Below are 52,891 nucleotides of genomic sequence, written 5' to 3' on the forward strand. Positions count from 1 at the left end.
CCAGCACCTTGCGAGGACCGGGACCTTCGGCGGCGAGCTGGTCATCCGGATTGTAGAGCTTGCAGTGCTTGAGGCTCAGGCAGCCGCAGCCGATGCACCCGTCAAGCTTGTCGCGCGTCCGCTCCAGTTGCGCGATCCTGGCGTCGAGTTGCCCCCTGATCGACTTGCTGATGGCCTGCCAGTCGCCTGCCGTAGGCGTGCGGCCATGCGGGAGCTTGGCCAGTTCGGTCTCGATCTCCGATAGCGCCAGCCCAAGTTGCTGCGCGATCAGGATGAAGCTGAGCCGCCGTATGTCACTCCGCAAGAAACGGCGCTGGTTGCCGCTCGTGCGGATCGGTTCGACCAGGCCCTTCTCCTCGTAGAAACGGATTGCCGAAACCGACAGGCCCGTGCGCCGCGCCAAATCGCCGATCGGCAGAAGGTCGGTGGTGCGCAAATGACGCGGCATGCGGCTCTCCAAACAGTGTGAATTTATTCCTTGACCTCAAGTTAGCTTGAGATTGCACGATGGGCAAGCAAGGTGATTCGGCCACCCTCTCCATTGGCCGGATCGCCATCGATCAAAAGGAGATTTGAAATGCCCAAAGGCCAACTCGAACACGCCAATCTGACTGTGACCGATCCCGACCGCAGCGCGGAGCTGCTCAAGAAATTGTGCGGCTGGCATGAACGCTGGCGCGGGCCTTCGCAGCTCGGCGGCTGGACCATCCATGTCGGCGACGAGACGACCTATCTGGCGGTCTACACCAATGAGAAGGCGAAGGGCGGATACACAAAGGGCACCCCGCTCAACCACGTGGGCCTGCTGGTCGACGATCTCGACGCGGCCGAGCAGGTGGTGGTCGAAGCCGGGCTCGAACCCTTCAACCATGCGGATTACGAACCCGGAAAGCGGTTCTACTTCTTCGACTGGGACGGAATCGAATTCGAGATCGTAAGCTATGCGGGAGACGGTCAATGAACGAGCCGCTTATCCGCGAACCGATGTTTGCGCGTCACAGCAGGCGCGATTGCGATGCTCCGCCTGCCCAGGGCTCATCGGTGCGGTCGAGCGAGATCTCGCCTGCCCACGGCCGACAGAGCGCACGCGCGGCTTCGATCCCGCCCCCGGTCCAGGTCGCATAGTCTTCGCGCGCGACGATCACCGGCATGCGCGTGTGGGTTTCGCGCGCCGCGCCAGCCGCATCGGTCATCACCATTGAGTAGCAATCGCCCCATTCGTCGCTGCGCCGCCAGATGCCCGCGCAGGCAAACAAATCGCTGTCGGGCAAGGAGAGCCAGGTGCGCGTCATCCGGCCCTTCGGCCCTTCGGCCTCCGCCCATGCGGTGATCGGGATGAGGCACCGGCGTTCCTCGAAACTGTGGTGCCAGAAGAAGCTGTCGAGCTTGTCGGTGCGGGTATTGTTGACCGGCTTGGGCTTGAGCGGCTGGCCGCTCTTGCCCTTCATCTGCAAGGGGAAGCCCCAGTTCATCCGCCTGAGTTCGCCATTCGCAACGACCAACCCGGGATAGCCGGGATAGACCTCAGCCCCGAAATTCGCGCCGCCCAGCGCATCCACCGCATCGAACCAGTGAGCCACTTCGCTTGGCACCTTGGTCATACGGTAGAGATTGCACATCAGGCCCAGTCCTCAAGCATTGCCCACCACGAAACAGGCCGCCGCCATCAGCGCGCCCGCCAGCCGGTTCGAACGAAAACGGTCGAGCGCATTGCCGCCATCGCCTGCCTCAAGGGTAGCAACTTGCCACAATAAGTGCAGGCCGACCGGCAGCAAGGTAAGCAAAGCAATCCAGTCGGGCCGATAAAGCCAGAAGCCGAGGCCCCACAGCGCCAATGCGCCGATGTAGAACATCGCCACGCCGGGCTTCACCGCCTTGCCCAGCCGCAGCGCGGACGAGCGGATGCCGACGAGCGCATCGTCCTCGCGATCCTGCAGCGCATAGATCGTGTCATAGCCGATCACCCACAGCACCGTGCCGGCATAGACGGCGGCAAGCGCATCCCAATTGTCACCGCGAAGCGCAATCCATCCCACCGGAAGCCCCCAGCTGAACACGAGGCCAAGCCAGGCCTGCGGCCACCAGGTGATCCGCTTCATGAAGGGATAGGCAGCGACGAGCGCAAGGCTGGCGAGCGCGAAAATCTGCGCCTCGAGCCGCAATTGCAGCAGCACCACCAGCCCGACCATGCACAGCAGCAGCAGCCAGCTCCACGCGGCCTTGCGGCTCACCCTGCCGCTTGCCACCGGCCGCAGCGCAGTGCGGGCCACTTGCCGGTCGAGATCGGCATCGACGATATCGTTATAGACGCAGCCCGCGCCACGCATCGCCACGCTGCCGAGCAGCAGCCATGCCGCCAGCGCCCACTGCGCTCCCGCACCCGCCAGCCACACGCCCCACAGGCACGGCCAGAACAGCAGCCACCAGCCTATCGGCCGGTCGAACCGTGCGAGTTGCGCAAGGTCGCGTGGGCCCTGCGGCAGGCGCGCCACCAGTCCACGATGCTCGCTATCCGTGACGATCTGTTCGTTCATGCTTGCTCACTAGCCGTGCCCGCGCCTAGTGCAAAGCCATGGCAGCAACTCCCGCATGGCCCCCGCGCAGCGCCCCGCGCCTGTTCGTTACGCAAGAACTCGCACAGGGCATTTCCGTCCCAATCGAGGGTAACCAGGCGAACTACCTTGACCGGGTGATGCGGGTTGCCCCGGGCGACGCCGTGATCCTGTGCGACAATGTGACCGGCGAATGGGCCGCTCGCGTGACCGAGACGTCCAAACGCAGCGTCGTGCTGGAGGCGGTCGAGCGGCTGAGACCGCGGGAGGAAGTGCCCGATTTCTGGCTCTGCGCCGCATTGCTCAAGAAGGACCGCTTCGACATGGTGCTGGAGAAAGCGACCGAACTGGGCGTGGCGCGCATCCAGCCGGTGATCACGCGCCGCTGCGTCGCCGACAAGCTCAACCTCGACCGCGCCCGAAGCATCGTGACCGAAGCCGCCGAGCAATGCGCGCGAACCGCCCTGCCCGAGGTCGCCGAGCCTGTGAAACTCGATGCGCTGCTGAGAGAATGGCCTGAGGATCGGGTGCTGTTCTTCGCCGATGAGATGGGCGGGGAACCTGCCGTCGCGCGCTTTGCCGCCCATCTGCCGCCCGCCGCACTGCTGGTTGGGCCCGAGGGCGGCTTTGATGATGCCGAACGCGACGCGATTCGCGCAAAGATCGAAGCCAAACCGATCACGCTCGGGCCGCGAATCCTGCGCGGCGAAACCGCAGCGATTGCGGGTACCGCGCTGTGGATGGGCGCCATGGGGGACTGGGGCGCAGCCTAACAATTCGCTGGCGCGACCTGATTGGGTTGCGTAGAGCAACTGGCATGAGCACGCGTGAAGCTTCAGGGGCGGAAGACCCCATAATCGAGTCGCGCGACCAACTGGTCGCGCCGATGCAAAAGGGTGAGAAACCAGAGGCAGCTTGGCGCATCGGCACCGAGCACGAGAAGCTCGTCTACAAGCGTAGCGACTTCCATGCCCCCTCTTACGACGAACCCTGCGGTATCCGCGACATGCTGCTGAATTTGCAGCGTTTCGGCTGGGAACCGATCGAGGAAAATGGCAAGGTCATCGCGATGAGAGGCGATGACGGAACGGTCAGCCTCGAGCCTGCCGGCCAGCTCGAACTGTCCGGCGCGCCGCTCGAAAACCTGCACCAGACCTGCGCCGAAACCGGTCGTCATTTGACGCAAGTGAAGGAAATCGGCGAGGCCTGCGGGGTCGGCTTCCTGGGCCTCGGCATGTGGCCTGACAAGACCCGCGCCGAACTGCCGATCATGCCCAAAGGGCGCTACGAAATAATGCTGCGGCACATGCCGCGGGTCGGCAGCCTTGGCCTCGACATGATGCTGCGCACCTGCACCATCCAGGTCAATCTCGACTATTCGAGCGAAGCCGACATGGTGAAGAAGTTCCGCACCTCGCTGGCGCTGCAACCGCTTGCGACTGCGCTCTTCGCCAATTCGTCATTTACCGAAGGCAAGCCCAACGGATTCCTGTCCTATCGCAGCCACATCTGGTCGGACACCGACCCGCATCGCACCGGCATGCTGCCCTTCGTGTTCGAAGAGGGTTTCGGATACGAGCGCTATGTCGACTACATGCTCGATGTGCCGATGTACTTCGTTTACCGCGACGGGAAATATATCGACGCGGCGGGCCTCAGCTTCCGCGACTTCCTGAAAGGCGAACTCTCCGTGCTTCCGGGCGAAAAGCCCACGCAGAGCGACTGGTGGGACCATCTTTCGACGGCATTCCCCGAAGTGCGGCTCAAGAGCTTCCTCGAAATGCGCGGCGCCGATGGCGGGCCATGGAACCGCATCTGTGCCCTGCCCGCCTTCTGGGTCGGCCTGCTTTATGATCAGTCGGCGCTGGACGCAGCTTGGGACCTGGTCAAGGACTGGACGATGGACCAGCGCGAAACGTTGCGGAGCAGCGTGCCCCGGCTCGCGCTCGATGCGGATATCCCCGGCGGCGGCAAGCTGCTCGATCTCGCCCGCGATGTGCTGGCAATCTCGCGCCAGGGGCTCGCGTCACGCGCGCGCCTCAATTCCTCAGGGGACAATGAGACAGGCTTCCTCGAACCGCTCGACGAGATCGTCGAAAGCGGCAAGGTGCCTGCCCAGCTCCTGCTGGACCTCTACAACGGCGAATGGGGCGGCGACATCACCCGCGTGTACGAGCAAAGCTTCTGAATGGGAGAAAGCGCATGATCCAGATCAACGGCACCATCCGGCTGGCCCCCGGCACGATCGCCAATGCCGGGGATACGCTTGAAACGATCAAGACCATGGTGGCGGCCAGTCGGGCAGAAGACGGTTGCCTTGACTACACCTTCGCGCAGGACCTCTCCGATCCCGACGTGCTGATTGTCTACGAACGTTGGCGCGACCGCGACGCGCTGGCTGCACACGGCAGTTCGCCCCACATGGCTGCATTCCGCAAGGTGCTGGCAGCGAACCCGCCGGTGAGCAGCAATTTGCGCATCTACGAAACCGATGAAGGCCAGCCGATCGGCTGACCTTCCACGCCGAACTCAGCGGTAGGCGGTGATCCGCCCGCTGTCGTCGAGAACGTAAAGCATGTTGTCGGCCACGACCGGCGCCAGGCTGATCGGCTGGTCGAGATCGGCGAACAATTGCGCCGAACCTTCACCAGTGCTCACCTTGTAGAGCAGCCCGGTCGAGCTCGCGACCCACAGCTGGTTGCTCGCCAGCACCGGACCGGTCCAGAAGATCGCGCCTTCGCGATCCTTCTCGTCGCGCCAGCGCGGCATCTGGGTCAGCCAGCGCACACGGCCAGTCGAACGGGCGATCGCCAGCAACCGGGCGTCGTCGGTGAGCGTGAAGATCCACTCGCCTGCGATAGCCGGAGTGGAAATACCCGCGAGGTTGAGTTCCCAGATACGCTGGCCGGTAAGCAGCTCATAGGCCGCCATGCGGCCGCCCTGGCCAAGCGCATAGACGCGACCGGCATCGATGATCGGATCGGCATCGATATCGCTCAGCGCGCCCACTTCGGTCGAGATTGAGGTGCGCGCCAGCGCATCGGCCCACAGCGTACGCCCGTTCTCATAGCGATAGGCGCTCAGTTCACCCGAGGAATAGCCTGCGATCACAGTGCCCTGCCCGGCTGCAGGCGCAGCCACGCCGAACACGCCCGCTTGCGTCGCCGAGCCGCCTTCCTGCCAGACCAGGCTGCCATCGGTCGCATCGAGCGAGAAGATCTGGTTGTCCTGCGTCATCACGTAAATCTGGCCAAAGGCGATGGTCGGCGAGCCGCGCAGCGGGCCGGCCGGGTGGACCTTCCAGATTTCCGCGCCGGTTTCCGCATTGAGCGCGACGACCTGGCCCACGCCATTGGTGGCATAGACCCGCCCGCTGTCGATGCTGGCGCCGCCACCGAAAGCCGCACCGGCAAGGTTGCTCGCCATTTCCATGCGATAGCGCCACAGGGGCGCGCCGATCTTGGCGTCAAACGCATTGATGACCCCGTCGGTATCCACGGCAACCAGCTTGCCGCCGCCGATCACGGGGGCTGCGGCGAGCCGCCGCCGGTCGCTCGCTCCGGCGATGTTCGCCGTCCAGACGCGGGTGGGATTCTCGGCCAGTGCAAGATGGCCGTATGACTTGCTGGCCGAACCACCAGCCTGCGCCCAGGCTGCATTGGCCTGTGCAGGCGGCAGCACGATGCTGACGCCGGCCAGCGAAGGATCGACCTTGGCGCCGCTTTCGATGCGCGACAGCACCGGAATCCGTTCGCCCAATGTCGGAGTGGTCTTCTTGTCCCCACCGGCACAGCCCGTCACCACCGTGCCGAGAAGCGACACTGCGATAAGCGAGCGAGAGAGTTTACGTGTCATCATTTTATCCGATCCCGGTCGATTTTGTGGCGCCTATTGCGCAGCCTGTGCCTCATCGCCAGCGGGGGTCCGCTGGTCCTGAATGAAAGCGTCGGCATCTTCGATTGCGTCAACGCCAAGAAGCCCCGCCATCTGCCGAGCGCGCGAGCGCAGCGTATCGGGCACGTCTTCGGAACGAGCGATTTCGCCGAAAAGGGTTCCGGCGCGCTTGGTGTCGCCCTTTTCGCTATAGGCCATCGCTACCAGCTCTCCGGCGCTGCCGAACCACGGATTGCCGGGCACCGCGAGCGGTTCGAGCCGGGCGATCACCTCGGCCGGGTCGCGCGTGTCGAAACTTGCCGACATTTCGCGGATCGAGGCGAGATCGCGCAAGGCGGGCGGCGTATCTTCGTCAGCGGCGACCTGGGCGTAGATCTTCACTGCGTCAGCGGTGCGCCCCTGGTCCATCGCAATGCCCGCTTGCATCAGCAGCGCGGCAGCCTTCACCCCGCCTTCGGTTTCCCCGGCGAGTGCCTCGATGGTGGAATTGGCGCTGGCGAGATTGCCAGCCTCGGCCTGATCAAGCGCGGCGACCAGCCGCTCTGAATCGGCTTCCATCGCGCCTTCCTGGCGCGAGTCCCAGAAAAGGTAGCCGCCGAAGGCCAGCAATCCGCCGATCACCAAGCCCAGCAGCGGCTTGCCGAATTTCTGCGCGAATTCGCGATACTGGTCTTCGCGTACGGCATCGTCGATTTCGCGCAGCAGGACATCGTCCTGAGCCGCTTTCTTCTCTTCGGAATTCTTTCCGCTACCCGGTATTAGCGCCACTGGTTGGCTCTTTCCTCATCTGAATGCGCGTGTCGGCGCGCTTTTAGGGGCGTGATGCGCCAACCGCAATGGCGCAGCGACAGTGTACCCGAAAGGTTGAACCGCAGGTGAAGCGAAGCGCCCGGGCATCGATCAGAACTCGCGGCCAAGAGCAGCTGCGACCAGCCCGCGATAGCGCTCGACCATCTGCGACCGGTCGAATTGCGCGCGGGCCCGTTCCCGATTGGCTTCACCCAGCTTGCGGCGAAGCTGGGTGTCCTCCGCAAGCAGCTTCAAACCGTTTGCGAGGCCGCCCTTGCCGTTCGCGCCCGCGAGCAGTTCGCGATTGGCGTCGCATGGCAGATCGGCCAGCGCGGCAGGTAGATGCCCGGCCAAGGGCAGGCCAGCCGCCATGGCTTCGAGCACGCCGAGCGTCTGGGTCGAGCCTCCAGGTGGCAGGAGGTACATGTCGAACAGAGCCAGGGCTTCGGCCCGGTCGCGCACTGTGCCGGGAAGATGCACCCTGTGGCTTATCTCGAGCTCCGCTGCTGCGGAAAGGATCGCATCGCGTGCTCTGCCTTCGCCAACGATGACCAAATGCCACTGTTCGGGCAGCGCATTGAACGCTTCGATGACCCCGCTCCAATCGACGCTTCGATCGAGCGGGGCGATAAGCCCGGCCCAGTGCTCGCCTTCGCGCTTGCGGACGCGCAGGGCGTCCAGCCTGGCGGGGCGGTCGAAAGATACCGTGTCAATCGCGGTCGGAATATTGTGGATGCGTCGCTTAGGCTGCTGCCATTCTTCGCTGGCGAAGGATGCCAGCGCCGATGTCGCAACGACAATGCCGTCGATCTTGCCGAACGCCAGGCGGCGATACCACTTCCGCCGCACACCGGCTTCGCGCCGCGCATCCCAGCCTTCGCCATCCTCATGATGGAACAGCTGCGGCAGCGACATGCTGTCGCAAAACAATGTGTGTGCCATGGCAAGGTCGATCGCAGGCCAGCCATAGGAGAAGACCAGTCCATAAGGCTGCATCGCCTTCGCAAGCCGGGCGAAACGGCGCGGCCCGAAGCCGCCTCGCACTTCTGGGAAGCCATTTGCCGGACGGACCCCGAGGGCAGCAAGCGCGTCGAGCAGCTCCGCCGGATCGGCTCCATCCGCCACGACGAATTCGTGGCGCAACCCAGCCCCCAGTCCTGCAACCACCTCGCGTATCCGGTGCAGGGTTACATCCCCGGCTCCGGCTGGAAGGCAATGCAGGATACGCGGCGTGTGCTGTCCCGCCTCGCTCATTCGATCCCGGCCAGCAGGGCATCAATCGCAGCGAGCGATTCGGGCTCGTCGAGCATTGGCGCATGACCCACCCGTGGTACCGTGACCGAACTCATGCCCGGATGGCGCGCCGCCATCGCTTTAACGCTCGCATCGGAAAGTATGTCCGACAGTTCCCCCCGCAGCACCAGCAGCGGAACATTTGCCAGCGCGTCGAAGGCCGGCCACAGGTCCGCAGGTGCAGCTCCGCCGGGCTGGTTGAACGGTTCGGCGATCGCCATGTCGTAATCGAACACGATCCGCCCGTTCTGGCCGAGCACCATGGTGCGCTTCGCCATTTCCAGCCAGGTCTCGATTGCGAAATCGGGGAACCATTTGCCATGCTCTTCCTGCAAGGCGCGCGCGGCGTGCATCCAGGTGGGGAAGCTGCGCCCCTGCCCGACGTAATCGCCGATCCGCTCGATCCCGGCCGGATCGACCTCAGCGCCGATATCGTTGAGAACGACCGCAGCGAGCCGGGCCGGATTGATCATTGCGAGCAGCATCGTCATCAGCCCGCCCATCGACGTGCCGATCGATACGAAGCGGGTTATGCCAAGTTCCGCCAGCAGCGCTTCGACATCGGCGACATAGGTGACGGGCGAATAGCTGTTCGAATCCTTGGCATATTCGCTCATGCCGCGGCCGCGCATTTCAGGCACGATCACGCGCCAATCGCCTGCAAGGTGCTCGGCCAGCCCCGCAAAGTCGCGTGCATTGCGGGTCAGCCCGTGCAGGCACAGCACCGGAGGCCGTTCGTCCGACCCCGCATAATCGCGGTAATGCAGTTTGAGCCCGTCGGGGCTCATCCAGTACTGGTCTGTGTAAGTGGCGCTCATGATGCTGCAGGCCTTGGGCAAATCGCACCGGAAATCAAGTCGCGATGCGGTACAGTGCCCTTGCGGTCGCCACAGCAAGCCTCCACTAAGGCTGAATGCCGAGCGATCCACTTGCCGCGCCCTATCGCCCCGATCCAGCCATCGGGGCAGTCTCAGGCTGGCTCGGCTCGCCTGTCGATGCCGCCGATTTTCCGCGCTGCCTGACCCGCTTCCGCAACGATCGCTGGGCTGCTGCAGTCGGCCTCAATGGCTTGGAAGATTCAGAATGGATCGAGCATTTCGGTCGGTTCCAGCCTCTGCCCGGAAACCTCCCCCAGCCGCTCGCGCTCAAATACCATGGCCACCAGTTCCGCGTGTACAATCCCGAGATCGGCGACGGGCGCGGCTTCCTGTTCGCGCAATTGCGCGACGAGTCAGGTCGCCTGCTCGACCTCGGCACCAAGGGATCCGGCCAGACGCCGTTCAGCCGCAGCGGCGACGGAAGGCTGACACTCAAGGGCGCGGTTCGCGAGATACTCGCTACCGAAATGCTCGAAGCGCTGGGCGTAGATACGTCCAAGACCTTCTCCGTTGTCGAGACGGGCGAAGAGCTGTGGCGCAATGACGAGCCTTCGCCCACGCGATCGGCGGTGATGGTGCGGCTGAGCCATGGTCACATCCGGATCGGCACTTTCCAGCGCCTGATGGCATTGGAGGAACACGACCAGTTGGCTCAGCTGGTCGACTATTGCCTGGCGCACTTCCCCGGCCCCCTTCCGCCGGAAGACGCGCCCGGGCGCGACGAACCGGCGGTGATCCTGCTGCACCAGGTTGTCGAGCGGCTGGCCGATCTGGCCGCAAGCTGGATGGTTGCGGGCTTCGTCCACGGCGTGCTCAACACCGACAATATGAATGTCTCCGGCGAAAGCTTCGACTATGGCCCGTGGCGCTGGCTTCCCGCGTGGGAGCCTGGCTTCACTGCAGCCTATTTCGACCAGGGCGGGCTTTACGCATTTGGCAGGCAGCCGGAGGCATTGCACTGGAACTGCAGCCAGCTGGCGGTGGCGCTGCGTCCGCTGGCGGAGAGCGAGCCGCTGATCGCGGCGCTCAATCGCTTCGGTCCGCTCTATATGGATGCGGTGGCGCGGCGGTGGTGCTGGCGAATGGGACTTGAGCAACGCGATGCCGAAAACGATGCAATGCTGGTAGCCGCATGCGAAAAGGCTCTGCGCGAAACGAAGGCGCAGCCGGATGCTTTTTTCCACACGCACCGCGGCGGCCGCGGCGCTGAAGGCGAACTCGGAGAAATTCTCGGCGCTTATCGGCCGATCGAGAGCGAGCATGACTATTGGAGCGACAGCGCGCCGCAGAGCCTGCTGATCGACGAGGTTGAGACCATTTGGTCGGCGATCGACGAGCGCGACGACTGGCAGCCACTGTGCGAAAAGGTCGCCGCGATCCGCCGCATGGGAGAGGCGCATGGCCCGGCGCCCAAACCAGCAGGCCATGTCTCTGGCGAGGCGCGCAGATGAATTCGCCCACTACTGCACTGTGCAGCATGCTGCGCTGCCCCTTCCCATTTGCGGCTTACACGACTAACCGCGTGGCCATAGGGGGACCGGTGGTACTGCCGTGAGCGATCAGAGCTTTATTTCCTACGAGCCCGCAACCGGCGCCGAATTGTGGCGCGGTGAAGCGAGCGACGTCGACGCCTGTGTGCAGGCTGCGCGCCATGCCTGGCCCGAATGGGCCTCGCGCCCGATCGCGAACCGGATCGAATTGCTGCGCCGTTTCGCCAATGAAGTGCGCGCGGCAAGCGACGAACTTGCCAACCTGATCGCACGCGAAACCGGCAAACCGCTTTGGGAAGCGCGCACCGAAGTCGATTCGGTGATCAACAAGGTCGACATTTCGGTCAACGCCTATGCCGAACGCACCGGCAAGAAGAAGCTCGACAGCGCGCTGCAAGGCACCGCTGCGGTGCGCCACAAGCCGCATGGCGTGCTGGTGGTGTTGGGCCCTTACAACTTCCCCGCTCACCTGCCGAACGGCCACATCGTTCCGGCACTGATCGCGGGCAACACGGTCGTGTTCAAGCCCAGCGAAAAAACACCGGCGGTCGGCGAATTGCTGGTCAAATGTTTCCACCGCGCCGGGATCCCCGAAGGCGTGGTCCAGTTGGCGATCGGCGGCATTGACGAAGGCAAGGCGCTGGTCGGCCACAAGGGCATCGACGGGGTGCTGTTCACCGGGTCGGTCCAGGGCGGGATTGCGATCAACCGCATGCTTGCAACCAACCCGGCCAAGATCGTGGCGCTCGAAATGGGCGGCAACAACCCGATCGTGGTGATCGACACGCCTCTGCTTACCGATGCGGCAGTGTTGATCGTGCAGTCGGCCTTCACCTCCGCGGGGCAGCGCTGCACCGCCGCGCGTCGCCTGGTGGTGCTCGAACATCTTTACGAACCGCTGATGCAGGAGCTGCTCAAGCTCACCCGGCGGTTGATCATCGGCGAACCCTTTGCCGAACCGGCGCCCTACATGGGGCCGGTGATCGACAACCCCACGGCGGAAGCCCTGATGGGCAGCTTCGTCCACCTGATCAGCCACGGCGCCAAGCCGCTGCTGCACATGCGCCGTATCCAGGAAGACCTTCCCTTCCTGACGCCCGGGATCATCGACACCACCGACATGCCCGAACGGCCGGATGTCGAACTGTTCGGCCCGCTCCTGCAAGTGATCCGGGTAAAGGATTTCGATTCCGCGATTGCCGAAGCGAACAACACGCGCTTCGGCCTCTCGGCCTCGCTGATCGGCGGCAACCCGCAGGATTACGATCGCTTCTGGGCCAATGTGCGCGCCGGGGTGATCAACTGGAACCGCCCGACCAATGGCGCTTCGTCGGCCGCCCCATTCGGCGGGATCGGACTTTCAGGCAATCACCGCCCTTCGGCCTATTATGCGGCCGATTATTGCGCCTATCCGGTCGCGAGCACGGAAATGAAGCAGCCGCGCGCGTCCATCGGCGTCGGCCTGTCCGATAGCTGAAAGCGCCCCTGCACCACATGGTGCAAGAGCGCTTTCCACGGCTTGGTGGATGCCGTGCCGGGGCCGCTGGTGAGAACGACCCAAGCGATGAAGCAGGCTGGTAGGTGGCCCGCGAATCGCCGTTTGTTCATATTTATGAATAATAATATGAACAAAACACGACGAGTTTTGCACCCAATGGTTCATCCAAAGTTCCGGGATTCCGCCCGCAAGGAATGCTTGCTTGCCGCAAGGAAGCCCGCGCACTAGGGGCGCAGACACATGCAGACCTCCGACCAGCCGGGCCAGCCATCGGGCCTTTACGCCGCGCTTGGCGCCTATCTGATCTGGGGCTTCCTGCCGCTCTATCTCCTGCTGGTGAAGAGCGTGCCGCCATTCGAATTCGTCGGATGGCGCATCATCTGGACGCTGCCGATCTGCATCGTGATCGTGCTGTTTCGGGGTCAGATTCTCGATGTGAAAGCAGCCCTCGCCAATCGCCGGGCCTTGCTGGTGCTCATGGCCAGCTCGGTGCTGATCGCGGTAAACTGGTTCGTCTATGTCTGGGCGATCCAGTCGGGCGAAGTCTATGCCGCCAGCCTCGGTTATTACATCAACCCGCTGGTGAACGTGCTGCTCGGCACTCTTCTGCTCAAGGAGCGACTGTCGCGCCTGCAATGGGCAGCGGTGGCTCTGGCAGGCGCGGGCGTTGCCGTGCTGCTGGCAGGCGCGCTCACCACACTCTGGATCAGCATGACGCTGGCGCTCAGCTTCGGCACTTACGGCCTTCTGCGCAAGCAGGTGCCGGTGGGCTCGCTGCCGGGCCTGACGATCGAAAGCGCGATCCTGCTGCCGCTCGCGGGCGGAATTGCGTGGTGGTATGCAGCCGGTCCGGCAGGATCATCCTTCGGGCACGATCTCGAACTGAGCCTGGCGATCGTGCTGGGCGGGGTGGTTACTGCCGTGCCACTGCTGCTGTTTGCCCTCGCCGCGCGCCGGATGGATTATTCGACGCTCGGCTTCTTCCAGTACATCGCCCCGTCGATCGTCTTCATCCTGGGGCTGACCGTGTTCGAGCGCCCGCTGCTGCCCGCGCAGATCGCCAGCTTCGCGCTGATCTGGGCGGCTATCGGGCTTTTCGTGTGGGACCTGGCGCGGCGGCGGCGGCGCAAGCCTGCTGCGGCCTAGCTCGCGATCCGCCAGCCTAGCACTTGCCCGGCGTGGAACGGCACCACTTCGCTGCCGCCCGCCGGAACCGCATCGGGCACTTTGACGTCCGCCCGCTCGAGCGTGACGCTCTCCTCATTCACGGGCAGGCCATAGAATGCGGGGCCGTGCAGCGAGGCGAACCCTTCGAACCTGTCGAGCGCGCCCTCCTCGTCGAATACGGTGAGATAGCTTTCGAGCGCGAAGGGCGCGTTGAAAATGCCCGCACAACCGCAGGCCGATTCCTTGGTGTGGCGTTCATGCGGGGCGCTGTCGGTGCCAAGGAAGAACTTGGCATTGCCGCTGGTCGCCGCCTTGCGCAGCGCCAGCCGATGCGTTTCGCGCTTGGCCACCGGCAGGCAGTAATTATGCGGCTGGATACCGCCCACCAACATCGCATTGCGGTTTATGTGAAGATGCTGCGGCGTGATTGTCGCGCCGACATTGTCCCCCGCCGCAAGCACGAAATCGACCGCATCGCAGGTGGTGATGTGTTCGAACACGACCTTCAGCCTGGGAAAATCGCGGGTGATGCGCTTGAGGTGGCGCTCGATAAATTCAGCCTCGCGGTCGAACACATCGATATCGTGATCGGTCACTTCGCCATGGACGCACAGCACGATGCCTTCGGCCTCCATCCGCGCCAGCACCGGATCGAGCCGCGCCACATCGGTGACGCCATTGGCTGAATTGGTCGTGGCACCGGCGGGATAGAGCTTGGCGGCGGTGAACACTCCCGCAGCCGCACCGCGCGCCAGATCGTCCGCATCGGTATTGTCGGTGAGATAGCAGGTCATCAGCGGCGTGAACTGCACACCTGCCGGCACCGCACCCAGGATCCGCTCGCGATAGGCGGCGGCACTGGCCGCATCCGTCACGGGCGGCGTGAGGTTGGGCATGACGATCGCGCGGGCAAACTGGCGCGCGGTGTAAGGCACCACGTCACGCATCATCGCGCCATCTCGGAAATGCAGGTGCCAGTCGTCAGGGCGGCGGATCGTCAGCGTGTCGGTCATCACGCGTGGCTCTAGTCGTGCAATCGGCCTCTTTCCAGTACCGATCGCAAGCCCTAGATGCGGCGCGATGAAAATCGGTTTCCTGACCTGCCCCGGCACCATGCCCGGCTCTCCCGTGCGGCGCGACGACGCCTTCGAACACGATCTGCAAGTCGATGCGATCCGCCCCGCACTCGCGGCGCGCAGCGGCACGCTGCATGAGATCGACTGGCGCGCGCCGCTCGAAGCCTTCGATGGTTGCCAGCTGGTGCTGGTGGGCACGCCGTGGGACTATTGGGATTTCGAGCAGGAATTCCTCGACAAGCTTGATGCGCTCGAAGGCGCGGGGGTCGCGGTGTGCAACCCTCCCGCGCTGGTCCGATGGAATTCGCGCAAGACCTATCTCCGCGATTTGGCCGAGCGCGGCGCGGCGACCATCCCGACGCTCTGGGTCGAGCAGCCCACCCCAGCGGACATCGAAAACGCTTTCGATCAATTCGGCTGCGACTCGATTGTCGCCAAGCGGCAAGTGGGCGCCGGTGCGGAAGGCCAGTCGATCCACCGCAAGGGCGAGGTCCCCGCCGACTGGACGATGCAGCACCCGGCGATGATCCAGCCCTATCTTCCGCAAATCGCCAGCGAGGGCGAATATTCCTTCCTCTTCATCGACGGCGAGTTCTCGCATGCGCTGGTAAAGCGCCCGGCCGCGGGCGATTACCGCGTGCAATCGCTCTACGGCGGGAGTGAAGAGGCGATCACACCGGATGCGGGCGATCTTGCCGCGGCGAAAGCAATCGTCGATGCGCTGCCGCACGGAACCCCGCTCTATGCGCGGATCGACATGGTGCGCAGCGCGGACGGCCTTTTGTTGATGGAAGCCGAGCTGATCGAACCCTATCTCTATCCCCTGCAGGGGCCGGAACTCGGCCCTCGGCTCGCCGAAGCCATTGCCAGGAGGATCGGAAACTGATGGCTGCCACCTGCTTGTTTTCCCGGGCAATCGTCCGCCTTGCGCCGCTGGACGAAGGCGAGGATGTCGCCGCATTCCTGCAAGGGCTCGTAACCAATGATGTGACGGGGCATGTGCCCGTCTACGCCGCGCTGCTTTCCGCACAGGGCAAGGCGATGTTCGATTTCCTCGTCTGGCGCGACGGAAACGACCTGCTGCTCGATTGCGAGGCAGAGACCGCTGGCGAACTGGTCAAGCGCCTCGCGCTCTATCGCCTGCGCCGCAAGATCGCGATCGCCGTTGACGAGACTCTGGCGGTCCATTGGAGCGCGCAGCAGCGAGACAGATCGGCGCCGGACCCCCGCTTGCCGCAGCTCGGCTGGCGCTGGATCGCGCCGGCAGACGCCAGCGACAAGGCCGCCGATGCGGCCTGGCTCGCGCATCGCCTTGCCCTGGGGGTGCCGGAAGGCCGGGCCGAACTGGGCGACATCCTGTGGCTTGAAACCAATGCGGTCGAGCTCAACGGCGTGAGCTTCACCAAGGGCTGCTATGTCGGGCAGGAGAACACTGCCCGCATGAACTGGCGCCAGAAGGTCAACCGGCGGCTGCTGGTGGTGCCATTGGCGCAGTCAGACGAAAAGCGGCGCAAGGCCGCCTATCCAGAAATGGGCGTGGCAGTCGATCATGTGCGGGTGGAAAATATCGAACCCGCGCTTGCACCCGAATGGATGAGGCCCGCGCTTAGCTCGGCTGATTGATCAGTTCGAGCGAACGTTCGAGCATCCGCTGGGCGCGGTCGCGCGCGGCCGTCTCGGGCAAGCCAAGCGAACGCGCCAGCGCCGACCCGATCAGCGCATCGCCCATCGCCATCAGCACCAGTGCCAGCGTTTCCTCATGGAGCCGCATCACCTTGCCGTGATCTTCGGCCTCTTCCGGCGCAATATCGTCAACCAGCTGGTGGATCGTTTCGACGATCGGGCTCAGCGCATCTTCATTGCCGGTCAGGATCATCCAGCTCGCCAATGCTCCTGCGCCTTCCTTGTCGAAGGCGTCGAAGGCAAGGTCGACCACTTCACGCGGGCTGCCCAGCCCTGCCCGGCTGGCGCGGACGGCATCCTTGATCGTCTCGCAGACGGTCTCTGCGAGATGCCGCGCGAGTTCCTTCTGCAAGCCCGATGCAGAGCCGAAATGGTGCAGCAAATTGGCATGAGTGCGCCCGATCCGCGCCGCCACAGCCTTGAGCGTGACCGACTGCGGACCCGTTTCAATAAGTAATGCGCGCGCCGCTTCCAGTGCGGAATTTCTTGATTCCTCGGGGGTTAGACGCTTGCGACTTGTCATTATTTGTTAAGCCTAATAGATTCCTGATCGATGACCGAGCAGCACTCACTTGACCTAGAACGCTCCACAGCGAGCGGCAAGAGCGACGATGGCGGTATCACCGCCCGCGCCAGCGCAACCCCGGCGGAACATGAGTTGATCGTGCGCGATCGCCGATTCGACCGCAAGGCGATGGTCCCGCGATGGTGGCATTCGAACGATCCGGTGGCGACCGCCTGGTACAATTCGGTCTCGGCCAGCCTGCCGCGCGGCGAAGCCTTCTTCATCGATACCTTGCGCGATTTCCGCGAAGGCCTGCCGCCCAAGCTGGCGAGAGAGATCAAGGCTTTCACCGCGCAGGAGATCAACCACACGCGCGAGCATGTCGCTTTCAACCGGCTGGTGTCCGACCACGGATACAATGTCGAAAGCATCGATCAGGGCATCCAGGCCATGCTGGATCTGGCGGCGGGCCGGCCGAAGGAATTCAACCTCGCGATCACTATCGCGCTCGAGCATTTCGCCGCGATCATCAGCCGCCAATTGCTCACCGATCCGCGCTATCTCGAAGGCGCAGACCCGGTCGCAGCCGACGTGTGGCGCTGGCACGCGACCGAGGAGATCGAGCACAAGGGGCTGGTCTATGACATCTGGCTGCATGCAACGCGCGACTGGTCGTCCTGGAAACGCTACAAGACCCGCGCGCTCGTCGCCGCGCTGATCACCAAGAAGTATTTCGGCAACCGCATCCGCGATGCGATCGGCCTGCTCGAGCAGGACGGGTTTTCGCGCCGGCAGGCCAAGTGGAAACTCTATGCCTTCCTGTGGTGGAAGCCGGGCATGATGCGGCGGATGTTCTTCGAATGGGCAGCAATCCTCACTCCGGGTTTCCACCCGTGGAAGCATGACGATCGCGCGCTGATCCAGAAGAGCGAAAGCCCCTATGCCGACGCTGTGATGCCCGCCGAATAGGGCGACCCCAGGGCTGGATTACGCTGCCTATTGACACTAGTGTAAGTAAGCGATACTTACAGTCCTGTCAGTAACCCCGAATTCCGGAGCATTCAGCGTGAACGCCCCTTCGAAAATCGATCTCGATACAAATCACCGGTCTGATCCCACCCCGTCCGATCTGACGATCACCGTCCGCGACGAGCGCTTCAACCGCGACAGCACCCCGCGCCGCTGGTGGGCGGGCGAACCCTTCGGAACCGCCTGGCACAATGCCCTGTCGGCCACCTTTCCCCGCGGCGAAGCCTTCTTCATCGAAGCGGTCAAGGCGCATCGCGAAGGCGCATCGCCCAAGCTTGAGGCAGAAATCCGCGCCTTTGTCCGCCAGGAAATCAATCATACCCGTGAACACATCGCCTTCAACAAGCTGGCGGAAGATCACGGCTATGACATCAAGAAGATCGACACGCGCGTCGCGGAAATGCTCGCGCTGACCAAGGATCGGCCCGCCATTCTCAACCTCGCGGTGACGATGGCGCTGGAACACTACACCGCCATGATGGCGCATGAATTCCTCGCCAATCCGAAGCACTTCGCCAAGGCTGACCCGGAAGTCCGCCAGATGTGGCAGTGGCACGCGATCGAGGAAATCGAACACAAGGGCGTCGCCTATGACACCTGGATCCACGCGACCAAGGACTGGACGCCGTGGATGCGCTGGAAGGTACGCAGCCTGATCATGATCTCGGTCACGGGCCGCTTCTTCTCGAACCGCTGGAAGGATTCGATGAACCTGCTCGCGCAGGACGGAATCACCGGCTGGAAGGCGCGCTGGGGCTTGTTCAAGTATTTGGCATGGTCGCCGGGCGTCGTGCGGCGGATTTTCCCGGCTTGGCTGGCCTATTTCAAGCCCGGCTTCCATCCGTGGGACCATGACGATCGCGCGCTGATCAACCTCCATGATGGCGAGTTCACCGACGCGCTGATGCAGCCGGCCGAATAAGTGCCTGCCTCTTCGAAACGACGAAACCCCGGCTCCGCAAGGCGCCGGGGTTTCTCTTTGGCTAGGGCTCACTCGCGGATCAGGCAGCGTGTTGCCAGCTGTCCGATCGCATCGCCAGATCGAGCGCATATTCCGCGGCAGGCGCATCCTCACCCCGGCCGCAGCTGTGCCGCCGCGTCACGCGGCCAGTCGGGGCAAAGCCGAGCTTGGCCAGCACACGGCCCGAAGCGGGGTTGTCGAGGAAATGGCTCGCCATCACCAGCGAATGGCCCAAAGTCGCCGCGATCTCGAGCACGCCGCCCCCGGCCTCGCTGGCATAGCCCTGCCCCCAATGCTGGCGCGCGATCCAGTATCCGAGTTCGACATCGCCCTCATGCGGATCGATGCCGATGCAGCCGACCAGCGCGGCGTCGCGCGCGCGCGTGATGAGGAACCGCGGGAAGCGCGGATCGACCGGAAGATCGACAAACCGGCGCGCATCATCGGGCTGGTATGGCCAGGGCGCGCGAGCAAGATTGCGCACCACGCCTTCATCGGCGATCCCGGCATGGACCGCCTGCCAGTCCTCCGGCCAGGCCGGCCGCAGCAGCAACCGTTCGGTGCAATGGAACATGTTCCTTCTCCTCATCGCCCCGCAGCGCCTACTAGGCATGCTGCGTGACATTAGCATTGCGGCGAAAGCTGATTTCGCCAGGCTGTGAGGGAGAAACGACAAGAGGGAGACGGGTTGGTCCCATCTCCCTCTTTGGCTGCCGGTTTGACCCGGCTGGGACCGTCCCGCTTGGACGATCCCGTTATCGAACCGTCCGGTTATTCGGCTGCTTGCGCAATCATGTCTACCGACACGTATTTGCGGCCAAGCTTGCCCTTGTGGAATCGCACGACGCCGTTTTCGAGCGCGAACAGGGTGTGATCCTTGCCCATGCCGACATTGGTGCCCGGATAAACGCGAGTGCCGCGCTGACGCACGATGATGTTGCCGCCGACCACTTCCTGGCCGCCGAACTTCTTCACACCAAGGCGACGGCCGGCTGAGTCGCGACCGTTACGCGATGAACCGCCTGCTTTCTTATGTGCCATCGTCCGTAATCCTTACTTCTTGGCTTCGGTCTTCTTGGCGGCGGCCTTCTTGGCCGGAGCCTTCTTCGGTGCCGCTGCCTTGTCCGCAGCCTTGGCAGTCGCGCCGGTCTTCGCCGGAGCTTCAGCCTTTGCCTTCGTGCTCTTGGTCACTTCGGCGCCCTTGGCGGGTTCCGACGCTTCCTTCTTCGGGGCAGCCTTCTTGGCGGCGCCTTCGCCGACAGCCACGATGCGCAGCAGGGTCATCTGCTGGCGGTGGCCGTTCTTGCGGCGATAGTTGTGGCGACGACGCTTCTTGAAGACGACGACCTTCTCGCTCTTCGCCTGAGCGATGATTTCCGCCGAAACGGAAACCTTCGAGGCGTCGGCCAGCTTGTCGCCTTCACCCGCGAGCAGGACATCGCCCAGCGTCACGGTTTCGCCGGCTTCGCCAGCGAGCTTTTCGACTGCAATCTTGTCTCCGGCGGCAACCCGGTATTGCTTGCCGCCCGTGCGCACTACTGCGAACATGGTTGTTGTACTCTCATTCTAAAGCTGTGCCCCAACACTCAGCGAAAGGGCGCACCCGTCGCTCCACCAATTAGTGGAGCCGGAAAGATGGGTGCCGTTAGGGGAAAGGTGCTGCCAAGTCAACGCCGGATCGCGGCTTTTTGCATCAATGGGGCGAAGCGCGAAGTGCTGGCAACGCTACGCCGCCATGCTATGCGCAGGGGACCGATGAAACGCAAACCTTCCTTCGCCGTATTGCCGTTGCTCGCTGCCATCGGCTTGCTGGGCGCCTGCGCGGGCGGATCAGACCGCTATCCTTCGCTGTCCCTGCGCGATTTCGAGCGCGTACAAGGCAGCTATGCCGCACCCGATTCGGCCGCAGCGGTGCTGCGCCCTGCCCCGCTGGGCGTGACGCAGGTGGAGGAGATCGGCAAGGCGCTGGAAGAGGCAAGTGCGCGGCATACCCGCTTCCTGGCCCATGCGGAAACGGCGCGCCCGATCGTGGCCGATGCCGCCGGAACAGGCCCTGAAGACAAGCGCTGGGGGCTCGCACAAGTCGAGATAGCAGAGCTCGATTCGCGCCGCGCGGGCACAGCCGCACTGCTGGCCGATCTCGACCGGCTCTATGCGGATGCGACGCTTTCTTTCACTGAGCGCGAACAAGTTGCCCAGGCAAACGTGCAGCTTGAGGGAATCGTCGCTGCGGAAGACCGCGTGATCGGAGAACTGATCGACCTTCTGGCCAAGGCTCCGAACTGAACAAAAGGAAAGCGCGGGGTCGACCGATGGCCAACCCCGCGCTCTGCCGATTCCGGTCCGGGAAGGTAGGGAACTAGATAGTTGCGGCTATCGTCACCACCGCAAGTCCCCATAGGAAAACCAGAACGGGCAGAACCAGTACCTGAGCCGCCGCGTCACGCGGTTTGAGGCGGCCGGTGTGAGTCATGATCCCGCGATTGGCGAACTGGCCGGCGCCCATCGCGGGCTTCGCGCCGGTGCCCTGCATGGTCGCCCAGATTGCGGGCACGCCAAAGCCGGCGACAATGATGAAGGCGAAGATCACCATCGGGATGATCAGTGCGGGCGCGCCGAACGCTCCGGCCATCAATGCGATGAAGCCGAGGTAGCACGCCACCGTGGTGCCATAGAGCGCGGTGGGCAGTTCGAATGTGCGATCGACCGTAGTCGGCACATGGGGCGCATCAACGATGGTCGCCTTTTCGGCAATCAGTTCGGGGGCAATCAATTTCGACATGACGATGTCTCCTTCCGTTGAGACAGTTCATGCCGAATGGGCGATTCGCTTGCCTTGACCTAAGTCAAATCGCTTCGATTAGTCGTTCCAGCGAGCGAGATCCGCATGGTCCTCGGTGCGCGGCTCGATCCAGTGCCAGCCATCCGGGCGTTTCTCACGCTTCCAGAACCACGCGGCGCTCTTGAGGTGGTCCATGCAGAAATCGACCGCATCGATCGCATCCCTGCGATGTTTCGCCGCCGCCGAAACGCAGACGATCGGTTCGCCCGGATGGAGCTGGCCGATCCGGTGCACCATCAGCAGCCCCAGCAGGTCGAATCGGCCAAACGCCCGGTCGGCCAGCTCGTGCATCCCGGGCAGCGTCAGCGGCTCGTAATGGGTGAGTTCAAGCGCCTCGACGCCCGGATCGCTGCGGACTTCGCCCACGAAGGTGCATACGCCGCCCAGGCCGGGGTTTGCCTGCACAAAGGGCTCGATCAGCATGCCCGGGTTGAACGCGTGGCCCAGCAGGCGAATGTCGCGCATCGTCCGCTCCTAACCGCCGCTGACCGGCGGAAGCAGTGCAATTTCGTCGCCATCCTGTGCGTCGAGCGCGGTCTTGTCGGCCAAGACCTTTCCGCGGCAAGCGACATTGACGCGCGCCTCCTGCAATTGCCCCGCGACCTCTTCGCCGACAACGGCCAGCAACCCATCCCAGTCGAGCGGCCCGGGAACCTCGCGGGCGGCCTCGCCAGCCATATCGCGCAGGGGGCCAAGGAAGAGGATGGTCACCGCCATGTCAGCCCCCCGTCACCGACATATGGCGCGGCTGGGCCGGTTCGGCGCCGCGGTGTGAGATATCGAAATGGTGCCGCTCGGGCTTGATTCGCATCGCTTCGTCGAGCGCATGTTGCAGGCTCGCATCCGGCTCCTCAGAACGCAGCGCCGCCCGCAAGTCGACCCGCTCGGCCCCGCCGAGGCAGGGATAGAGCTGCCCCGTCGCCGTCACGCGCAACCGGTTGCAACCGTCGCAGAAATTGCTCGTGAGCGGCGTGATCATGCCGAGCCGCCCGCCCGTCTCTTCCACCCGGCAATAGCGTGCCGGCCCGCCCGTGCTGTCACTCAGCGGAGTGAGCGTCCAGCGCCGCGCCAGATCGTCGCGCACATGGGTGAGCGGCAGGAAATGATCGACCCGGTCATGCCCGACATCGCCCAGCGGCATCACTTCGATCAAGGTCAGGTCGAAGCCTTCGCCATGCGCCCAGGCGATCAGATCCGCGATCTCGCCCTGATTGATGCCCTTGAGTGCAACGGTGTTGATCTTGACCTTCAGGCCCGCCGCCTTGGCGGCCGCAATGCCGTCGAGCACCTGCGGCAACATATCGCGCCGCGAAAGCTCTTCAAAGCGGCGGCGGTTACGCGTGTCGAGCGAGACATTGACCCGCCGCACACCCGCCGCAGCCAGATCGTCGGCATGGTCGGCAAGCTGCGTGGCATTGGTGGTGAGTGTGAGTTCCTCCAGACCCTTTCCCAATTCGCGGCCCAGCGCCCGGAACAGGTCGACAATGTCCCTGCGTACCAGCGGCTCGCCACCGGTCACGCGAATCTTGGATACCCCTCGCGCGATGAAGCCCAGCGCCAACCGATGGAGCTCTTCCAGCGACAGCACCTCGCTGCGCGGCAGGAAGCGCATCCGCTCGGGCATGCAATAGGAACAGCGCAGGTCGCAGCGATCGGTCACCGATAGCCGGAGATAGCTCACACGGCGGCCGAAACCGTCCAGCATCGGGCCCATCTCGGCCCGCGGAAGCAAGACGTCCCTAATCCTGCTCATGCAACGGAAGATATTGCCCGGTTATCCCGGGCGCATCCCTCAGATATTCAAGCATGGCCGCAAGCGCCTCGGGGGGCGATCCGCCACCGATGACATTGACCCGCTGAGGCGCATGGGCCCGGGCAAGGTCGCGAGCCAAGGCACGGCGCCAGTCGTCATGATCGGTTGGTGCGTGAGGGAGCACGATCGCGAGCGCATCTGCCCCGGTAGAGAGCCTTTCCCGCGCGCGCTCCAGATGTGTGCAGTGAAATGCGGCGGATGCATCGATCGGCGCCTCGGGCAGGGCATCGATCCGCAGTTCCGCCTGCGCCATTCTACTTCCGCTCGCGGTGAAGCGTGATACCGATCTTCTCATTCGCTTCAGCAATTGCGAGTTTGACGATCTTCACCGTCACCGCCTCGACCCGCGCATCCTGCGCAAACAAGGTCGCGCAAATATGGTCCGCGACGGCTTCGATCAGCTTGAAATGAACCCCTTCGGGCAAGGCATCCGAAGCCGCGAACTTCAAATCCATGTAGTTCTTGCTGGCATCGAGCGGAGTCTCCGGCGCGTAACGATCAGCCACCTTCAGCCGCGCCTGGATGGTGATCCTGAGCGGCTGGGGCTTGCCCGTCTCTTCCGAATAGATGCCGGTGAGGACATCGTGTTCGAAATCGGCGACTTCGAGAATGAGCGAATCGGTCATGTCGCCCGCGCCTTAGCCTGAATTGCTCCAGCGTGCGAAAATCGCGGTCGGGAGCAAGCGGCCTCCCTCGCCGGTTTCCTGCACCGCCAGATCGCCATGTTCGACAACGCCAGGGAGGTGGCGGAACAATTCCTCCATCAGGCCGGCCAACGCGAGGCTGCTCATCCGCACGGCATAAACCGTGAGAAACAGGAAACGGCTGTCCTGATCCAGCAGCTTGCGGCAATCGGCCAGCAAGCCCGGCAAATTCTCCTCAAGCCGCCAGGTTTCGCCGTTTGGGCCGCGCCCGAACTTGGGCGGATCGAGGATGATCCCGTCATAGCGTTTCTCGCGCCGCACTTCGCGCGCGGCGAATTTGGCCGCATCGTCGACCAGCCAGCGGATCGGGCGATCCTCCATTCCGGAAATCGCGGCATTCTCGCGCGCCTGCGCCACGGACTTCTTCGAGGCATCGACATGCGTCACGCGGCCATGGCGGCTGAGCGCGAGCGAACCCACGCCGGTGTATCCGAACAAATTTAGCGTTTCGGCATCCTCCCGCCCTGCCAATTGCACACGCATCCATTCCCACACTGGCGCCATGTCCGGAAAGAACTGCAGGTGGCGGAAAGGCGTAGGCTGGGCGGTGAAACTGACTCCGTTCCAATTGACCTGCCAGCCCTCGCCCGGCAGCGACGGGTCAAGCTGCCAGCGCCCGCCGCCATCTTCGTCCGAACCGGGAATGAATTCACCCATCGCAGGCCAATCGGCCTCGCGCGGGGTCCACATCGCCTGCGGCTCAGGCCGGATGAAGCTGTAGGGGCCGAAGCTTTCGAGCTTTCGCCCGTGCCCGCTGTCGAGCAGGCGATAGCCGCCTTCCCAGCCCTCGCCCACCATCAGGATTGGATTGCGCTTGAGCTCAGCCATCAGGCCGCCGGGCTTGCATGCTGGCTGACGAAATCGCGCACGGCCTCATATTCGCCGGGCAGTTCCGTATAGGCTTCCTCGCGTGCGAACAGGTCGCCCACGCGAGAAGGGAGCGCGGGGCGGATGCCGGTGGCGCGCTCGACCGCTTCGGGGAACTTCGCAGGATGCGCGGTCGCCAGCGTCACCACAGGGATCGCACGGTCGATCTCGCTGGTCCGCGCGGCATGGAGCCCCACCGCCGTGTGCGGGTCGATCATCTCCCCTGCATGGTCATAGGCCCAGCGCAGCGCCTGCAGCACTTCTTCGCCATCGGCGCGCGCGCTTGTAAACAGGCCTGCCGCGCCTTCGCGCTGCGTATTGGTGAGCTGCATCGCCTTGCTCGCCTCGAACCCGCGCATCTGTTCGGCCAGAGCCTTCCCGTCGCGCCCACCGGCATCGAACAGCAGGCGCTCGAAGTTCGAGGAGATTTGGATGTCCATCGAAGGGGTGGCGGTGGGCGTCACAATGCCGGTGGAATAGTCGCCTTGCGACAGTGCGCGGTGAAGGATGTCGTTGACATTGGTCGCCACGATCAGCTGCGCCACGGGAAGCCCCATCTGCGCGGAGACATAGCCTGCAAAGACGTCTCCGAAATTGCCCGTAGGCACGCTGAAGGCCACCTGCCGGTGCGGCGCGCCGAGCTGCAGCGCGGCAGCAAAGTAATAGACGACCTGCGCCATCAGCCGCGCCCAGTTGATCGAGTTGACCGCGCCGATGTTGAACCGGCTGGTCATGCCCTGATCGCCGAACATGCGCTTCACCATCGCCTGCGCATCGTCGAAACTGCCTTCGATCGCGATGTTGTGAACGTTGGGAGCGCGCACCGTCGTCATCTGGCGGCGCTGGACCTCGCTCACCCGCCCCCTGGGGTGGAGCATGAAGATGTCGACCCCCTCGCGCCCCGCCACCGCATCGATCGCGGCCGAGCCGGTGTCTCCGCTGGTCGCGCCGATGATGGTGAGGTTCGATTTGCGGCGGCTGAGGAAGGTCTCGAACAACAGGCCGAGCAATTGCAGCGCCACGTCCTTGAAGGCGAGCGTGGGGCCATGGAACAGCTCGAGCAGCCACTGCTGCTCGTCGAGCTGGACCAGCGGAGTCACGGCATCGTGCGAGAAGCGGCCATAGGCCTGTTGGCACAGCGCGCGCAGTTCCTCTTCGGTAAGGCTGCCTTCCACAAAGGGCAGCATCACCCGCGTCGCGAGTTCAGCATAGGGCAGCCCCGCCATCGCCGCGATTTCGCCTTCCGAGAAGCGCGGCCAGTGACGCGGCAGGTACAGCCCCCCGTCGCTGGCAAGCCCTGCCAGCGTGGCTCCTTCGAAATCGAGCGCAGGCGCGCCACCCCGGGTCGAAATATAGTCCATCACTGGCGCGGTTAGACCGTGCCCGCGCGCAGGGCAAGCAAGCTGAACTTGGCCCGGCTCAAGCCTGCTGTTTGATCCGCTTGCGGATCGCGATCCAGTAAATCACCAGCGCGGTGAGCGCGAAGAAGAACCACTGCCCCGCATAGGCAAGGTGGTTGTTGGGCAAATCGCGCGGATCGGGCGCGGCGAGCGGTTGCAACCCCGCCTGCGGCGGCATCGCCACCAGGCGCGGCCCAGGGGCAATGATCCCTTCGACTTCGCCGCCCTGCCAATCGCCCTCGACCGGTTCACGCGTGAAGCCGAGCGCAATCTCGACCTCGGCGCCATTGGCCAAGCGACAGGTCGCAACCTGCGCCAGCCCTTTCTGGCCTTCGGACGAAGTCGCGGCCGTGGTTCGCCGCGAGAGCACTTCGACGCAGTCAACAAAGGCAAGGCGATAGAGGTTCTCGCTGGCTTCGGCTTCGTCGCGCGGCCAGTCGACCAGCGAGCCATCGGCCGAAACCGCTTCGTAATGCGCGATCAGCGCAGCCTTCTCGTCCGCGCGGCCCAATTGCCAGATGCCCAGCGCAACCATGGTCGCAACAGCAGCAAGGACGATGATCGTAGGTATGATCGGCAAGCGACGCAGCATCACAAATCACGGCCTTCCTTGTCTTGGCCTGCGCCTGCGCCACTTGAGGGCGTGACTGCCTCGCCAGCCTTGTTCCTGTATTCCGCTGCCAGCAGCGCGGCCTTCGAGACGCGCAAGCCGCCGAGCACTGCCGCGACCGTAAGGGGTATCCAGATCAGCGCATGCGCCCACAGCGGCGGGCTTGCCGCCACGTCGAGCCAGATCGCCAGCGCCACCATGATCGCTCCGATCACCAGCGTCAGGAAGCCTGCCGGCCCGTCACCCACGTTGAAGCGCGACAGATCGAGCCCGCACACGCGGCAATGATCGGCGAACTTCACCGTGCCGCTGAACAGCGAGCGGCTGCCGCAACGCGGGCACAAACCGAAAAGGGCAGCCTGGCGGATACCGGGCTGCCCCTTCGTTGCGTCTGGACCGTGGTCCGCCGACATCAGTGGACCGGAGCGCCCCAGCCACCCCACACGTAGACGACGACGAACAGGAACAGCCACACCACGTCGACGAAGTGCCAGTACCATGCTGCCGCTTCGAAGCCGAAGTGCTGGCGCGGCGTGAAGTGGCCGAGGTATGCACGGCGGAGGCAGACGATCAGGAAGATCGTGCCGACCAGCACGTGGAAGCCGTGGAAGCCGGTCGCCATGTAGAAGGCCGAGCTGTAATTGTTCTCGCCGAAGGCGAAGGGCGCGATGCCATATTCATAGGCCTGGATGCTGGTGAACAGCAGGCCCAGCGCGATGGTGGCCCACAGGCCCTTCTTCAGGCCTTCGCGATCGCCATGGATCAGCGCATGATGCGCCCAGGTAACGGTGGTGCCCGAGCACAGCAAAATCAGCGTGTTGAGCAGCGGAAGCTCGAAGGCATTGAGCACTTCGAGGCCCTTGGGCGGGAACTGCGCGATCAGTGCGGCGCCTTCCTGCCCGAAGAGATTGCTGGTTACGCCTTCGATCACTTCGATCTGCTTGGGAAACAAGGCAAAGTCGAAGAATGCCCAGAACCAGCCGACGAAGAACATCACTTCCGAAGCGATGAACAGGATCATGCCATAGCGCAGGTGAAGCTGCACCACCGGCGTGTGATCGCCCTGCTGCGCTTCCTTCACGACATTGCTGAACCAGCTGAAGAAGGTGGCGATGAGCCCGGCGATGCCGAGGCCCAGCACGATCGGCCAGCCCGACATTTCGTGCATGAACAGCACCATGCCGCTGGTGAAGGTCAACGCTGCGAAAGCGCCGATCAGCGGCCAGATATCGGGTTCGAGAATGTGATAATCGTGGGTCTTGGTACCGGCCATGACAATCGCGTCCTGTTGCTCTTTCTTGGGCCCTTACCGGCCCCCGCCAGCGGGGTCCAGAGGGTTGGTTTGACTTATCAGCTTGCGGGCTCGATCGCCCGGTGGAAAGTGTAGCTCAGGGTGATCTGTTCGACCCCCTTCATATTCTCGTCCTCCAGCGCGGCCGGGTCGACGAAATAGAGCACCGGCATGTGCACTTCCTCGCCCGGCTGAAGCGTCTGCTCGGTGAAGCAAAAGCACTGGATCTTGTTGAAATAGCGGCCCGCCTGTTCCGGCTCCACATTGAATGTGGCTGTGCCGGTGATCGGGACGTTCGAATTGTTCTTCGCAACATAGGTCGCCATGTCGCGCACGCCGATCTGTACCGTGTCAGTGCTCTGTGCCGGATGGAAGGTCCACGGCACGTCACGCGCGACCGAGGCATCGAAGCGTATCGAAATGGTCTTGCCGGCGGCCATGCCAAGCTGCTCGGCACGCTGGGCTTCGGCTTCGCTGGCGACCTGCGTGGTGCCGCCAAAGCCGGTCACGCGGCAGAACAGGTCGTAAAGCGGAACTGCGGCATAACCCAGGCCAAGCATCGCCAGCGCCCCCAGCATCGCATAGATGCCAGTGCGCACATTGCGTTGTTCAAGGGTGGCGGCGGTCACGGTCTCAGTCTCCCATCCGCACGATGGTGATGGCGTAGAACAGCACGACGAAGAACAGCAGTAGCCCGCCCAGAACCAGGTTGCGGCTCTTCTGGCGGCGGCGATATTCGGCTTCTTCTTCGGGCGTCATGCGAACCATCCTTGCTGGCGAGCCAGCGCATCGACCACCAAGGCCGCGAACAACGCGAAGAGGTAGAGGATGCTGTAAGCGAACAGGCGCTTTTCCGGCTTCATCGCGTCACCCTCGCCCGCTTCGCGGAAGGCGACGGGGACAGAGAGCGCGAGGAAGGCCAGCGACAGCGCCAGAGCGGTCACGCCGTACAGCGCGCCGGTGCCGCCGATGAACCAGGGCGCACCCGCGATGGGCACGAGCAGGATCGAATAGGCGAGGATCTGGCGGCGCGTTGCACGCTCGCCCGCCACCACCGGCATCATCGGGATGCCGACCTTGGCGTAATCGGACTTCACGAACAGCGCGAGCGCCCAGAAGTGCGGCGGCGTCCAGAAGAAGATGATCGCGAACAGCAGCAGCGGCATGGCAGTGATATCGCCCGTCACTGCGACCCAGCCAATCATCGGCGGGAAAGCACCCGCTCCGCCGCCGATCACGATGTTCTGCGGCGTGCGCGGCTTGAGCCACATAGTGTAGACCACCGCGTAATAGACAATCGCGACAGCGAGGATGCTCGCGGCGAGCCAGCCCACTGCCACACCCATCAACGCGACCGAAGCGACCGACAGCGCAATGCCAAAATCGCGCGCGTCGACGGGGTGCATGCGCCCTGCCGGCAGCGGCCGGTTGGCGGTGCGCTTCATCCCGGCGTCGATTTCGGCTTCCCACCACTGGTTGAGAACGGCCGATCCGCCCGCGCCGAGCGCGATGCACAGGATCGCCGTGAAACCGATCACCGGGTGGATGTGACCCGGCGCCGCCAGCAAACCGCACAGGCCGGTGAAGATCACCAGTCGCATCACGCCCGGCTTGGTCAGCGCGAAGAAATCGCGCCAATCGGCCGGCATGCGGGTTGCGGTGGTGGCATTCATCGCTTGCGTGTCTCGTTCAATCCGAGCGCTGGGCTCTTAAGTGGGAGGGCGCACCTTGCGGCACGCCCCCCGTTTCCTGTGCGTGCCCCCCGAAGGGGAGACCGCTCCGTCAGGCCTGGGCCGGACGGTGATCGTGGTAATCGTGATGGTCTTCGATCACCGGCAGCGTTTCGAACTGGTGGAACGGCGGCGGGCTCGAAAGCGTCCACTCAAGCGTCGTCGCGCCTTCGCCCCACGGATTGTCCGCGGCCTTCTTGCCGGCCAGGAAGGCGTAAGCAAGGTTGATGAAGAAGATCACCATCGAGCCGGCCATGATGTAATAGCCGAGCGAGCTGATGTGGTTCCAATAGGCGTAGGCTTCGGTGAAGTCCGGATAGCGGCGCGGCATGCCCTGCATCCCGAGGAAGTGCTGCGGGAAGAAGATCACGTTCACGCCGATGAAGAAGCCCCAGAAGTGCAGGTGCGCCAGCAGTTCCGAATGCATCCGGCCGCTCATCTTCGGGAACCAGTAATAGAACCCGGCGAAGAGCGAGAACACCGCACCCATCGACAGCACGTAGTGGAAGTGCGCCACCACGTAATAGGTGTCGTGGAGGTTGTCGTCGATGCCGCCATTGGCGAGCACGACGCCGGTCACGCCGCCAACGGTGAACAGGAAGATGAAGCCCAGCGCCCAGACCATGGGCGACTTGAACTCGAGGCTGCCGCCCCACATCGTCGCCACCCAGCTGAAGATCTTCACGCCGGTCGGGACCGCGATCACCATGGTTGCGGCGGTGAAGTACATCTTCGTGTTCACGTCGAGGCCGACGGTATACATGTGGTGGGCCCACACGATGAAGCCGACGACGCCGATCGCGACCATGGCGTAAGCCATGCCGAGATAGCCGAACACCGGCTTGCGGCTGAAGGTCGCCACGATCTGGCTGACCATGCCGAAGCCCGGCAGGATCATGATGTAGACCTCGGGGTGGCCGAAGAACCAGAAAAGGTGCTGGTACAGGATCGGGTCACCGCCACCGGCAGGATCGAAGAAGGTCGTGCCGAAGTTGCGGTCGGTCAGCAGCATTGTGATCGCAGCGGCGAGCACCGGCAGCGCCAGCAACAGCAGGAAGGCAGTGACCAGCACCGACCACACGAACAGCGGCATCTTGTGCAGGGTCATGCCCGGCGCGCGCATGTTGAAGATGGTGGTGATGAAATTGGTCGCGCCCAGGATTGAGCCTGCGCCCGCGAGGTGCAGCGAGAAGATCGCGAAGTCGACCGCAGGGCCTTGCGAGCCGGTGGTCGAGAGCGGTGCATAGACGGTCCAGCCCACGCCTGCGCCGAGGCCCGTGCCGCCGGGCACGAACATCGAGAAAAGCAAGCTGAAGAAGCCCGCTACAGTGAGCCAGAACGAGATGTTGTTCATGCGCGGGAAGGCCATGTCCGGCGCGCCGATCATCAGCGGTACGAACCAGTTGCCGAAGCCGCCGATCATCGCCGGCATGACCATGAAGAACACCATGATCAGGCCGTGCGCTGTGATGAACACATTCCACATGTGGTAGTTCGCGTCCATCGACGAACCGTCGCCGCCGAGGAGGTTGACCCACCAGCCAAGGTACTGGATCCCGTGCTCGGCCAGTTCGAGGCGCATGATGCCCGAAATGCCGCCACCGATGATCCCCGCGATGATCGCGAAGATCAGGTAGAGCGTGCCGATATCCTTGTGGTTGGTCGACATGAACCAGCGGGCGAAGAAGCCCGGCTTGTGATCGTGTGCGTGATCACCGTGGTGCCCATGAGCCGGGCTGTCGAAACCTTCTGCGGTAGTGGCCATCGTTCAGATACTCTCTGGCTTAATCAGTTCAATCAGGCAGCGGGCGCTTCGGCAGCGGCTTCTTCAGCCGGAGCTTCTGCAGCCGCTTCGTCACCGGCGACAGTGCCGCCCTGCTCGCGCACCCAGGCTTCCCACTGGTCGCGCGGCAGCGCTTCAACCGCAATCGGCATGAAGCCGTGGCGGGCGCCGCACAGTTCGGAGCACTGGCCGTAATAGACGCCCGGCTCCTTGATGATCAGCATCTTCTCGTTCAGGCGACCCGGCACAGCGTCAAGCTTGTACCAGAGGCTCGGCACGGCGAACGAATGGATCACGTCGGCTGCGGTGGTCTGGATGCGCAGCGGCGTGTTGGCCGGCACAACCATGCGGTTGTCGACTGCGAGCTGGTAGGGCTCGCCGCGCGCAACAGCATCTTCCGCCGTCAGCATGTTCGAGATCACTTCGAACCCGCCATTGTCGGGATAGGTATAGCCCCAGTACCACTGGTAGCCGGTGACCTTCACCGTCACGGCATCTTCCGGAGGCGATTCGTATTGCTGCGCCAGCAGCTTGATCGAAGGCACTGCGATCACCAGCAGGATGATCACCGGCACAACGGTCCAGATCACTTCGATCAGCGTGTTGTGCGTCGTCTTCGAAGGCGTGGGATTGGCCTTGCGATTGTAGCGCACGACCACCCACAGCAGCAGCGCGAGCACCAGCAGGCTGATGATCGTGATGATCGGCAGCAGGATCGCATCATGCATCCACAGGGCATAGTCGCCATTGGGCGAATACTGGTCCTGGAAGGACAGGTGGCCGTCAACCGGCATGCCCTTGCCCGGAGTCGGCGCCATCGGCGTGTAGCCAGGCGCAGCCTCGGTGGCGGTTGCTTCGGCCGCAGCCGCATCGTCCTGCGCCAGCGCAACGCGCGGCGCGAGCGCCAGCAGCACGACAATCGCAAGCATGGAAATCAAGAGATAGGCGCGGCGGCCCGTTTGACGCAAAATCATCTGTCTGACGCTTTCCGCTTCGTACGTGTCCTGTAACCCCCACGGTTTAAAGCGATAAACCGCGACAGCCAACCCAATCGCCCCGGCGTTCTGTGCCGGGATTGCACGGCCCTATAGGCGCGCTTGCCCACTGCCTCAAGCGCTTCTAGGGAGAAAATTATGCAAGGCCGGATGATCCCGGTGCAATCATCGAAAGATAGTGGATAACTCACGCATGACCGAAGACGAAGTGCTGTCCGAATTTCGCGCCTGCGGCGCATTGCTTGAGGGGCATTTCAAGCTCTCCTCGGGCCGGCACAGCGCGCATTACCTGCAATGCGCCCGCGTGCTGATGAACCCGGAACGCGCGGGTCGGCTGGCGCTGGCGCTGGCGCAAAAGCTGCCGCGCGAGATTCGCAGCAAGATCGATGTGGTGGTCTCTCCCGCCATGGGCGGCCTTATCATCGGCCACGAAATGGGCCGCGCGCTGGGCAAGGACGCGATGTTCCTCGAGCGGCCGGACGGCGTGTTCCACCTCCGTCGCGGATTCGCGCTGGCGCCCGGCGCCAAGGTGCTGATGGTGGAAGACGTGGTCACCACGGGCCTTTCCAGCCGCGAAGCGATCGATGCGGTCGGTGCGGAAGGCGGCGAAGTGATCGCCGAAGTCTCGCTGGTTGACCGTTCGGGCGGCGAAGCGGATCTGGGCGTGCCTTTCTTCCCGCTCGTGGCGCTCAACTTCCCGACTTATGCCGAAGACGAAGTGCCCGCCGAACTGGCCGCGGTCCCCGTCACCAAGCCGGGCAGCCGGAGCTGACGTGACCAGCGTCCTCAAGCCAGCGAAGCTGCGGCTCGGCGTGAACATCGATCACGTCGCAACGATCCGCAATGCGCGCGGGGGCGACCATCCCGATCCGGTGCGCGCGGCCGAAATCGTCGCCAGCGTTGGCGGCGACGGCATCACGGCGCATCTGCGCGAAGACCGGCGACACATCCGCGACGAGGATCTCGCCCGCATCCAGGCGGCGACCAACCTGCCGCTCAACCTTGAAATGGCAGCGACCGAGGAAATGCTGGCGATCGCCCTGCGCCACAAACCGCACGCCGCCTGCATCGTCCCCGAAAAGCGCGAGGAACGCACGACCGAAGGCGGGCTCGACGCAGCCGGGCTGCATAACCAGCTGGTGCCGATCGTCGACCGGCTCAAGGATGCGGGCATCCGCGTCAGCCTGTTCATCGAGGCAAGCGAGCGCCAGCTCGACGCCGCGCTGCGGCTCGGCGCGCCGGTGGTGGAATTCCACACCGGCGAATATGCCCATGCCCATCTCGACGGCGATAGCGAAAAGACCGCGCGCGAATTGAAGCGCATTGCCGACATGGCCGCACTTGCCGCCAAGAACGGGATCGAGCCGCATGCCGGCCACGGACTGACCTACGAGAATGTCCAGCCGATCGCAGCGATCCCGCAGCTCGCCGAACTCAACATCGGCCACTACCTTATCGGCGAAGCGGTGTTCGTCGGCCTTGAGAACGCTGTGCGCCGGATGCGCGAACTGATGGACGCAGCGCGATGAGCGGCACCGCCGCACCCAGCCGCGCACAGAATCTCTGGGCGCTGGCGGCTGTCATCCCTTTCCTGCTCAGCATCGCCCTGCTTGGCTATGCCTTCAGTAATCAGGTGCTGGTGATGTTCGCGGGCGGCTGGCTGGCACTCCAGATGTTCGGCTATTCCGCCACGCTCAAGATGGCGAAGGGCGACACGGCGCATTATCTGGTCAAGGCACAGGTACTGCTGAACTGGACGGTCCTGGCGCTGTTCGTGGCAATGCTGGCGGGGATTGCATGATTATCGGCCTCGGATCGGACCTCTGCAATATCGAGCGGATCGCCAATTCGCTCGAGCGTTTCGGCGACCGTTTCGAGCAGCGCGTTTTCACCGAGATCGAGATCGCAAAGGCGCGCCGCCGCCCCTTCACCATTGCCGGTACCTATGCCAAGCGCTTTGCCGCCAAAGAGGCTTTCAGCAAGGCGGTGGGCACCGGCTTCCGCCGCGGCGTGTTCATGAAGGACATCGGCGTGGTCAATGCCCCCTCGGGCGCGCCCACTCTGGCGCTGACCGGAGGCGCGGCAATTCGGCTTGCGGAATTGACGCCGCATGGCCATGAGGCGCTCATTCATCTTACCCTCACCGACGATCATCCATGGGCGCAGGCCTACGTCATCATCGAAGCACGCCCCCTATGACATCGCAGACCAACCCAGAAACAGCGAAACCAGCCACAGTGAACACGATCGACAAGGACAAGGCCGTGAAGGCCGACAAGGACCATAAGGAAAAGGTCAACTGGATCGCCGAGATCCGCGGCCTTGCGCTGATGCTGCTGGCCGTGCTGGCGTTCCACAGCCTGGTGGCCAAGCCGTTCTACATCCCCTCCACTTCGATGATGCCGACGCTCTATGTCGGCGACCGTTTGGTGGTGAGCAAATATCCCTATGGCTGGAGCTGGGCCTCAGCCAGCTTCCACCTGCTGCCGCGCGGCAGCTGGCGCATCTTTGGCAGCACCCCTGAGTATGGCGATATCGTGATCCCTGTGCACCCGGTGCGCGACGAGGACTATATCAAGCGCGTCGTCGCCTTGCCGGGAGACCGGATCGCGGTGCGCGACGGGCGCATCATCCTCAACGGCGTGCCGGTGAAGCGTGAAGTCGTTCCCCCGCTGCACATCCCGTTCGAACCCGAACTGCTGTGCGAAGGCGCGCCCTGCCTCAGCGCATTCACCAATTACCTGGTGCGCGACGCCAACGGTAAGCAATATTTCGAAGTCCCCGCCTATCGCGAAACGCTGCCCAATGGCGCGACCTATCTCGTGATCGACCATCTCGAAGACCAGCCGCTCGACAATTTCGACGAAATCACTGTGCCGCAGGACCATGTGTTCGTTATGGGCGACAATCGCGATCATTCGGCCGACAGCCGCGAACTCTACAGCCCGCGCGGGCTGATGGGCCCGGTGCCGCTCGAGAATATCGGCGGCCGTGCGGAATTCATCACTTTCTCGCTCGACGGGTCGACCACCTGGAACCCGATCAGCTGGTTCGAGAGCCTGCGCGGCGATCGCGCATGGACTACGCTGCGCCCAGCCAGGGCCGAGCAAGGCGCGACCAGCGAGTAGGCCAATCATGGCGAAGAAATTCCTCTACTTCGTCGCAGCGGTCATCGTGCTCGTGATCGCTGTGCTGGTGGTGCTGCGCATCTGGGCGCAGGAACTGACCGCGCTGGCGCTGGTCCCTTCGGCCGAATTTGCCGAGCAGGCTCCGCTGGCTGAAAACGCCTATGCCGATCCGGCAATGTGGTATTCGCATCCGGGCCTGGCGACTGACAAGGACCCGGCGCGGTGGCAGCCGGCCTATGCGGGCGAACGCACCAGCCTGCCCACCCCAGCGGATACCGCCCCGCCCCGTTTCGCGGTCTTCTTCATCCATCCGACGAGCTATCTCGATCGTTCGCACTGGAACGCCCCCTTGGGCAATAAGGACGCCGAAGATCTCGTGCGCGTTTACCTGCGCGGGATGGCGAGCCCGTTCAACCACGCCAGCGCGATCTGGGCGCCGCGCTATCGGCAGGCGACGATGGGGGCCTTCCTGACCGACAGGCCGGAAGGCCAGCAGGCACTCGACGCGGCCTATCGCGATGTCGAACAGGGTTTCGCGGCCTTCCTCGCCGCGACCGATGCCGAAACGCCGATCGTGCTGGCAGGGCACAGCCAGGGCGCGCTCCATCTTATGCGGCTGCTGCGCGATCAGGTTGCGGGCAAGCCGCTCGCGGCGCGGGTTGCAGCAGCCTATGCCGTGGGCTGGCCAGTTTCCGTAACGCATGATTTGCCCGCGATGGGCCTGCCCGCCTGCACTGCAAGCGGCCAACCGGGCTGCGTGATGAGCTGGTCGAGCTTTGCCGAGCCCGCCGATCCGGCCCCGGTGCTCGAATCCTATGCCAAGTCGACCGGTTTCGACGGAGTGAAGCGCGGCGACAGCCCGATTCTCTGCACCAACCCGCTCACCGGCGGCGCGGAAGCCACCGCTCCGGCAAGCCTCAACCTTGGCACGCTCAAGCCGGATGGTGAGCTGAGCAGGGGCGAGCTTGTGGTGGGCGCAGTGCCTGCCCGCTGCGACATGCGCGGGCTGCTACTGATCGGCGATCCACCCGAAATGGGCCGCTATGTCCTGCCGGGCAATAATTACCACGTCTATGACATCCCGCTGTTCTGGGCGAATTTGCAGGCCGATGTCCTGCAGCGAGTGAACGCGTGGACGGCAGCTCGCTGATCACCGACAGCGCGCTCGACATGCGCGAGGCGCTGCCCGGCGGCGGCGCGTTGCTGGGGCTCGACCTCGGCACCAAGACCATCGGGATCGCCACTTGCGATGCAGGCTGGCGTTTCGCCACCGCAGGCAAGACGCTGCCGCGCGGCAAATTCGGGCGCGACCGCGAAGCGCTGGCCGCGCTTATCAAGGAGCGTGGCATCGGCGGGATCGTGATCGGCCTGCCGCGCAATATGGACGGCAGCGAGGGCCCGCGCGCGCAGAGCGCCCGCGCCTATGCCCGCAACCTTTCGGAAGCCTTCGCCCTGCCGGTGCTACTGTGGGACGAGCGCTGGTCCACCCAAAGCGCCGAAGCGGCGATGATCGGGCAGGACATGAGCCGCGCCAAGCGGGCCAAGCGGATCGACAGCCACGCCGCCGCCGTGATCCTGCAAGGTGCGATCGACGCGCTGGCAGGCAACGCCTTCTAGCCGGACGCCAGCTCCGCGCGCCGCGCCCGCGCAGCTCCCGCCAGCATCCGGCTGCCTGAGAGCTCCGCCGCTCGCCACACCTCGTCGCGCTGAGAGGAATCTTCGAGCAGCAAGGCACGCGCTTCGAAGCTCGCCAGCCGCAAGCGGTCGCTCGGATGGCTGCGGCCGAATGCCTCCGCCAAATCCTGCGCTTCTTCCAAACCGGTCGCCACCGCCACGCGCAGGAACACCTCGGTCGAATTGGGGCTGAGCACGCGCGTTACCGCGCCCTGTTCGAGATCGAAGCCGTACTGGTCGAATCAGTGCTGCGCCGGGTCGACATGCATCACATTGAGCGAGACCGACAGGCTCTCGGGCGGGATCTGGCTGTGGATGTCCTCATGCGCGCGGTAAAGCATCAGCTTGCCGGGTTCGAGCGTCCCGCGCTCGACGAACCGCAGCGCCGCGCGCTCGCCCGCATATCCCGCCACGCTGGCATAATCGTATTCGTAATAATCGCTGCGATAGCCCGGCCCGAGGTAGCCGCTGGTCAGGAACGAGAAGTTGTGATCGTGCGGCACGCCATAGACGAAGGTCTGCGCCCCGCTCGCCCGGAAGCAGTGATCGCTTGGCGATGGCCAGATATTGGCGCGCAGGAACATGCCATTGCGCAAGGGGCTGAGCACGATCGCTTGCGGGCCATATCCGCTGTCGATCATCCCGCCCCGATGCTCGCCCTTGAGCTCTGCGATCAGCCTGTCGCCGATGAAGCTGCGGTTGTTGGTCAGCCTGCGGAGCCAAAGCGCGGCGGTGGCAAGGCTCTCTTCGTAAGCGGGATCGAAGCCGATCGAGGCGATCGCTTCCTCGCACTCGCCGAGTTCGCAGGCCACATCGCTTGCGCTTTCGATCAGGCGGGGCATGGCGCTTCTCTGTCCGCGAGTTGCGGATGGGCAGCGAGCAATTGCGCATGCAATCGCCGGGCGGGCTCGGCCAACGGATCGCCCGCTTCACTGGCGATCCTTTCGAGCCGCCGCATGCCTCTCCCGGAATCGAGCGCCAGCGTGTGGCGCAGGGCTTCCCAGCGCAAATGATCCGGGCCCGATTGGGCCATCTCCGCGATTGCGCCTGCCGCGTCGCGGCGCTCCATTGCGCCCAGCACAGCCATCGCCATCTCGCATTGGCTGGCGCGCTTGTCGCCGCTCGATTGCATCGGAAGCTCTCCCGAGGGGATCGCATATTCGCGCGTCAGGCCGGGCCGGTCTGGCACTCGCGTCAGTTGCAGGATGACCATTTGCCCCGCGACTTGCCCGATTTGCCGCGCAGCATGGCCGCCGATTATCGCCAGCCGCGAACCCGCGCGCAAAGCGCGTCTCTCGCTTTCGATGCGAACCCGCGCCCCGTGCCCGCCACGCACTTGGTGGATACTCGCGCCGCCCGATCCCGCCAGCACCAGTTCGTGCAGTTCGCGGTCGCTGAACACCGCGCTGCGAGGGGGAGTGAAGTCCGCCTTCTCTTCATAGACCGCCAGCGAGAGCGCGGCCCCGCCCTCGCTTGCCAATTGCATGGTGGCAAAACCCTGGCCGTAGTGATGTCGCAACGGCACTTGCGCCAGCGGTTCATGGCGCAAGGGGCCAAGGAAATCCCGGCACCACTGCGCAACCAAAGCCTCGGCATGTTCGAACGAACCCAGCAATTCGTTCAATCGCGCAAGCGAGTCGAGTTCAGCGCCCGCCGCATAACACTTCAAGTCCGCCAGCACTTGCGCCACTTGCGGCCTCGCCCGCCATCGCGCCTGCGCCGCGTCCATCGCGTCGCGCAGCCGAGCCTGCTTTGCCTTATCGCTACGCAGCGCCGCAATCTCGGGCCGGACGTGCATCAGCGAAGCAGCTTCAGACAGGCACACTTTCGTAGATGTAGACCATCACCGCCACGACCGTGTCGTCATAGCTCACTGCCGATTGGGCCACGCTGCCGAACACGCCGGTGGCGGTTTCGAGGCCGGGGATCGCGGCCAGGTCGATTTTCGGGAAGTCCATCGCTTTGCTCCGTTTGCTTGCGTCGGAGACCGTTGGCGCGAGTGCGCCGTATGCTGAAATTAAATCATTGTAATCCAGCAACCGGCACCGCACAGAAACGGGCAATGACTCCGCCCCTTCCTCCCTTCGACCCCGAAAAGGCCGCGCCCTTTTTCTTCCGGCACGGCCATCCGGGCTGGCTAGGCCTGCGCTATTGCGACCATGGCGACGACTGGGTGGAACTGGAGCTGCCCTGGCGCGAGGACTTGCTGGGCGAGGAAGATCGCCACGTGCTCGCCTCGGGCCCGATTATCAGCCTGCTCGACATGGCATCGGGCATGAGCATCTGGACCGCGCGCAAGGTGTTCACACCGGTCGCGACGCTCGACCTGCGGGTCGATTACCAGCGCCCCGCGCGCGAGCGCAGCGCCGTGAAGGGCCGCGTCGAATGCTATCGCGTGACCCGTTCGGCGGCCTTCGTTCGCGGCATCGCGCATGATGGCGACGCGAGCGACCCGGTCGCGACCATGGCGGGCGTATTCATGACAATCGCAAGGGATCCGCGCAGTGACCGACCGGCCTGAGAGCGAGCGGCCCCTCACCGCCTATGCCCGCTCGCTGGGCATCCATGTAGATGGCGAAGAGGACGGCACACCCGTGCTGGCGGTGGAGTTCAGCAGCGTGATCGAAGGGCGCCCCGGCGCTTTCCATGGCGGGGCGACCAGCGGACTGCTTGAAACCGCCGGCTATGCCGCGCTGCGGGCCCGGCTGGAGCAGGACGGGCGCGATCCGCAGCTCAAGCCGATCAACATCACCGTCCAGTTCCTGAGCGCGGGCAAGCAGAAGCGCACCTATGCAAAGGGCCGCATCACCCGGCTCGGGCGGCGCAACGCCAATGTCTCGGTCGAAGCATGGCAGGACGACCGCAACCGGCCAATCGCAACCGCGATCATGAACATCTTGATGGCGGACCGGAAAACCTAGCGCTGGGGCTGGTCGACGCGAAGCCCGTCTTCGCCCAGCCGGAATTCGACCGGTACGCCTTCGATCTCGGTCACGACCGTCACTCCGCCTTGCTCGATCGACAGCGTCGATCCGTTCGCGTCGAGCGGGATCTCGTCGATATTGTCGATGTCGAGCGGACGGATCGGGCCTTCAGGATCGGGCCGCTCGACCGGTTCGGCGGCAGCGGTTCCGGCGAGCGCTGAACGCATGAAATCGCGCCAGATGCGCGCCGGCAGGCCGCCACCGGAGATGCCGTTGAGCGGCGAATTGTCGTCCTTGCCGATCCACACGCCCACCACCAGATCGCCCGCATAGCCGACGAACAGCGCATCGCGGTGGTCCTGCGTCGTCCCGGTCTTGCCGAAATTGGGGCCGGTCAGCATCGCCGCCTTGCCGGTGCCGCGATTGATCGCTGAACGCAGAAGGCGCTCCATCCCTTCATGCGTCCGGTCGGAGAAATGCGACTGGCCGTCGAACAGCCAATCGAACCAGCCCTGCTCCTCGCGCGGGAAAGCATGCGGTTCGACCGGATAGGCATCTGCCGCAATCGCGGCGTATGCGCTGGTCAATTCGAGCAGGGTCATGGTCGAAGTGCCCAGCGCAAGGCTGGGATCGCCTGCCGGAAGGTCGGAAGTCACCCCCAGGTCGCGCGCGGTCGCGATGACCCGTCGGCTGCCGATTTGATTGAACAGGCGCACTGCGGCGACATTGCTCGAGGTCGCGAAAGCTTCCTCAAGCGTGAGCGAAGGCGAATAGCGTTCGCGCGCATTCTTCGGGCGATACGATCCGCTTTCGATGGCGGTATTGTCGATCCGGTCGCTCGGCTTCATGCCCGATTGCAGGGCAGCGAGATAGACGAACAGCTTGAACGTCGAACCCGGCTGGCGGCGAGCCTGCGTGGCGCGGTTGAAGGGCGAGTTGCGATAATCCTTGCCGCCCACCATCGCCACCACTTCACCACTGGGGCGCATCGCCACCAGCGCCACCTGCGCATCCCCCAGCGGCGCGCGCGACACCACGCGGCTCGCAATCCCCTGTAGCCGCGCATCAAGCGTGGTGGTCAGCGTCTGCTTGGCATAGCCGCTTTCGCTGTCCTGCCGGGCCAGCGGCAGCGCCCAGTCGGCGAAATAGGTGCCGGTCGGCAAGGTGTTGCGATTCCGCACGTCGAGCCGCGGCGGGCGCAGCGCAGCTGCGCGCTCCGGCGTGATGTATCCTTCCTCGGCCATCGCGCCCAGCACCAGCTTCATTCGCTCTGCGGCAAGGTCGTAATTGCGGGTGGGCGCGAGCCGCGACGGGGCCTTGAGCAGGCCTGCCAGCATCGCCGCCTGTTCGGGGCGCAGGTTCTCCGGCTGGCGGTAGAAATAATGCAGGCTGGCAGCGCGCAGCCCGTACTGGTTGTCGCCGAAATAGGCGTTGGAGAGATAGCGCGAGAGTATCTCATCCTTGGTCAGCCAGGACTCCAGCCAGAAGGCGATCAAGGCTTCGCGCGCCTTGCGGGTCAGCGTCTGTTCCGGAGTAAGGAAAGTGAACTTGGCCAGCTGCTGGGTGATGGTGCTGCCTCCACCCACTCCGGTCCATGCGGCACGGGCGATGCCACGTGGATCGATGCCCCAATGGCTGTAGAAACGCCGGTCCTCGATCGCGAGGAACGCCCCGACGACATGATCGGGCAGCTTGCTCACCTCGACCGGCGCGTCGACCGAGGCCCCGCTGCGCGCGATCGGCGTGCCATCCGATGCCAGCAAGGTGATTTGCGGCGGCGCAACCGGTTCGAGCGACTTGCTCAACGGGGCGGTAACCGCCAGCCATACGACAAGCGCAATGAACACCGCGAGCAGTCCCGCGACGATCCGCACCGCCCACCAGCGCTTGCGGCGCCCACGCCAATGGGCGGGCTGCCACCAGCCGACCTGCGGCCGATCTTCCTCGAAATTGCGAAGCGCATCATCCCGCTTGCGCCGCCACAGCCGCCAACGCCGCCTGGACTTGGGCTTGCGGCGCGGCTCATCATCCGGATCCCAGTCGAAGCGCTCGTCGAAATCGTCGAGCGCGCTGCCGTAAGGGTCCTGGAGCGCGTAGAAGCCCGCTTCGGGGCGGTCATCCTCGTAGCGTGAGCGAAGGGTCTTGGTTCGACGAGGGGATCGAAGCCAGGAAAACATCACACTGTGTTACCGAATTAATACAGCGAAGGCGAGCGGAAATTTCGCTCGCACCTCGCCGATCAGACCTTCTTCGCCGCGCTTTCGGGCAGGTCTTCGTTGAACACGCGCTGGTAATACTCGCTCACCAGCGTGCGCTCCGCCTCGTCGCACTTGTTGAGGAAGCTCAGGCGGAAAGCGAAGCCGATCGATTTGAAGATCTCGGCGTTCTGGGCCCAGGTCAACACCGTACGCGGGCTCATCACGGTCGAGATATCGCCGTTCATGAAGCCCTGGCGGGTGAGATCGGCCACCTTGACCATGTTGGCGATGGTCTTGTCGTCTGTGTCGGGGCTCTTGGTCTTGACGATCGCCTGCTCCGTCTCGGCGGGAAGGTAGTTGAGCGCGACCACGATGTTCCAACGGTCCATCTGCGCCTGGTTGATCGCCTGCGTGCCGTGATAGAGGCCGCTGGTGTCGCCAAGGCCCACCGTGTTGGTGGTGGCGAACAGGCGGAAGAACTTGTTGGGCGTGATCACCTTGTTCTGGTCGAGCAAGGTAAGCCGACCTTCGGTTTCGAGCACGCGCTGGATCACGAACATCACGTCCGGCCGGCCGGCGTCATATTCGTCGAAGGTCAACGCCACGGCGTGCTGCAGCGCCCATGGCAGGATGCCTTCCTTGAATTCGGTAACCTGCAAGCCGTCGCGCAGCACGATCGCGTCGCGGCCGACGAGGTCGATGCGGCTGATATGCGCATCGAGGTTGACGCGTACGCTGGGCCATTTGAGGCGCGCGGCGACCTGTTCGATATGGGTCGACTTGCCGGTGCCGTGATAGCCCTGCACCATCACGCGGCGGTTGTAGGCAAAGCCCGCCAGGATCGCGAGCGTGGTGTCCGGATCGAACACGTAGTTCTTGTCGAGATCGGGCACGCGCTCGTCGGCCAGGCTGAAGGCGGGGACCTGCCAGTCGATATCGATACCGAACGTGTCGCGCACGTCGATCGTGGTGTCAGGCTCGGGGAAGAGCGTCTTGCCCGAGCCGTCGTATTCGGTTTGCATCAAGCTTGCCATGGTGAGCGAACGCCTAGACCGGCACACGCAAGGCTGCAAGCACCCAGCCGCCAACATTTTCATTAGGGCTGTGCACGCTATATTGTCGCATCATGCCTTCGCCCGATCCAATCGAGAAACTTCGCCAGCGGTTGGTTGAGCGTGTGCGCGGCGTGTTCAACGACACCGCCAGTGGTCAGGAACCGGTGCCGATCTCGGACGAGGCGCTGTTCGAACGCGATTCGCCGATCCGCATGGTTCATGCCGATATCGTTGGGATGATGGTGGGCGGCATTCGCGCACTGCTGCTGCAAATGCTCCACCCCGAGGCGCTGCAGGGCGTTCTCGACCATTCGAATTTCCGCGAGGACATGCACGGGCGCCTGCGCCGCACCGCGCGCTTCATCGCGGTGACGACTTTCGGCCACAGAGACGATGCGCAAAAGGCGATCGAACGGGTCAACCGCATCCATGCGAAGGTCACCGGCGCTCTGCCAGACGGTTCGCTCTATTCCGCCACCAATCCGCGCACGCTGGCTTGGGTGCATGTCACCGAAGCGAGCAGCTTCCTCGCTGGATACAAGCGTCATGTGCACCCCTACATGCCCGGCCACCAGCAAGACGAATACTACCGCCAGTTCGCGCTGGTCGCGCGTGCGCTCGGCGCCGATCCGGTGCCTGAGAGCCGCAACGATGCCGAAGAGCTGTTCCGCGAGATGCGCGCCGACCTGCGCACCTCCGCCGAGGCGCGCGAAGTGGCGCAACTGGTGCTGACTCAGCGCTCGCCGGGCACTCCGCCGGGACTGCAGGCATTGCTGGGTGCCGATGCGGTCGAAATGTTGCCCGCCTTTGCCCGCCCGATGCTGGGGCTCAACCGCCCGGGAATAGGCGCCCTGCCTGCCCGTGCGGCGACATGGGGCATGGGCAAAACGCTGCGCTGGGCGTTCCGGCAGAAGTGAGTAGCGTTTCCAGTGCTCAGGCGAACACCCTGCTTTTCCGAAGCAATTGATAGGCTTCGACCACGCTGTTGAGGCGGCTTTCGAACTTGCGGTCACCGCCATTGCGATCGGGGTGATAGCGCCGCACCAGTTCCGAATAGCGCTGGCGCAGCCGCTTGCGGTCGGTGTCGAGCCCCAGCCCCATGGTGTCGAGCGCGCGCGCCTCTTCCCGGCTGAAGCGCCCGTCCATGGCCATTTGCGCTTCGCGCTGGGTGCGGCTTTTGATCCCATTGGCCCGCGCGCTGATCGCATCGAGCGGATCATCGTAATCGGCCCAGCGCGGCATGCCGTCGACGCCTGCAGTCGGGCGGAAACTCGGGCTTTCGGTGCGCCATCCGCTGGCAGGCGATTGCGCATCGAGGATTTCCTCCGCGCTCATGCCTTCGAACCAGTCGTAGTCCGAATTGAATTCGCGCACATGCTCCAGGCAAAACCAGCGATATTCGCCGGGTCCGTCGAAACCGCTGGGGCGATAGCCGGGCGCGCGGAACTCGCCCGCTTCCCTGCAGGCCGGATGTTCGCACACCCGCCCGCTGTCTTCATACCGCCCATGGAACCTTGATTGCGTCACTCGCATTAGGATGGGCATGGACAGATCGAAAAGGAACCCCCAAATTCACCCGATGAGCATACCGGTAGCACAGGAAATCGAAAACTTGCTGCGCGCGGCCTTTGCGCCCACGCAGCTCGACGTAATCAACGATAGCGCGAAGCATCATGGCCATTCGGGCGATGACGGCAGCGGCGAATCCCATTTCACTGTGATGATCGAAAGCGCGGCCTTCGCGGGCGTGTCGCGGCTGCAGCGCCAGCGCATGGTCAATGCCGCGCTGGGCGACATCCCGGGCCATCGTGTGCATGCCATGGCGATAAGGGCTTCTGCTCCTGGAGAGTGACATGATCGAGCAAATCATCACGCCAACCACGCATGACCTCGGGCAATTCGAGGTCTGGCGCGTTTTGCCGAAGCGTGAGCGGACGATGGTTGGCCCCTTCATTTTCGTCGACGAATTCGGCCCCGGCCAGCTCGATATCGGCAAGGGCATGGACGTGCGCCCGCACCCGCATATCAATTTGGCGACTGTCACCTGGCTGTTTGAAGGCGCGATCGACCACCGCGACAGCCTGGGCAGCTTCTCCACCATCCGCCCCGGCCAGGTGAATCTGATGACTGCAGGCAGCGGCATCGTCCATTCGGAACGCAGCCCTGCCGAGGAACGCGCGGGCGGGCCGAAACTCTACGGCATGCAGACCTGGCTGGCGCTGCCCGACGGGCGCGAGGAGATCGACCCGGCGTTCGAGGCAGTCAAAGACCTGCCCATCGTCGAAGACCAATGCGCCAAGGCTGTGGTCATCATGGGCGAGCTTTGGGGCAAGCGTGCGCCAACCACCACCTATGCCGACACGATCTATGCCGAGATCGTGCTCGCGCCGTCAGGTTCGCTGCCGATCGAGATCAGCGCCGACGAACGCGCAGTGATGCTGGTGGGCGGCGAAGCCTCGGTCGACGGGCAGGCGCTCGGGCTTTACGAATTGTCCGTGCTTGCCCCCGGCCGCAACATGACCCTTTCGAGCGAACGCGGCGGGCGGATCATGCTGCTTGGCGGAGAGGCTTTCACCACTCCGCGCCATGCATGGTGGAACTTCGTGAGCTCCAGCCGCGACCGCATCCGGCAGGCCCGCGAGGACTGGGATGTCGGGCGATTCCCAAAAGTGCCGGGTGACGAGGACGAGTGGATCCCGATACCTGCGCAACCACTGACGCGCAGCGACTGAAAATCCGCCATAAGGGAGAGCGAGCAGCATGGATTTCAACGGCAAGGTAGTGTGGATCACGGGCGCATCCTCAGGGGTCGGCGCGGCACTGGCGCGCGAATGGGCGAGCCGCGGCGCGCGTCTGGCGCTGTCGGGACGCGACGAGGCGCGCCTTGCGGAAGTGGCCAGGGATTGCGGCGAAACGCTGCTGCTCCCCTTTGACGTACGCGACGATGCGGCGCTGGCCGAGGCGACCGCGAAGGCCCTGGCATGGAAAGGCCATGTCGATGTCGCAGTCGCTAATGCGGGCGTGTCGCAACGCAGCCCGGCGCTCAAGACCGACATGAGCGTCTATCGCGAGATCATCGACATAGACCTGACAGCGCAGATCGCCTTCACGCAGGGGTTGATCGCCCACATGGCCGAGCGCGGATCGGGCGCGTTGCTGTTCATTTCCTCGATCGCGGGCAAGGTCGGCGTTCCGATGCGCACCGCCTATTGCGCGGCCAAGTTCGGGCTGGCGGGATATGCCGATGCCTTGCGTGCTGAACTGAGCCAGAAGGGCGTGAGCGTTCATGTGATTTTCCCCGGCTCGATCGCTACCGATGTCAGCCGCAACGCGCTGACTGCCGACGGCACCAAGCGCGGGCGAAGCGACAAGGCCATTGAGGAAGGCATCGCCCCCGCAGACGCCGCGAAGACTATGGTGGATGCGGTGGCAGGCGGCGAGCGCGAAATCATCGTCGCCGAAGGCATGGAAAAGGCGATGGGCGAGATGCGCCGCACTCCCGACCAGCTGTTCGACCAGATCGCCGCCATGGTCGCAGCGGGCTATATCGAGAGAATGGAAGCCGAGGGGTGAAATTGCGCCAAAAGCGGGTCACGCTCGCCGATGGTATCGAGCTTGATGTGGTCGACGAAGGCCCCCGCAATGCACCGGCGCTGATCTTCCTTCACGGCTTCCCTGAAAGCCATCGCACATGGCGCCACCAGATCGCCCATTTCTCCGGCATCTATCGCTGCATCGTGCCCGACCAGCGCGGCTATCGCGGATCGTCCAAGCCGCAAGGCGTCGAATCCTACACGCCGGACAAGCTGATCGGCGACATCTTCCTTCTGGCCGATGCACTGGGCGTCGAGAAGTTCACCATCGTGGGGCACGATTGGGGCGGAGCGCTGGCCTGGGCAATTGCCATGCGCGGGCAAGGCACGCGGGTCGAACGCGCCATCCTCGCCAATGCGGCTCATCCAGTGATTTACGCCAAGCTCCTGTGGACCGACGAAAAGCAGCGAACGGCGGGGCAGTATATGCGGATCTATCGCGACACTTCGCGCGATGACGAGATCCGCGAGCATGGCCTCATGGCACTGATTGGAGGGACCTCAAACGCAACCGGTGCCTTGCCGCAGGATGATCCGGAAGAGCGCGCCGCCACGCTCGCCGACTGGAGCGACGGAGAGGCCGCGATCGGCATGCTCAATTGGTATCGGGCAACCCCTCTGGCAGTGCCCCCGGCCAAGGCTCCGCTGGAAATTCCGCCTGACGCCAAGCTGCCAAGGGTGCCGAGGCTAACGATTCCCACGCTGGTGATCTGGGCGATGGACGACCACGCACTCACACCCGGGAATATCGAAGGGCTGGACGAGCATGTCGAAAACCTGACTCTGATCAGGGTCGAAGGTTGCGGCCACTTCATCCCATGGCAGGCCCCCGACAAGGTCAATGCCGCGATGGAAGAGTTCCTCGCGCGGACTGCCTGAGGCCTAACCGGCCTTCCATTCGATGTCGGCCCCATGCGCATGCGCGCGGGCGAGCAGCACTTCCTCCTCGCCGCCGGGCCAAAAGCGCACGCGCAATTCGTGGCGGTGGACCGTGCGGTTCGCCTCGAGCGCCACCCAGGCCAGCGGCACATCGGGCGTGGCGCGCGCGCCAGCGGCCTCCATCGCGGCAATTACCCGCGCCTGCTGGTCCTCGGGCACATATTGCCACACGATCGAATGCATCAGCACGCGCGTGGTGCCGGGGGCCTGCGGCTTCGCCAGCTCGGCCTCGACGAAATCCGCCGCGTTCATCTTCACGAGGTCGGGCGCGCGCTGCTTCGCCGCCGCAATCGCCGCTTCCATCCTCTCGAAGCGGATTGTGTGCTCGGGCCAGATATAGGCCTTGAGCCGCAGCGCCTGCGCCGGATCGGTCAGATCGACCGGCGCGACGTCGCAGCCCTTGAGCGAGACGAAGGCAAACGCGTGATCCGGCGGCGGCGGCCCCTTCCATTCGGGAGCAAAGCGCATCGCAGCCTCGTCCGGCCCGACGAGGACTCCGCCCAGATCGTAACGATAGCGGTCGATCATCAAATTGATTCCCGCGCTCGAACCGATCTCCAGGCACTCGAAGCGCGCCGGAAGGCCCCGATCCTCCAGCCACAGCAACGCTGCGATGAAATTGCTCGATCGCCCTGCTTCGTTCGTCTGCGGCGGGCCGTCGAGCCATCGCATCAGCTGCGCCTCGTAACCGCTTATCACTTCGGCGATGATCGCTGCATCGTCGGCAGGCACTCCGCGATAGATCGGGGCAAGCTCCGGCACCTCGCCCGCCAGTTGCAGCGCGTGGATTCCGCCTGCAAGGCGCAGCGGCAGCGCATCGGCCAGCGGCGCGCCCTGCCAGCGCCGCACGCGTTCGAGCAGTGCGCCCTGCTGGTCGCTCTCGACCTCAGCCATGATCGCCGCGCAAACCCGCGCGGTGATCGGCGCGCCATTGGCTTCGCAATAGGCGACCTGGTTGGCGAAGGCGGTGCGCACCGCATCTTCCCCGGTCACGCCCATATCGACGAGCTCATACTTTGGCTTCTTGCCCGCATCGTCCATTTGCATTGCCCTTTCCGCGGCTAATCCTTAAGTGCCGCGGCGCAATGACAGACACCGTGGCCTCTCAGCTGACCTTCGCCATTCCGAAGGGGCGCATTCTCGACGAAGCGCTGCCTGTGATGGCGCGTGCCGGAGTGGTGCCGGAAGACGCGTTCCACGACAAGGGCAACCGCGCGCTGAGCTTTGCCACCAGCCGCCCCGACATGCGGCTGATCCGCGTGCGCGCCTTCGACGTCGCAACCTTTGTCGCACACGGCGCGGCGCAGGTCGGCATCGTCGGGTCCGACGTGATCGAGGAATTCGACTACGCCGATCTCTATGCCCCGGTCGATCTCGATATCGGCCACTGCCGCCTGTCGGTGGCGGTGCCGGTCGGCAGCGAGGGCCCTGCCCGCAGCGCCAGCCACCTTCGCGTGGCGACCAAATATCCGAACCTGACCCGCCGCCACTTCGAAGCCAAGGGCGTGCAGGCCGAATGCGTCAAGCTCAACGGCGCGATGGAGCTTGCCCCGTCGCTGGGCCTGGCGCGGCAGATCGTCGACCTCGTTTCGACCGGGCGCACCCTCAAGGACAATGGGCTGGTCGAGACCGACCGCATCCTCGACATTTCGGCGCGGCTGATCGTGAACCGCGCTGCGCTCAAGACCGATCCGCGCGTCGCCGAACTGGTCGCAGCCTTCCGCCGCGTGACCGAGGAAGGGGCAAGCGCCTGATGTTGCGGCTCGCCACCTCCGACGCCGATTTTGCCGCGCGCTTCGACGCGCTGGTCGATGCGCGCCGCGAAAGCGACAGCGACGTTTCGGGACAAGTCGCAGCGATCCTCGCCGATGTGAAGGCGCGCGGCGATGCCGCCCTGGCCGAATATTCGCAGCGTTTCGACAGCTATACGCTGGCCGAGGAAGCCGACTGGAACATTTCGGCGGAAGCCTGCCGCGCCGCCTATGACGCGCTCGACACCGATCTGCGCGACGCGCTCGAACTCGCGGCCGAACGCATCCGCGCCTATCACCGCGACCAGTTGCCCGCGAACCGTGACTTCACCGATGCCGCAGGCGTGCGCCAGGGCGCGATCTGGCGGCCGGTCGATGCTGCCGGGCTTTATGTGCCGGGCGGCAGGGCTGCCTATCCCTCCTCGCTGCTGATGAATGCGATCCCGGCCAAGGTGGCGGGCGTCGAGCGGCTGGTGGTCGTGACCCCCACTCCGCACGGCAAGACCAACCCGCTCGTGCTTGCCGCGGCGCATATCGCGGGCGTCGACGAGATCTGGCGTGTCGGCGGCGCGCAGGCCATTGCGGCACTCGCCTATGGTACTGACCGCATCCGACCGGTCGATGTGATTACCGGCCCGGGCAATGCCTGGGTCGCGGAAGCCAAGCGCCAGCTCTACGGCGTGGTCGGCATCGACATGGTCGCCGGGCCCAGCGAAATCCTGGTGATCGCCGATGGCGACAACCGCGCCGACTGGATCGCCGCCGACCTGCTGAGCCAGGCCGAGCATGACCCCACGTCGCAATCGATCCTGATCACCGACGATTCCGGTTTTGCCGACAAGGTCGCAGTGCAGGTCGAAGCGCAGCTGGCCGAGCTTGCAACCACTGAAACCGCCACTGCCAGTTGGCAGGACAATGGCGCGATCATCGTGGTCGAGACGCTGGCCGAAGCCGCGCCGCTGGCGAACCGGCTGGCGGCGGAGCACGTCGAACTGGCGGTGGCCGAGCCCGAACCGCTGCTCGGCGCGATCCGCCATGCCGGCAGCGTGTTCCTGGGCCGGATGACCCCCGAGGCGATCGGGGACTATGTCGCTGGCCCCAACCATGTCTTGCCGACAGGCCGGCGCGCGCGTTTCGCCAGCGGGCTTTCGGTGCTCGATTTCATGAAGCGCACCAGCTTCATCGCGCTCGACGAGGCTTCGCTCGGACGGGTCGGCCCGGCCGCGGTCGCGCTCGCCCATGCCGAAGGCCTGCCCGCGCACGCGAAATCCGTTGAATTGAGGCTCAAATGAATATCCCCCGCTCGCAAGCACGCTCCGCCGCGCGGCTTGCCGCCGTCCAGGCGCTTTACCAGCAGCAGATGGAAGGCACCGCGCTGGCGCGGCTGCTCAACGAGTTCCACCAGCACCGGTTGGGAATGGAAATCGACGACGATCAATATGCCGAAGCCGAAGTCGATTTCTTCGACGACCTTGTGGCGGGCGTTGATGCGCGCCGCGAAGAGATCGACGGGCTGCTCGCCGGCAAGTTGGCCGAAGGCTGGACGCTTGCGCGGCTCGACAAGACCATGCTGCAGATCCTGCGCAGCGGGGCCTATGAACTGGTCGCCCGCGCCGATGTCCCCACCGCGACCGCGATCGACGAATATGTCGATGTGGCGAAGGCCTTCTTCGACGACCGCGAAGCCAAGTTCGTCAACGGCATTCTCGACGCGCTGGCAAAGGAAGTCAGGAACTGATTTTCTCTCAGTTCCGTCACCCTGAACTTGTTTCAGGGTCCATCTCTCCAATTGCGAAGATCGGTTTGGATGGCACAATGGATGCTGAAACGAGTTCAGCATGACGAGTGAAGCCAAATTTATCGAGGCGCTCAGGAAGCTTTTGCTCCACCCCGCGGCACGTGGGCTGGAAGATGATTGCGCAGTGCTTCCCATAGGCGGCGAAACGCTGGTCATCACGCATGACATGATGGCGGAGGGGACGCATTTCCCGGATGGGGCAGACATGGCCGATGTGGCGTGGAAGCTGGTCGCCGTGAACCTGTCCGATCTCGCTGCAAAGGGCGCTGAGCCCATCGGCGTGCTGCTCGGCCATATGCTGGGCGAAGGCGATGAGCGCTTCCTCGAAGGGTTGGGAGAAGTCCTGCGCGCCTATAACGTGCCGCTGCTCGGCGGTGACACGATCCGGGGCGCGGGCCGCAGCGAAGGCGCGCGCGCCTTCGGCCTTACCGCGATTGGCCGTGCAACACATGTCCCTGTGCCGGACCGGCGCGGAGCGGAGCCAGGCGATGCGGTCTATGTCACGGGAACGCTCGGCCGCGCCATGCTCGGCTTCGAGCAAGGCCGTGGCGCTGGCGCATATGGCGAAGCCTATTCCCGCCCGCGCCCATTGCTCGCCGAAGGCCGCGCCCTCGCCCCGCATGTCAGCGCGATGATGGATGTCTCAGACGGGCTGCTGGTCGACGCCTGGCGGCTGGGCGAAGCCAGCGCCGTGACGCTGGCGCTGGATAGTGCACACTTTCCGGTGGCCGACCCTGCACGGCGCGAGGATTGCGTGCGCTGGGGCGACGACTACGAACTGCTCTTCACTGCACCTGCCGACACCGCATTGCCGGTGGAGGCGACCCGGATCGGCACAGTCGCTACCGGAGGTACGAGCGCGCTGTTGGTCGATGGCAAGCCAATGACTCTGCAGGACGGGCTCGGCTACCGGCACTGAGTTCCCTCTGCAAATTGGTGACAGCGACGGCCTAGGCCGATTCGCCCCTTGTCACATGCAAC

Annotated in this window: 66 protein-coding genes (1 of these 66 running past the window's edge); 30 read left to right on the forward strand and 36 right to left on the reverse strand. The window is 64.3% G+C overall.

The window, feature by feature from the left end; translation table 11 throughout:
* A protein-coding gene (soxR, locus tag VRS74_RS07805; protein WP_354144680.1) for a redox-sensitive transcriptional activator SoxR crosses the window boundary here: on the reverse strand, positions 1–448 show its 5' portion. The gene continues 5 nt to the left of window position 1, outside the view; the window shows 448 of its 453 coding nt (coding positions 1–448); it begins with the start codon at positions 446–448; its stop codon lies beyond the left edge, outside the window.
* Positions 449–577: 129 nt separating this feature from the next.
* Here soxR and VRS74_RS07810 point away from each other — a divergent pair, with 129 nt between their 5' ends.
* Positions 578–961, forward strand: coding sequence for a VOC family protein (locus VRS74_RS07810; RefSeq protein WP_354144681.1), 384 nt, complete (start codon positions 578–580; stop codon positions 959–961).
* Positions 962–995: 34 nt separating this feature from the next.
* Here VRS74_RS07810 and VRS74_RS07815 read toward each other — a convergent pair whose 3' ends face one another.
* On the reverse strand, positions 996–1,619 hold the full coding sequence (locus VRS74_RS07815) for an SOS response-associated peptidase (RefSeq protein ID WP_354144682.1): 624 nt from the start codon (positions 1,617–1,619) through the stop codon (positions 996–998).
* Positions 1,620–1,631: 12 nt separating this feature from the next.
* Complete coding sequence (gene ubiA, locus VRS74_RS07820) at positions 1,632–2,534, reverse strand: 4-hydroxybenzoate octaprenyltransferase (RefSeq protein WP_354144683.1); 903 nt, start codon at positions 2,532–2,534, stop codon at positions 1,632–1,634.
* Between the two features lie 38 nt (positions 2,535–2,572).
* Here ubiA and VRS74_RS07825 point away from each other — a divergent pair, with 38 nt between their 5' ends.
* Genes VRS74_RS07825 through VRS74_RS07835 form a run of 3 tightly spaced genes read left to right on the forward strand, consistent with a single transcriptional unit; the run spans position 2,573 to position 5,066 of the window.
* Positions 2,573–3,325 carry a 16S rRNA (uracil(1498)-N(3))-methyltransferase gene (locus VRS74_RS07825; protein WP_354144684.1) on the forward strand — a complete coding sequence of 251 codons (753 nt, stop codon included), beginning with the start codon at positions 2,573–2,575 and terminating at the stop codon, positions 3,323–3,325.
* A gap of 44 nt (positions 3,326–3,369) precedes the next feature.
* Positions 3,370–4,740, forward strand: coding sequence for a glutamate--cysteine ligase (locus tag VRS74_RS07830; RefSeq protein WP_354144685.1), 1,371 nt, complete (start codon positions 3,370–3,372; stop codon positions 4,738–4,740).
* Between the two features lie 14 nt (positions 4,741–4,754).
* Positions 4,755–5,066, forward strand: a complete 312-nt coding sequence (locus VRS74_RS07835; RefSeq protein ID WP_354144686.1) for a putative quinol monooxygenase — start codon at positions 4,755–4,757, stop codon at positions 5,064–5,066.
* A 15-nt stretch (positions 5,067–5,081) separates the two neighbouring features.
* Here VRS74_RS07835 and VRS74_RS07840 read toward each other — a convergent pair whose 3' ends face one another.
* The 4 genes from VRS74_RS07840 to VRS74_RS07855 all read right to left on the reverse strand — a co-directional run bounded on the left by VRS74_RS07840 (position 5,082) and on the right by VRS74_RS07855 (position 9,346).
* Positions 5,082–6,410, reverse strand: coding sequence for an outer membrane protein assembly factor BamB family protein (locus VRS74_RS07840; RefSeq protein WP_354144687.1), 1,329 nt, complete (start codon positions 6,408–6,410; stop codon positions 5,082–5,084).
* 30 nt (positions 6,411–6,440) lie between these two features.
* Entirely contained in the window at positions 6,441–7,214 is a 774-nt protein-coding gene (locus VRS74_RS07845; RefSeq protein ID WP_354144688.1) for a tetratricopeptide repeat protein, read from the reverse strand.
* Between the two features lie 132 nt (positions 7,215–7,346).
* On the reverse strand, positions 7,347–8,489 hold the full coding sequence (locus VRS74_RS07850) for a glycosyltransferase family 4 protein (protein ID WP_354144689.1): 1,143 nt from the start codon (positions 8,487–8,489) through the stop codon (positions 7,347–7,349).
* Positions 8,486–9,346 (reverse strand): alpha/beta fold hydrolase, encoded by an 861-nt coding sequence (locus VRS74_RS07855; RefSeq protein ID WP_354144690.1) that lies wholly within the window; start codon positions 9,344–9,346, stop codon positions 8,486–8,488. The genes VRS74_RS07850 and VRS74_RS07855 overlap by 4 nt, the downstream gene beginning before the upstream one ends.
* 95 nt (positions 9,347–9,441) lie before the next feature.
* Here VRS74_RS07855 and VRS74_RS07860 point away from each other — a divergent pair, with 95 nt between their 5' ends.
* The 3 genes from VRS74_RS07860 (at position 9,442) to rarD (ending at position 13,540) form a co-directional block, all read left to right on the forward strand.
* Positions 9,442–10,857, forward strand: coding sequence for a protein adenylyltransferase SelO (locus VRS74_RS07860; RefSeq protein ID WP_354144691.1), 1,416 nt, complete (start codon positions 9,442–9,444; stop codon positions 10,855–10,857).
* A gap of 100 nt (positions 10,858–10,957) precedes the next feature.
* Positions 10,958–12,373, forward strand: coding sequence for a succinylglutamate-semialdehyde dehydrogenase (astD, locus tag VRS74_RS07865; RefSeq protein ID WP_354144692.1), 1,416 nt, complete (start codon positions 10,958–10,960; stop codon positions 12,371–12,373).
* 261 nt (positions 12,374–12,634) lie between these two features.
* Positions 12,635–13,540, forward strand: coding sequence for an EamA family transporter RarD (gene rarD, locus VRS74_RS07870; RefSeq protein WP_354144693.1), 906 nt, complete (start codon positions 12,635–12,637; stop codon positions 13,538–13,540).
* On the opposite strand, the gene pyrC is transcribed toward rarD, so the two are convergent.
* Positions 13,537–14,574 carry a dihydroorotase gene (gene pyrC / locus VRS74_RS07875; RefSeq protein ID WP_354144694.1) on the reverse strand — a complete coding sequence of 346 codons (1,038 nt, stop codon included), beginning with the start codon at positions 14,572–14,574 and terminating at the stop codon, positions 13,537–13,539. The genes rarD and pyrC overlap by 4 nt on opposite strands.
* A 67-nt stretch (positions 14,575–14,641) precedes the next feature.
* On the opposite strand from pyrC, the gene VRS74_RS07880 reads away from it, so the two are divergent.
* Complete coding sequence (locus VRS74_RS07880; protein ID WP_354144695.1) at positions 14,642–15,523, forward strand: ATP-grasp domain-containing protein; 882 nt, start codon at positions 14,642–14,644, stop codon at positions 15,521–15,523.
* On the forward strand, positions 15,523–16,260 hold the full coding sequence (ygfZ, locus tag VRS74_RS07885; protein ID WP_354144696.1) for a CAF17-like 4Fe-4S cluster assembly/insertion protein YgfZ: 738 nt from the start codon (positions 15,523–15,525) through the stop codon (positions 16,258–16,260). Before VRS74_RS07880 ends, ygfZ begins: the two co-directional genes overlap by 1 nt.
* Here ygfZ and VRS74_RS07890 read toward each other — a convergent pair.
* Positions 16,244–16,843, reverse strand: coding sequence for a TetR/AcrR family transcriptional regulator (locus VRS74_RS07890; protein ID WP_354144697.1), 600 nt, complete (start codon positions 16,841–16,843; stop codon positions 16,244–16,246). The two genes, ygfZ and VRS74_RS07890, sit on opposite strands and share 17 nt — an antisense overlap.
* 30 nt (positions 16,844–16,873) lie before the next feature.
* Here VRS74_RS07890 and VRS74_RS07895 point away from each other — a divergent pair, with 30 nt between their 5' ends.
* Positions 16,874–17,794: a metal-dependent hydrolase gene (locus tag VRS74_RS07895; protein WP_354144698.1), complete on the forward strand. Its 921-nt coding sequence runs from the start codon at positions 16,874–16,876 to the stop codon at positions 17,792–17,794.
* A gap of 97 nt (positions 17,795–17,891) precedes the next feature.
* Positions 17,892–18,776: a metal-dependent hydrolase gene (locus VRS74_RS07900; RefSeq protein WP_354144699.1), complete on the forward strand. Its 885-nt coding sequence runs from the start codon at positions 17,892–17,894 to the stop codon at positions 18,774–18,776.
* 79 nt (positions 18,777–18,855) lie between these two features.
* Here VRS74_RS07900 and VRS74_RS07905 read toward each other — a convergent pair whose 3' ends face one another.
* The 3 genes from VRS74_RS07905 to rplU all read right to left on the reverse strand — a co-directional run bounded on the left by VRS74_RS07905 (position 18,856) and on the right by rplU (position 20,363).
* Positions 18,856–19,389 carry a GNAT family N-acetyltransferase gene (locus VRS74_RS07905; RefSeq protein WP_354144700.1) on the reverse strand — a complete coding sequence of 178 codons (534 nt, stop codon included), beginning with the start codon at positions 19,387–19,389 and terminating at the stop codon, positions 18,856–18,858.
* A 197-nt stretch (positions 19,390–19,586) separates the two neighbouring features.
* The gene (gene rpmA, locus VRS74_RS07910; RefSeq protein ID WP_354144701.1) at positions 19,587–19,856 is read right to left on the reverse strand and encodes a 50S ribosomal protein L27; all 270 of its coding nucleotides are present in this window, start codon (positions 19,854–19,856) and stop codon (positions 19,587–19,589) included.
* A 12-nt stretch (positions 19,857–19,868) separates the two neighbouring features.
* Complete coding sequence (gene rplU / locus VRS74_RS07915) at positions 19,869–20,363, reverse strand: 50S ribosomal protein L21 (protein WP_354144702.1); 495 nt, start codon at positions 20,361–20,363, stop codon at positions 19,869–19,871.
* Between the two features lie 207 nt (positions 20,364–20,570).
* Here rplU and VRS74_RS07920 point away from each other — a divergent pair, with 207 nt between their 5' ends.
* Positions 20,571–21,101: a hypothetical protein gene (locus VRS74_RS07920; RefSeq protein ID WP_354144703.1), complete on the forward strand. Its 531-nt coding sequence runs from the start codon at positions 20,571–20,573 to the stop codon at positions 21,099–21,101.
* Between the two features lie 73 nt (positions 21,102–21,174).
* Here the strand turns inward: VRS74_RS07920 and VRS74_RS07925 are convergent, their stop codons facing one another.
* The 16 genes from VRS74_RS07925 to coxB all read right to left on the reverse strand — a co-directional run bounded on the left by VRS74_RS07925 (position 21,175) and on the right by coxB (position 32,784).
* Positions 21,175–21,597: a hypothetical protein gene (locus VRS74_RS07925; RefSeq protein ID WP_354144704.1), complete on the reverse strand. Its 423-nt coding sequence runs from the start codon at positions 21,595–21,597 to the stop codon at positions 21,175–21,177.
* 78 nt (positions 21,598–21,675) lie between these two features.
* The gene (locus VRS74_RS07930) at positions 21,676–22,122 is read right to left on the reverse strand and encodes a molybdenum cofactor biosynthesis protein MoaE (protein WP_354144705.1); all 447 of its coding nucleotides are present in this window, start codon (positions 22,120–22,122) and stop codon (positions 21,676–21,678) included.
* Between the two features lie 9 nt (positions 22,123–22,131).
* Entirely contained in the window at positions 22,132–22,374 is a 243-nt protein-coding gene (locus VRS74_RS07935; RefSeq protein ID WP_354144706.1) for a MoaD/ThiS family protein, read from the reverse strand.
* A gap of 1 nt (position 22,375) precedes the next feature.
* Positions 22,376–23,410, reverse strand: a complete 1,035-nt coding sequence (gene moaA / locus VRS74_RS07940) for a GTP 3',8-cyclase MoaA (protein ID WP_354144707.1) — start codon at positions 23,408–23,410, stop codon at positions 22,376–22,378.
* Positions 23,397–23,765 carry a Rossmann fold domain-containing protein gene (locus VRS74_RS07945; RefSeq protein ID WP_354144708.1) on the reverse strand — a complete coding sequence of 123 codons (369 nt, stop codon included), beginning with the start codon at positions 23,763–23,765 and terminating at the stop codon, positions 23,397–23,399. The genes moaA and VRS74_RS07945 overlap by 14 nt, the downstream gene beginning before the upstream one ends.
* Positions 23,725–24,096 carry a dihydroneopterin aldolase gene (locus tag VRS74_RS07950; protein ID WP_354144709.1) on the reverse strand — a complete coding sequence of 124 codons (372 nt, stop codon included), beginning with the start codon at positions 24,094–24,096 and terminating at the stop codon, positions 23,725–23,727. Before VRS74_RS07950 ends, VRS74_RS07945 begins: the two co-directional genes overlap by 41 nt.
* 12 nt (positions 24,097–24,108) lie before the next feature.
* The gene (locus VRS74_RS07955) at positions 24,109–25,002 is read right to left on the reverse strand and encodes a class I SAM-dependent methyltransferase (protein ID WP_354144710.1); all 894 of its coding nucleotides are present in this window, start codon (positions 25,000–25,002) and stop codon (positions 24,109–24,111) included.
* Positions 25,002–26,402, reverse strand: a complete 1,401-nt coding sequence (gene thrC / locus VRS74_RS07960) for a threonine synthase (protein WP_354144711.1) — start codon at positions 26,400–26,402, stop codon at positions 25,002–25,004. Before thrC ends, VRS74_RS07955 begins: the two co-directional genes overlap by 1 nt.
* A 58-nt stretch (positions 26,403–26,460) precedes the next feature.
* Complete coding sequence (locus VRS74_RS07965) at positions 26,461–27,033, reverse strand: SURF1 family cytochrome oxidase biogenesis protein (RefSeq protein ID WP_354144712.1); 573 nt, start codon at positions 27,031–27,033, stop codon at positions 26,461–26,463.
* Positions 27,033–27,464 carry a DUF983 domain-containing protein gene (locus VRS74_RS07970; protein ID WP_354144713.1) on the reverse strand — a complete coding sequence of 144 codons (432 nt, stop codon included), beginning with the start codon at positions 27,462–27,464 and terminating at the stop codon, positions 27,033–27,035. The genes VRS74_RS07965 and VRS74_RS07970 overlap by 1 nt, the downstream gene beginning before the upstream one ends.
* Positions 27,464–28,324 carry a cytochrome c oxidase subunit 3 gene (locus VRS74_RS07975; protein ID WP_354144714.1) on the reverse strand — a complete coding sequence of 287 codons (861 nt, stop codon included), beginning with the start codon at positions 28,322–28,324 and terminating at the stop codon, positions 27,464–27,466. Before VRS74_RS07975 ends, VRS74_RS07970 begins: the two co-directional genes overlap by 1 nt.
* A 77-nt stretch (positions 28,325–28,401) precedes the next feature.
* Positions 28,402–28,971 (reverse strand): cytochrome c oxidase assembly protein, encoded by a 570-nt coding sequence (locus VRS74_RS07980; protein WP_354144715.1) that lies wholly within the window; start codon positions 28,969–28,971, stop codon positions 28,402–28,404.
* A gap of 4 nt (positions 28,972–28,975) precedes the next feature.
* Positions 28,976–29,101, reverse strand: a complete 126-nt coding sequence (locus VRS74_RS07985; RefSeq protein ID WP_354144716.1) for a cytochrome c oxidase system small membrane protein — start codon at positions 29,099–29,101, stop codon at positions 28,976–28,978.
* Positions 29,098–30,015, reverse strand: a complete 918-nt coding sequence (locus VRS74_RS07990) for a heme o synthase (protein ID WP_354144717.1) — start codon at positions 30,013–30,015, stop codon at positions 29,098–29,100. The genes VRS74_RS07985 and VRS74_RS07990 overlap by 4 nt, the downstream gene beginning before the upstream one ends.
* Positions 30,016–30,124: 109 nt before the next feature.
* Entirely contained in the window at positions 30,125–31,837 is a 1,713-nt protein-coding gene (gene ctaD / locus VRS74_RS07995) for a cytochrome c oxidase subunit I (protein WP_354144718.1), read from the reverse strand.
* Between the two features lie 32 nt (positions 31,838–31,869).
* On the reverse strand, positions 31,870–32,784 hold the full coding sequence (coxB, locus tag VRS74_RS08000) for a cytochrome c oxidase subunit II (RefSeq protein WP_354144719.1): 915 nt from the start codon (positions 32,782–32,784) through the stop codon (positions 31,870–31,872).
* Positions 32,785–33,043: 259 nt separating this feature from the next.
* Between coxB and pyrE the strand changes: the two genes are divergently transcribed.
* Genes pyrE through ruvX form a run of 7 tightly spaced genes read left to right on the forward strand, consistent with a single transcriptional unit; the run spans position 33,044 to position 37,595 of the window.
* Positions 33,044–33,622: an orotate phosphoribosyltransferase gene (gene pyrE / locus VRS74_RS08005; RefSeq protein ID WP_354144720.1), complete on the forward strand. Its 579-nt coding sequence runs from the start codon at positions 33,044–33,046 to the stop codon at positions 33,620–33,622.
* Position 33,623: 1 nt separating this feature from the next.
* Complete coding sequence (locus tag VRS74_RS08010) at positions 33,624–34,379, forward strand: pyridoxine 5'-phosphate synthase (protein ID WP_354144721.1); 756 nt, start codon at positions 33,624–33,626, stop codon at positions 34,377–34,379.
* On the forward strand, positions 34,376–34,651 hold the full coding sequence (locus VRS74_RS08015; RefSeq protein WP_354144722.1) for a pyridoxal phosphate biosynthetic protein: 276 nt from the start codon (positions 34,376–34,378) through the stop codon (positions 34,649–34,651). Before VRS74_RS08010 ends, VRS74_RS08015 begins: the two co-directional genes overlap by 4 nt.
* Positions 34,648–35,049, forward strand: a complete 402-nt coding sequence (gene acpS, locus VRS74_RS08020) for a holo-ACP synthase (protein WP_354144723.1) — start codon at positions 34,648–34,650, stop codon at positions 35,047–35,049. The genes VRS74_RS08015 and acpS overlap by 4 nt, the downstream gene beginning before the upstream one ends.
* The gene (lepB, locus tag VRS74_RS08025; RefSeq protein ID WP_435521390.1) at positions 35,046–35,978 is read left to right on the forward strand and encodes a signal peptidase I; all 933 of its coding nucleotides are present in this window, start codon (positions 35,046–35,048) and stop codon (positions 35,976–35,978) included. Before acpS ends, lepB begins: the two co-directional genes overlap by 4 nt.
* A gap of 7 nt (positions 35,979–35,985) precedes the next feature.
* Positions 35,986–37,128, forward strand: coding sequence for a DUF3089 domain-containing protein (locus tag VRS74_RS08030; protein ID WP_354144725.1), 1,143 nt, complete (start codon positions 35,986–35,988; stop codon positions 37,126–37,128).
* A gap of 20 nt (positions 37,129–37,148) precedes the next feature.
* Positions 37,149–37,595 carry a Holliday junction resolvase RuvX gene (gene ruvX / locus VRS74_RS08035; protein ID WP_435521391.1) on the forward strand — a complete coding sequence of 149 codons (447 nt, stop codon included), beginning with the start codon at positions 37,149–37,151 and terminating at the stop codon, positions 37,593–37,595.
* Here ruvX and VRS74_RS08040 read toward each other — a convergent pair.
* The 4 genes from VRS74_RS08040 to VRS74_RS08055 are packed head-to-tail and all read right to left on the reverse strand — an operon-like array spanning position 37,592 to position 39,610.
* Positions 37,592–37,849, reverse strand: coding sequence for a hypothetical protein (locus VRS74_RS08040; protein ID WP_354144727.1), 258 nt, complete (start codon positions 37,847–37,849; stop codon positions 37,592–37,594). The two genes, ruvX and VRS74_RS08040, sit on opposite strands and share 4 nt — an antisense overlap.
* A gap of 45 nt (positions 37,850–37,894) precedes the next feature.
* A complete protein-coding gene (locus tag VRS74_RS08045; protein ID WP_354144728.1) occupies positions 37,895–38,494 on the reverse strand; it encodes a transposase in 600 nt (199 codons plus the stop codon).
* Positions 38,482–39,450, reverse strand: coding sequence for a hypothetical protein (locus VRS74_RS08050; RefSeq protein ID WP_354144729.1), 969 nt, complete (start codon positions 39,448–39,450; stop codon positions 38,482–38,484). Before VRS74_RS08050 ends, VRS74_RS08045 begins: the two co-directional genes overlap by 13 nt.
* 13 nt (positions 39,451–39,463) lie before the next feature.
* Positions 39,464–39,610 carry a hypothetical protein gene (locus VRS74_RS08055; RefSeq protein WP_354144730.1) on the reverse strand — a complete coding sequence of 49 codons (147 nt, stop codon included), beginning with the start codon at positions 39,608–39,610 and terminating at the stop codon, positions 39,464–39,466.
* 104 nt (positions 39,611–39,714) lie between these two features.
* Between VRS74_RS08055 and VRS74_RS08060 the strand changes: the two genes are divergently transcribed.
* Together VRS74_RS08060 and VRS74_RS08065 are read left to right on the forward strand one after the other, a co-directional pair.
* Complete coding sequence (locus tag VRS74_RS08060; RefSeq protein WP_354144731.1) at positions 39,715–40,173, forward strand: PaaI family thioesterase; 459 nt, start codon at positions 39,715–39,717, stop codon at positions 40,171–40,173.
* Entirely contained in the window at positions 40,157–40,573 is a 417-nt protein-coding gene (locus VRS74_RS08065) for a PaaI family thioesterase (RefSeq protein ID WP_354144732.1), read from the forward strand. Before VRS74_RS08060 ends, VRS74_RS08065 begins: the two co-directional genes overlap by 17 nt.
* Here VRS74_RS08065 and VRS74_RS08070 read toward each other — a convergent pair.
* Positions 40,570–42,753, reverse strand: a complete 2,184-nt coding sequence (locus tag VRS74_RS08070) for a transglycosylase domain-containing protein (RefSeq protein WP_354144733.1) — start codon at positions 42,751–42,753, stop codon at positions 40,570–40,572. The genes VRS74_RS08065 and VRS74_RS08070 overlap by 4 nt on opposite strands.
* A gap of 62 nt (positions 42,754–42,815) precedes the next feature.
* On the reverse strand, positions 42,816–43,808 hold the full coding sequence (cobS, locus tag VRS74_RS08075) for a cobaltochelatase subunit CobS (RefSeq protein WP_354144734.1): 993 nt from the start codon (positions 43,806–43,808) through the stop codon (positions 42,816–42,818).
* Positions 43,809–43,900: 92 nt separating this feature from the next.
* Between cobS and VRS74_RS08080 the strand changes: the two genes are divergently transcribed.
* On the forward strand, positions 43,901–44,746 hold the full coding sequence (locus VRS74_RS08080; protein WP_354144735.1) for an oxygenase MpaB family protein: 846 nt from the start codon (positions 43,901–43,903) through the stop codon (positions 44,744–44,746).
* A 16-nt stretch (positions 44,747–44,762) separates the two neighbouring features.
* On the opposite strand, the gene VRS74_RS08085 is transcribed toward VRS74_RS08080, so the two are convergent.
* Positions 44,763–45,356 (reverse strand): J domain-containing protein, encoded by a 594-nt coding sequence (locus tag VRS74_RS08085; protein ID WP_354144736.1) that lies wholly within the window; start codon positions 45,354–45,356, stop codon positions 44,763–44,765.
* Positions 45,357–45,408: 52 nt separating this feature from the next.
* Here VRS74_RS08085 and VRS74_RS08090 point away from each other — a divergent pair, with 52 nt between their 5' ends.
* From VRS74_RS08090 to VRS74_RS08105, 4 genes are read left to right on the forward strand one after another with little or no spacing between them, the layout of a single operon-like run.
* Positions 45,409–45,681 carry a BolA family protein gene (locus VRS74_RS08090; RefSeq protein ID WP_354144737.1) on the forward strand — a complete coding sequence of 91 codons (273 nt, stop codon included), beginning with the start codon at positions 45,409–45,411 and terminating at the stop codon, positions 45,679–45,681.
* A 1-nt stretch (position 45,682) separates the two neighbouring features.
* On the forward strand, positions 45,683–46,561 hold the full coding sequence (locus VRS74_RS08095; protein ID WP_354144738.1) for a pirin family protein: 879 nt from the start codon (positions 45,683–45,685) through the stop codon (positions 46,559–46,561).
* A 28-nt stretch (positions 46,562–46,589) separates the two neighbouring features.
* A complete protein-coding gene (locus VRS74_RS08100) occupies positions 46,590–47,402 on the forward strand; it encodes an SDR family NAD(P)-dependent oxidoreductase (protein ID WP_354144739.1) in 813 nt (270 codons plus the stop codon).
* A gap of 2 nt (positions 47,403–47,404) precedes the next feature.
* On the forward strand, positions 47,405–48,301 hold the full coding sequence (locus VRS74_RS08105; protein ID WP_354144761.1) for an alpha/beta fold hydrolase: 897 nt from the start codon (positions 47,405–47,407) through the stop codon (positions 48,299–48,301).
* 3 nt (positions 48,302–48,304) lie between these two features.
* Here VRS74_RS08105 and VRS74_RS08110 read toward each other — a convergent pair whose 3' ends face one another.
* A complete protein-coding gene (locus VRS74_RS08110; RefSeq protein WP_354144740.1) occupies positions 48,305–49,408 on the reverse strand; it encodes a DUF2332 domain-containing protein in 1,104 nt (367 codons plus the stop codon).
* Positions 49,409–49,446: 38 nt separating this feature from the next.
* Here VRS74_RS08110 and hisG point away from each other — a divergent pair, with 38 nt between their 5' ends.
* The 4 genes from hisG (at position 49,447) to thiL (ending at position 52,829) form a co-directional block, all read left to right on the forward strand.
* Complete coding sequence (gene hisG, locus VRS74_RS08115; RefSeq protein WP_354144741.1) at positions 49,447–50,115, forward strand: ATP phosphoribosyltransferase; 669 nt, start codon at positions 49,447–49,449, stop codon at positions 50,113–50,115.
* Positions 50,115–51,404 carry a histidinol dehydrogenase gene (gene hisD, locus VRS74_RS08120; protein ID WP_354144742.1) on the forward strand — a complete coding sequence of 430 codons (1,290 nt, stop codon included), beginning with the start codon at positions 50,115–50,117 and terminating at the stop codon, positions 51,402–51,404. Before hisG ends, hisD begins: the two co-directional genes overlap by 1 nt.
* Positions 51,401–51,850, forward strand: coding sequence for a transcription antitermination factor NusB (nusB, locus tag VRS74_RS08125; RefSeq protein ID WP_354144743.1), 450 nt, complete (start codon positions 51,401–51,403; stop codon positions 51,848–51,850). The genes hisD and nusB overlap by 4 nt, the downstream gene beginning before the upstream one ends.
* A gap of 100 nt (positions 51,851–51,950) precedes the next feature.
* Positions 51,951–52,829, forward strand: coding sequence for a thiamine-phosphate kinase (gene thiL / locus VRS74_RS08130; protein ID WP_354144744.1), 879 nt, complete (start codon positions 51,951–51,953; stop codon positions 52,827–52,829).
* Positions 52,830–52,891: the final 62 nt, after the last annotated feature.

The sequence above is a fragment of the Altererythrobacter litoralis genome, assembly GCF_036324225.1.
Lineage (GTDB): Bacteria > Pseudomonadota > Alphaproteobacteria > Sphingomonadales > Sphingomonadaceae > Erythrobacter > Erythrobacter litoralis_A.

What these genes read in the sequence shown, in the direction of transcription:
- VRS74_RS07810 (WP_354144681.1), top strand. Translation starts at nt 578, where the DNA reads ATGCCCAAAGGCCAACTCGAACACGCCAATCTGACTGTGACCGATCCC.
- VRS74_RS07815 (WP_354144682.1), bottom strand. Translation starts at nt 1,619, where the DNA reads ATGTGCAATCTCTACCGTATGACCAAGGTGCCAAGCGAAGTGGCTCAC.
- ubiA (WP_354144683.1), bottom strand. Translation starts at nt 2,534, where the DNA reads ATGAACGAACAGATCGTCACGGATAGCGAGCATCGTGGACTGGTGGCG.
- VRS74_RS07825 (WP_354144684.1), top strand. Translation starts at nt 2,573, where the DNA reads ATGGCAGCAACTCCCGCATGGCCCCCGCGCAGCGCCCCGCGCCTGTTC.
- VRS74_RS07830 (WP_354144685.1), top strand. Translation starts at nt 3,370, where the DNA reads ATGAGCACGCGTGAAGCTTCAGGGGCGGAAGACCCCATAATCGAGTCG.
- VRS74_RS07835 (WP_354144686.1), top strand. Translation starts at nt 4,755, where the DNA reads ATGATCCAGATCAACGGCACCATCCGGCTGGCCCCCGGCACGATCGCC.
- VRS74_RS07840 (WP_354144687.1), bottom strand. Translation starts at nt 6,410, where the DNA reads ATGATGACACGTAAACTCTCTCGCTCGCTTATCGCAGTGTCGCTTCTC.
- VRS74_RS07850 (WP_354144689.1), bottom strand. Translation starts at nt 8,489, where the DNA reads ATGAGCGAGGCGGGACAGCACACGCCGCGTATCCTGCATTGCCTTCCA.
- VRS74_RS07855 (WP_354144690.1), bottom strand. Translation starts at nt 9,346, where the DNA reads ATGAGCGCCACTTACACAGACCAGTACTGGATGAGCCCCGACGGGCTC.
- VRS74_RS07860 (WP_354144691.1), top strand. Translation starts at nt 9,442, where the DNA reads ATGCCGAGCGATCCACTTGCCGCGCCCTATCGCCCCGATCCAGCCATC.
- rarD (WP_354144693.1), top strand. Translation starts at nt 12,635, where the DNA reads ATGCAGACCTCCGACCAGCCGGGCCAGCCATCGGGCCTTTACGCCGCG.
- pyrC (WP_354144694.1), bottom strand. Translation starts at nt 14,574, where the DNA reads ATGACCGACACGCTGACGATCCGCCGCCCTGACGACTGGCACCTGCAT.
- VRS74_RS07880 (WP_354144695.1), top strand. Translation starts at nt 14,642, where the DNA reads ATGAAAATCGGTTTCCTGACCTGCCCCGGCACCATGCCCGGCTCTCCC.
- ygfZ (WP_354144696.1), top strand. Translation starts at nt 15,523, where the DNA reads ATGGCTGCCACCTGCTTGTTTTCCCGGGCAATCGTCCGCCTTGCGCCG.
- VRS74_RS07890 (WP_354144697.1), bottom strand. Translation starts at nt 16,843, where the DNA reads ATGACAAGTCGCAAGCGTCTAACCCCCGAGGAATCAAGAAATTCCGCA.
- VRS74_RS07895 (WP_354144698.1), top strand. Translation starts at nt 16,874, where the DNA reads ATGACCGAGCAGCACTCACTTGACCTAGAACGCTCCACAGCGAGCGGC.
- VRS74_RS07905 (WP_354144700.1), bottom strand. Translation starts at nt 19,389, where the DNA reads ATGTTCCATTGCACCGAACGGTTGCTGCTGCGGCCGGCCTGGCCGGAG.
- rpmA (WP_354144701.1), bottom strand. Translation starts at nt 19,856, where the DNA reads ATGGCACATAAGAAAGCAGGCGGTTCATCGCGTAACGGTCGCGACTCA.
- rplU (WP_354144702.1), bottom strand. Translation starts at nt 20,363, where the DNA reads ATGTTCGCAGTAGTGCGCACGGGCGGCAAGCAATACCGGGTTGCCGCC.
- VRS74_RS07920 (WP_354144703.1), top strand. Translation starts at nt 20,571, where the DNA reads ATGAAACGCAAACCTTCCTTCGCCGTATTGCCGTTGCTCGCTGCCATC.
- VRS74_RS07925 (WP_354144704.1), bottom strand. Translation starts at nt 21,597, where the DNA reads ATGTCGAAATTGATTGCCCCCGAACTGATTGCCGAAAAGGCGACCATC.
- VRS74_RS07930 (WP_354144705.1), bottom strand. Translation starts at nt 22,122, where the DNA reads ATGCGCGACATTCGCCTGCTGGGCCACGCGTTCAACCCGGGCATGCTG.
- VRS74_RS07935 (WP_354144706.1), bottom strand. Translation starts at nt 22,374, where the DNA reads ATGGCGGTGACCATCCTCTTCCTTGGCCCCCTGCGCGATATGGCTGGC.
- moaA (WP_354144707.1), bottom strand. Translation starts at nt 23,410, where the DNA reads ATGAGCAGGATTAGGGACGTCTTGCTTCCGCGGGCCGAGATGGGCCCG.
- VRS74_RS07945 (WP_354144708.1), bottom strand. Translation starts at nt 23,765, where the DNA reads ATGAGAAGATCGGTATCACGCTTCACCGCGAGCGGAAGTAGAATGGCG.
- VRS74_RS07950 (WP_354144709.1), bottom strand. Translation starts at nt 24,096, where the DNA reads ATGACCGATTCGCTCATTCTCGAAGTCGCCGATTTCGAACACGATGTC.
- VRS74_RS07955 (WP_354144710.1), bottom strand. Translation starts at nt 25,002, where the DNA reads ATGGCTGAGCTCAAGCGCAATCCAATCCTGATGGTGGGCGAGGGCTGG.
- thrC (WP_354144711.1), bottom strand. Translation starts at nt 26,402, where the DNA reads ATGGACTATATTTCGACCCGGGGTGGCGCGCCTGCGCTCGATTTCGAA.
- VRS74_RS07965 (WP_354144712.1), bottom strand. Translation starts at nt 27,033, where the DNA reads ATGCTGCGTCGCTTGCCGATCATACCTACGATCATCGTCCTTGCTGCT.
- VRS74_RS07970 (WP_354144713.1), bottom strand. Translation starts at nt 27,464, where the DNA reads ATGTCGGCGGACCACGGTCCAGACGCAACGAAGGGGCAGCCCGGTATC.
- VRS74_RS07975 (WP_354144714.1), bottom strand. Translation starts at nt 28,324, where the DNA reads ATGGCCGGTACCAAGACCCACGATTATCACATTCTCGAACCCGATATC.
- VRS74_RS07985 (WP_354144716.1), bottom strand. Translation starts at nt 29,101, where the DNA reads ATGACGCCCGAAGAAGAAGCCGAATATCGCCGCCGCCAGAAGAGCCGC.
- VRS74_RS07990 (WP_354144717.1), bottom strand. Translation starts at nt 30,015, where the DNA reads ATGAATGCCACCACCGCAACCCGCATGCCGGCCGATTGGCGCGATTTC.
- ctaD (WP_354144718.1), bottom strand. Translation starts at nt 31,837, where the DNA reads ATGGCCACTACCGCAGAAGGTTTCGACAGCCCGGCTCATGGGCACCAC.
- coxB (WP_354144719.1), bottom strand. Translation starts at nt 32,784, where the DNA reads ATGCTTGCGATTGTCGTGCTGCTGGCGCTCGCGCCGCGCGTTGCGCTG.
- pyrE (WP_354144720.1), top strand. Translation starts at nt 33,044, where the DNA reads ATGACCGAAGACGAAGTGCTGTCCGAATTTCGCGCCTGCGGCGCATTG.
- VRS74_RS08015 (WP_354144722.1), top strand. Translation starts at nt 34,376, where the DNA reads ATGAGCGGCACCGCCGCACCCAGCCGCGCACAGAATCTCTGGGCGCTG.
- acpS (WP_354144723.1), top strand. Translation starts at nt 34,648, where the DNA reads ATGATTATCGGCCTCGGATCGGACCTCTGCAATATCGAGCGGATCGCC.
- lepB (WP_435521390.1), top strand. Translation starts at nt 35,046, where the DNA reads ATGACATCGCAGACCAACCCAGAAACAGCGAAACCAGCCACAGTGAAC.
- VRS74_RS08030 (WP_354144725.1), top strand. Translation starts at nt 35,986, where the DNA reads ATGGCGAAGAAATTCCTCTACTTCGTCGCAGCGGTCATCGTGCTCGTG.
- ruvX (WP_435521391.1), top strand. Translation starts at nt 37,149, where the DNA reads ATGCGCGAGGCGCTGCCCGGCGGCGGCGCGTTGCTGGGGCTCGACCTC.
- VRS74_RS08045 (WP_354144728.1), bottom strand. Translation starts at nt 38,494, where the DNA reads ATGCCCCGCCTGATCGAAAGCGCAAGCGATGTGGCCTGCGAACTCGGC.
- VRS74_RS08050 (WP_354144729.1), bottom strand. Translation starts at nt 39,450, where the DNA reads ATGCACGTCCGGCCCGAGATTGCGGCGCTGCGTAGCGATAAGGCAAAG.
- VRS74_RS08055 (WP_354144730.1), bottom strand. Translation starts at nt 39,610, where the DNA reads ATGGACTTCCCGAAAATCGACCTGGCCGCGATCCCCGGCCTCGAAACC.
- VRS74_RS08060 (WP_354144731.1), top strand. Translation starts at nt 39,715, where the DNA reads ATGACTCCGCCCCTTCCTCCCTTCGACCCCGAAAAGGCCGCGCCCTTT.
- VRS74_RS08070 (WP_354144733.1), bottom strand. Translation starts at nt 42,753, where the DNA reads ATGTTTTCCTGGCTTCGATCCCCTCGTCGAACCAAGACCCTTCGCTCA.
- cobS (WP_354144734.1), bottom strand. Translation starts at nt 43,808, where the DNA reads ATGGCAAGCTTGATGCAAACCGAATACGACGGCTCGGGCAAGACGCTC.
- VRS74_RS08080 (WP_354144735.1), top strand. Translation starts at nt 43,901, where the DNA reads ATGCCTTCGCCCGATCCAATCGAGAAACTTCGCCAGCGGTTGGTTGAG.
- VRS74_RS08090 (WP_354144737.1), top strand. Translation starts at nt 45,409, where the DNA reads ATGAGCATACCGGTAGCACAGGAAATCGAAAACTTGCTGCGCGCGGCC.
- VRS74_RS08095 (WP_354144738.1), top strand. Translation starts at nt 45,683, where the DNA reads ATGATCGAGCAAATCATCACGCCAACCACGCATGACCTCGGGCAATTC.
- VRS74_RS08100 (WP_354144739.1), top strand. Translation starts at nt 46,590, where the DNA reads ATGGATTTCAACGGCAAGGTAGTGTGGATCACGGGCGCATCCTCAGGG.
- VRS74_RS08110 (WP_354144740.1), bottom strand. Translation starts at nt 49,408, where the DNA reads ATGCAAATGGACGATGCGGGCAAGAAGCCAAAGTATGAGCTCGTCGAT.
- hisG (WP_354144741.1), top strand. Translation starts at nt 49,447, where the DNA reads ATGACAGACACCGTGGCCTCTCAGCTGACCTTCGCCATTCCGAAGGGG.
- hisD (WP_354144742.1), top strand. Translation starts at nt 50,115, where the DNA reads ATGTTGCGGCTCGCCACCTCCGACGCCGATTTTGCCGCGCGCTTCGAC.
- nusB (WP_354144743.1), top strand. Translation starts at nt 51,401, where the DNA reads ATGAATATCCCCCGCTCGCAAGCACGCTCCGCCGCGCGGCTTGCCGCC.
- thiL (WP_354144744.1), top strand. Translation starts at nt 51,951, where the DNA reads ATGACGAGTGAAGCCAAATTTATCGAGGCGCTCAGGAAGCTTTTGCTC.